Source organism: Bacillus sp. RCC_6_1, from assembly GCF_041360755.1.
Taxonomy (GTDB): Bacteria; Bacillota; Bacilli; order Bacillales; family Bacillaceae_G; genus Bacillus_A; species Bacillus_A cereus.
In genome coordinates, this window is sequence record NZ_JBFUPV010000017.1 from 1 (window position 1) to 57,671 (window position 57,671).

Below are 57,671 nucleotides of genomic sequence, written 5' to 3' on the forward strand. Positions count from 1 at the left end.
TTTAAATTCCCTACACAAAAAAAAAAACAACCTCTACTATAATTGACGTTGTATTTTCTTAGCTTGATAGCGATGGGGTAGCACCACATCACCATCAAGCTAAGGTTTTGAAGTACACACTAAATGAAAATTCTCTTTCTCTTCAATTAGTTATTTTGAGAATTCAACTCATTTTTTCTTTTTGGGGGTATTTACCTTTCTTAAGTTGATGGGCATGTGGCGGACCCCCTTTTAAAACTTTATTTTTTCGCAACCAAAGGACAAATAAAAAAAGGTCCTTAACAATTTGTTAAGGATTACGGAATAAAACCGCAATTTGGGTTAAAACCCAATCAGTTTGTAGAAAATAAATTGCAAGTATAGTAGCAATTGTATTCCCAAAAGCAATGTTTCAAATGAATTTTAACACACCTGTAACTGTAATAGTATCAACAAAATGTGGATTGAATTACAAATAGTGGTTACGAATATTGGAAAAGTTCAAAAATTAATTACATCTCATGAAGAAAAAGCATTAAGAAGAACTTGTAGCGATAAATTTTTAGAGGAAGCACCGATAGCGGGCGCTTTTTTCTTTGCTATATAAAATTTATATAATAATTGAGAAATTTACTAAGCAAACAATTGAACACTGTAACTCATCATCCATATCTCACATATAGATTCATAACTAAAATATTTAAAACAAACGTTTGTTTAATTCTCCTACACCAAATTTCTTCATCACATAAATAAAAAAATAAGAATACTCCATTTACATATATTCAAGAATTACAGTTAGTTATAACGTAAAACTCATTTTCTTATAGTTAATTAATCTTGAATATTTTTATACATGTTTCTGTAAGAATCCTACATTCTTCTCTATTTACCTATACTTACATTTTTTATAATTTATTATGGTATAGATATTGATTCAAAACATTTTATACAAAATGCATAAGTGGTATTTTTAGGGATTAATAGCTCGCTATAACATCTCATTTCTTTAATTCACAAAATTTTCAAAAATAAAATCTTAAAGAATTGCATTTTGCTGTATAATGGAATCAAACCATATATAAGATAGTTTCCCCGATATGAATAACCAGATATTTTATGTGTCCTGTGTATTGGCTGTAACCGCAAAAAGAACTTGTAGGATTCCTACAAGTTCTTTTTGCTTTTCTTATTGTATTTAGAGTAGGAACTTTTCAATATAGCAGAAAAAATAATGAAGTATTTATCTCTAGTTTGCTAACTCAAGTTTGTATGTTTGAATTTTAATAGGTTTCATTAATAAAAATAGTTTAGACTATAGAATAAAACATTAGACTGTTAAAAAAATAAGCAAAAAGGGAAGAACCACCAATATTCTTCCCTTTTCGCCTTTAATTAGGGTTTCTATATTAATGAATATAGAAGATTATAAAATGTTGGATGCAACAGTTTACTCTTGAAATTATAGCAAAATTGACAGGTGTTTTTTATGCAATATTGCATAAAAAGATTATTGTTTATCAAAGATACTGTCTCATGATAGACGATTCTGATGCAAAAACTTAAGGACCAGAATCTGGAGAAGTATTACAAAGGGAAAATAAATAAGCGGTATACTGCGATGCAAAAATTTCTAGGGTAAATCGTATTTTTGATAATTAGCATAAGTAATCCCTTAAATAAAAAAATTCAGGTATGAGGGGGTATTTTTTGAGCCTTTGCCATATCTCAATAGGAAAGTATCAGTATATCGAGTTTACATTAATTCACAAACAAACCATGTATTGATACTAAAGTGAACATTGCTTATTATAAAATACAAAAGGGGGCTACTATTATGTACAACTCAAAAAAAAGAATCGCCATTATTGGAGCTGGTCCAGGTGGATTAACTCTTGCACGTATTTTGCAGCAAGCAGGATTTGAACCTTTGATTTACGAACGTGAACCTTCGTCAACTGAACGATCTCAAGGAGGAACGCTTGACTTGGAATTTCATACAGGTCAAAAAGCTCTACGAGTGGCTGGACTGATGAAAGAATTTGAAAAAGTTTGCCGTTATGAAGGGCAGGAATTAAGGATTATGAATAAGAATGGTCACCTTCGCTATAAGAATGATTTCCAGGATAAAGAGGAAAATTCCAGACCCGAGATTGACCGAATGGATCTAAGAAATTTGCTATTAAATTCTCTACACCCCAATTCCGTTCAATGGGGCTATAAGTTAATTCAGGCTGTCCCTGTGGCAAATCATCAATATGAACTTCAATTCGAACATGGAGAAAAAGTTACTGTGGATCTTGTCATTGCAGCTGATGGTGCTTTCTCACGAATTAGACCTCTGGTAAGCAAGGCCAGTGCCAAATACTCTGGTATTAGCATGATTGAATTAAGTATAATGAATGTCGCTGACCAGCATCCAGACATTTTAAAATTTAATGGCAGTGGCTCCATGTTTGCAATGGGGGACAATAAAACACTTGTGGCTCAAGTAAACGGTGACGGTAGAATTCGCATCTATTTAGGGTTCCGAACGAATTACAATTTTTTAGATGAATGTGGCATTCCCTTTCATGAACCAGAGAAGGCTAAAAAAGAATTGTTGGAATATTTCGATGATTGGTCAGACGATTTAAAAAAATATATTTTATGTGCGAATGGAGAAATAATCCCTAGAAGAATCTATATGCTCCCTGTGCATCACCGATGGGAAAATAGATTGGGAGTTACGCTTATCGGTGATGCCGCTCATTTAATGTCTCCTTTTGCTGGTGCTGGAGCAAATTTGGCCATGCTGGATGGCGCAGAACTAGCGCTGTCCATCATTAATCATTCTAATTTGGATGATGCAATTAAAATCTATGAAGACAAAATGTTTGCATACGCTGGAGAAATGGCAGCCATTACTCAAGCTAACTTAGATATGTTTTTCTCAGACCGTGCAGATGAAAAATTGGAGGAGGTTTTTCGTGATATCCAGCATTGATACATTAAAATTTGCGCAGAAGAATTAGTAAAAATATTTTGTTAGTTGTAGAAAGTAGTATTTAGTAGAGAGACATAGTGTTTTATGTCTCTCTACTTTTTTAAACATCTTTTGTAGATTTGAAATAAAGTTATGATGTTTATTTATATAAAAAAATAGGAAACAATGATTCTAAATCATTGTTTCCATTTAAGGAGGTTATTTGGTACGTTAAAATATGAATAGACAACATGTCAGCAACATAAAAAAGATATGAGAATACATGTAGTGTCCGACTTCCATCTCTTAGAAAGATTTTATAACGGTTTGGATAGATCCTGTTTCATGATTAAAATAAAATGAAATTTTAATACTAATTTGTGTTTATAACAAGAAAGTGAGGGGATTTTTACTATGGCGGAGCAAAAAAGCAGAAGTAGACATTTGATTGATCCAGAAATTATCAGGGCAGTAGATTTAATACCAACAAACGCTCTTACCCAATCTACGCTAATGGAATCACGTAAGAATCAATCACAAATGATGCCACAAATAGATATAACACAGATGTTCCCTGTCACATTTGAAGAAAAGATTGTGCCAAGTTATTTTAGTGGTCCGGATATTCGAATAGAAATCATTAAACCAACCCAATCAAAGTATTATAGGATGCCCTTATTTTATTCGATCCATGGTGGCGGAATGGTTTTAGGAAGCCCAGTCGTTGACCGTTCAAGCAATGCATCATTGGCCGTACAGCATGGTTTTTGTTGTGTATCTGTGTATTATCGCCTGGCGCCTGAGCATATTCAGCCAAGTCAACTTGAGGATTGCTATTCAGGGCTAAAATGGTGTATTGAACATGCGGAGGAATTAGGAATAGATACGCAGAAAATTGCTCTTGCGGGTAGCAGCGCTGGCGGCGGATTGGCAGCTGGATTAGCCCTATACATTCGTGATCAGAAGGAATTTGAAATCCATCATCTAAGACTAATAAGGCCAATGCTAGATGACCGTACGAGTATTGCACCAGAGCATCCCTATGCAGGGGAATTTATTTGGACAAAACAAAGTAATTATTTTGGCTGGAAATCCGTATTAGGGCATGAACTAGGTCTGGAGGAAGTAAGTGAATATTACGTACCTGCACGTGCAAAGTCATTGGCTGGGTTACCACCGACTTATATGAATATAGGTACCATTGATTTATTTATAGACGAAGCCTTAACATTTGCGAAACAACTGATTTTTGATGGTGTTTTAGTGGAATTACATGTCTACCCTGGGTACCATCATTTGTCTTCTATGTTTCCAGATGCACATTTTTCAAAAGAAGATGCTAAGTCAAGAGAACACGCCTTACTGAAAGCACTGAAGTTAATTTGATATTAATGGTGAAAGTGGGTGCTGTTAGAGGAAGTTTAACAACATAGTTATTAAAATAGTAAATGAAAAGAGTACACAGATAATTATGCTCTTTAAAAAATAAATTTTTATGAGGGAAGAGTGTAAATTAAATAATAGAAATTATTCATTGTTTTTATAAAGAGAAGAGTTCATAGCAAACTCTTCTCTTTATTACGTTTCAAAAGGTACACCCTTTGGTTCGCTTTTTATTATTACGTGTTCAAAGATATAGAGAGCATTTGATATGCCTATAAAAGTATACCTTTATAAACAGTTTTGAGTTGTAGGTTAGTAACTAGAAACGAAATCAATTTTCTATTGACTTACAATTTGAATTTTCTTAAGGAATAAAAAGAGCCTATACTTCACTGAAGTATAGGGGGAGAGACAGAAATTAATCAGTTATTAATTTCGAATAGATACTTAAATCGATGAATTTTCCATTTGATTTTTCACTTTTTCTTAGCGTTCCTTCTAATGTAAATTTTAATTTTTTTAAAACACTTATGGAATTTAGATTTTCAGGTTCAACTTTTGCTTCAATGCGGTTTAGCTTTAAATTAGTAAATGCATAGTCTAATAAAGCGGAGATTGCTTCAGGTGCATATCCTTTGCCCCAAAATGCTTTTGAAATATCATAACCAATCTCAGTTTTAGAGTTTTCGAAATCTAAGAAATTATAACCACATGAACCAATGATTTGATTAGATTTTGCTTCGATAATAGTAAATCGGAGCGCTTTATTGCTTTGAGCCAGCTCGTTTAGAAATTTAATCATGTCTTTTGCTTGATCCTCAGTAGTGAAATTAATAATATTCATGAATTTCGTAACATCTGGATCAGACCATATTTTAAATAAGCTTAATGAATCGGATTCTTCTGTTTTTCTTAAATGTAATCTTTGTGTGTATAATTCTGTAATCAATACTTTTACCTCCATTATATTGGTGATGGGTAGATTAAAAATATTGATATCTGCGCATAATTCAGCCCTTTCTACTCTTAGTTATTTTTTATTATACATGAGAGAAATAGAGAGAGGGAATTATTTGATTTTTTATATCTACTTTGTTTCTTAATTGTTTTTTCCATTTAATAGCACAAGTGATTTCATTAAAATGAAAGGAGAAAATCTTTACCTTTACTTCAAATATCAGTACGTGATTGATATTAGTAATAATAGAATAGTTATTTAAACTTTAGGGGAGGAACAATAATATGGCAAAAGTTCTAATGTTTAATTTTCCAGGAGAAGGACATATTAATCCGACAATTGCACTTGTCGAAGAACTAATAAAAAGAGGCGAGGAAGTTATTTACTATTGCGTAGAAAAGTATAGAAGTAAAATAGAGAATACAGGAGCTTTGTTTCGACCATATGAAAATTTCATATCACAAATAGACATGGTAAAAAGAATGAGTGGGCAAATAGATTCTCAAGAACTATTATTACACATGGTAAAATCCATGGATAAAATAATAGAGATAATTTTAGAAGAAGTAAAAGAAGAAGAATACGATTATGTTATATATGATAATAATTTCGCTGTTGGATGGATCATAGCAGAAGTATTACAATTACCTAAAATTTCTTCATGTACAACATTTGCCATTACTAAAAAGATAGCTTCTACTCTTATGAAAAATCATGGAGAAGAAAATAAAAAATCCCCTTTATATCAGGAAGTCATGTGTATTTTGAAAAAATGGGAAGATATTTATGGAATTACTCTTAATGAAAAACAGAATGTGATGACATGCCCAGGGGATATTACAATTGTATATACATCAAAATTGTATCAACCAAATGTCGAAGAATTTGATGATTCTTATATATTTGTCGGGCCCTCTATTGCACAGCATAAAGATGTAGATTCTTTTTCCTTAGAACAGGCAAAGGGAAACAAGCTGATTTTTATTTCTATGGGAACAGTATTTAACCAGCAACCCGATTTTTATTACACATGTTTTGAAGCATTTCGAGATAGCTCGGTTACTGTCATATTAGCTATAGGGGAACAAAATGATATTAGTCAATTAGATAATATTCCTTCTAATTTTAAGCTATATAATTACGTTCCTCAATTAGACATTCTACAACATACTGATCTATTTATTACACACGGGGGAATGAATAGTTCCAGTGAAAGCTTATATTTTGGTGTTCCTATGCTAGTTATTCCAGTTATGGGAGATCAGCCTATAGTTGCTCAAAGAATAGAAGAATTAGAAGCCGGAGTCCAGTTAGATCGTAATTTGCTTACTCCGGAAATATTACGTAATACAGCAATGCATGTGTTATCGAATGATATTTATATAAAAAATAGCCATAGAATTGGAGAATCTTTAAAAAATGCTGGAGGATATAACAAGGCAGCCGATGAAATTGAAACCTTTAAATTTAAAATGGGTATTAAGTAAAGCAAAACTACTGTGACTTTAAAAGTGAACTATGAAAATGATTTATATGGAGGGAACTAAAATGAAGATTTTAGAACAAAAATATCAAGAAACTAACTATCTACAATCTTATGAGAAAAGTCTAAAATTATGGCCAACTAGTTTTTTATCTTACTTTGTAGAAACATCTCAAGGGAAGACTCATATTATTGAAAGTGGTAATAAATTAGCACAACCTCTCGTATTACTCCATGGAGCAAAGATGAGTTCGACAATGTGGTATTCAAATATTTTACACTGGAGTAAACATTTTAGAATAATGTGTATTGATATTTTAGGAGATAAAAATAAAAGTGTTCCAAAAAAGGGCTTTACAGATCGCTTAAGTTACGCACTATGGTTAAAAGAAGTATTACATACATTAGAAATTAATAGCACCAACATTGTAGGATTGTCATATGGTGCTTTGCATACTGTTAACTTCTTGACATTTTTTCCAGATAAGGTAAATAAGGCCGTAATAATGAGTCCTGCAGCAACGTATATTCCTTTTTATCCTTTGTTTTTTTCCTATGCTTCAGGAATGATGAATAGTAGGGAAGGGGTCGAGAAATTTTTAGAGTGGATTTTTGATAATCGATACACTATTCATCCATTTATTCAAGAACAATTGGTAGCAGGAATGATGTGGAATAATTCAGTGAAAAATGAAACTCCAACAGAACAGGGATTTCCATATATTTTTACAAATCAAGAGTTAGCCAAAATTCAAACGCCTATGCTGTTAATGTTAGGAGAGAATGAAGTAATGTATAACCCAATAGAAGCTTTCAAATGTGCTGAAAATTCATCACCCAATCTAACTGTAGAATTGGTGAAAGATGTAGGACATTTAATGTCCATGGAGAATCCTCAATATATAAATAGCCGTATTTTGGAGTTTTTTAACAAATAAGGCATCTCTAGTATCACATTGCAGATGTAGAATCCATAAAGTTAGTATCTACAACTACTTGAACACCACGTGTATGGTAACTGTCCTTGATGTGTCATATCATGTAACTATGTCGTTTTTAACGTGGGAATTGGTTTGGATATAAACAGAAATATTGCGAGGATAGTAGTTAATGATTCAATGATTTTAAAAAAGGAATGAATCGACGAGTACTATTCATTTCTGTGGTCAAAGGTACCTGTAATACATTTCCTTCAAGAAGGGGTTTATTTGCTAAAAAATTGTGGCTGAGGAATTTGTGGAGTATGTGGTGATTGGTATAAAAATTCTATCTAATAACCTATCAGTTTTATGTTGTTTATTGTTATTCAGTTAGGTTTATATATCTTGCTTTTTACTTTATTCATTTTAAGCATTTTAATTTTTGAGATACTAGAAGTTGAATAATTACGAATAAATACGTTTGATTTATATTCTATTTTTTAGTTATTAAGTTAACTTATTATACAATAGTTCAATATTTTATTATGGACGGAACTCAAGTTAGGTTAGTCTAAATGAAACTGATGTTTGATTCTAAATTAAGTACATTTTGGGTACCGCCACATGCCCACCAAGCTAGTAAAATGAAACATTCCTCAAAAGAGAAAAATTGATATCTTTGGAGTAAAAATATACAATTTTTCTCTTTTGAGGAACATGATGAAAACATAGCTTGATGGCTATGGGAAGTATCCATATAGAAGGGCGTTTTAAAAAGGGTTAGCTAAATTTTATCCCCAAATTTAATTCTGAAATTGGTGATAAAACGTCGATTATTTAATATAGGGTAATCTTTACAAATAATAAAGTTGGGTTTAAAATCTCTTTTTGTCTTTCGTGTACAATTCCTAGAATCACATAGTACCCCTAATAAAAGGAGAAAAGAAAGTTGAAATCATCCTTAGATAATATTCAAGAGAGTGAAAAATCACAAAATCAAGGGCAAACAATATGGAAATCCATGTCTATGTTTTTAGTTCCCTTGCTTTTAAGTAATATATTACAATCAGTTGGACAATTGTTTGGTATGGTAGTGGTAGGGCGATGGCTTGGTGTGAATGATTTAGCTGCTATTTCAGCATTTTTCCCATTATTCTTTTTACTTGTATCATTTGTAATTGGGATTGGATCAGGTAGTTCGATTTTAATTGGTCAGGCATTTGGTGCCCGTAATGAAGATCGTTTAAAAGCTATCGTTGGTACGACGCTGACTTTTACCTTTATAATAGGAGCTATTTTGGCAGTGGTGGGAAGTATATTTGCCCTAAATATTATGCGCCTTATGGGCACGCCAGAAAATATAATTGATATGAGTGTGCATTATGCGCGTATTTTATTTATTTCTATGCCAGTTTTATTCTTATATTTTGCCTATACAACATTTATGCGAGGTACAGGAGATTCTAAAACACCATTTTATTTCTTAATTGTTAGTACAGCTTTAAATATGATTTTATTACCTATTCTAATTTTTGGCTGGCTAGGAATACCGAAGTTTGATGTGTATGGGGCCGCTTATGCTTCTGTTATCTCAACCATTGTAACATTTGTTGTTATGCTTATTTATTTAAAGAAGAAGAATCATCCACTGCAATTAGATGAGACAGTACGGAAATATCTTCGTATGGATTGGGATTTATTAAAACTATTATTACGCCTTGGGATTCCAGCGAGTATTAATATGATACTTATTTCGTTATCTGAGATTGCGGTAATCGCATTTGTGAATCGCTTCGGATCTGATGCGACTGCTGCATATGGGGTTGTGAACCAGGTTGCAAGTTATGTTCAGATGCCGGCAGTCAGTCTTGGAATTACAGTATCCATTTTCGCTGCACAATCCATTGGTGCGAATCAATTTAATCGATTACAGAAAGTTATTCGCGCTGGAATTGTTATGAACTATATAATTGGTGGAATATTAATCACTCTTATTTACTTGTTTTCAAGAGAAATCCTAGCGTTATTCTTAACGAGCCCAAATACAATCGAAATTGCACATAGTTTAGTGATGATTACACTTTGGAGTTACTTAATTTTTGGTCATGCTCAAATTATTGGTGCGACAATGCGAGCAAGTGGAACTGTACTATGGCCCACTGTTATCGGTGTCGTATCAATATGGCTTGTAGAAGTCCCAGTTGCTTATTACCTTTCTTATCATGCAAATTTTGGTATAAAAGGAATATGGATTGGATATCCAGCTGCATTTATTGTGAGTTTACTTTTGCAATACGGATACTATAAACTTTCATGGCAGAAGAAACGCATTTCGCGACTTGTTAGTTAGAAAAGAAGGTGAAAAATGAGGTTGTCCCATAAGTCAATTGTAGGGGTATGGAAACATCGCCATCAAGCTAACAAAACGGAGATACCCCAAAACGGGAATATCTCCGTTTTATATTTCCAACACAATTTTATCCTTTTAGAGAAGAATACATTTCTTAAATTGATGGTAATATGGTAAGTTGTATTTTAAAAATAATGTTACGATGTTTATAAACAAGGTGCGTTGAAAAATGAAATATGTTGATAGATTTCTTAATAATATTCATATAAAATACTATTTTGAATTTGATAAAACTGTGTTTCAAACTAACGATAGAATGTATTTTGAAGAAAGGAACATAGGATAACAAATGAAAGTAAACATTAACATCATTGAAAAACTTAAAGAAGAATCTTGTACTTTTTACGTTCATAAAGTTACATCTTTCATTCAAGATATGGTATCCACACTAGAGAATAGTTCTGATGATTATTTAATAGTAAATTCTATCCACAAAAATGAACAAGAAAAAATCTCTTGTTCAACTATTTATTATTTGGAATACCTTGAAAGAAAAGTGTTTATTTATACAAAAGAAAATATATTTGAGGTAAAAAGTCCTTTATATAAATTGCAATATACACTTCCAGATAACTTTATTAGAATTTCAAAGGCTACAATTGTCAATATCCATTTTTTAAATAAATTCTCGGCTAAGACGAGTGGAAATCTAGAAGCACTGCTTTCAAATGGCGAAAATTTAATTGTATCAAGAAAATATGTTTCTTCTTTAAAAAATAAGCTAAAACAGTATTCTAAATAACCACATATGTATTGATTTTTACCACTTATGTTTAAAAGTATTTCTTTATATCTCCTTTAATGTAAATATTAATAAAAACAAAGGAGGAGATACAATGATTAAAGAAGTGCTTATAAGAACTCCATTATGGGTATGGATATTATTATTTATTTTAATAAAAAGAGGTATTGCTATTTCTCAAGAAAGACCGATTAATTTGTCTAAAATGTTTCTTGTTCCTGTGATTTTTATGATGTGGGGTTTGGAGAAAATTATTAATAAATTTTCTCACCTAGGGTATTGTTTAATAAGCTATACTATTTTCATTCTTCCAGGCATTTTAATTGGATATTTGTTATATAAAAAATATCAAATTTATTTTAAACAAGAAACAGTTATTTTTAGAAAGAAATGTTATTTGCCATTAATAATTATTTTGATTAACTTTTTTGTGAAATATCTTTTAAATGTAACTTTAGAAGTATCTTCATCATCTTATGATGATATTGCATTTAATGTAATGTATTCTGCTATAAGTGGATTGTCTGTAGGTTTATTTTTTGGAGGAATCTTATATACATTTTATATGCAATCAAAATTAAAGAATATTACCTTACAGTCATAAAAAAATACGAAAGGAAAAAAATATTGAAATTAAAAGAACGACTATATAAAGGCTTAGGAACGGGATCATTTATATATATGATAGTTTTACTATCGAGAAACAATAGCACCTTTATTACAAAAACTGAAATAATAAGTGTTCTGTTAATTTCTGCTTGTGCAGGTATTTTCACATTTATTTTTGATGTTGAAAGAATAAGCTATGTATTTGCTTTAGTAATTCATTTTTTCATAATGATTTTAGTTATTTTTCTTATATCTATATATAACCATTGGATAGCAACCTTTCCAACTGTTGATTTTTTCGAAAGTATAATTTTGATATATGCATTTTCTTGGCTTATATCCTATTTAAATACAAAAAAAGATGCTAAAGAATTAAATATGTTACTAAAAAACAATAAAAAGCAAAACGCATAAAATATCCGTTTTTAAGGTATTTGCTTTTCTTAACTCGATGGCTATGTGGCGAGACTATCCATTACAAGAATCTATTAAATTCATTTATAAAAAAGTACCCCTAGATTTATCTAGGGGTACTTTTTTATAAGGAATTACTTTCAATATAAACAGGAGGGGTATACCCATTAATTAGTATTGGAACAATTAATGAAGAAGCCCAAACCTCCCAGTAAATCTTTTTTCATAATTCTTCATCTCAAGCTTTATTAAACTATTTATTTACCACACTTGCATCAACTTTTACAATTAGTTTTCCTTTTTCAACAATTCCTGAAACTTTTTTAATTTTTAATGGAGCATTTCTTGGTAATATTAATTCCGCATATTCATTTCCCATATATACAGCATGTGTTCCTTTTGGAACTTCAATATCCATACGAATTGTTTTTGGCTTTTCTCCTAGATATTTATCAAGAATAGCTAGTGACGTACTTGTAAAACCTTTGTCTTTAACAGTTTTCCCTTCAAACTTTTTCTTGAATTTTTCAATTGATTCTTTATTAACTATAGTTTCTTTTGGGTTTTTTGGATCTTTGGGAAAAAATGTCCCCGGGGCAATTCCAAACTGTTGTTCATCTGTATATCTATATACCATAATTGTATCTGGTACACTAGCAGTATTTTGTTTAAATACTTTATCCATTTCTGCAGCGTATTCTTTTGCTACTTTTACATACTCTTTAGGATATCCATCTACTTTCCCTTCTCTTAAAGCTTGATTAATCCTTGTTCCATTTTGCTCATAGTTATTAAAAGCTTCTTTTGCTTTTGGTGTTACTACAATTTTATCTCTATGATTAGGAAGGTTCTTTCCATAATTTTTTGCTTCTTTTTCTTTGTCTTTAAAATCTATCAATTTATCTAAAAATGTATCAGTATTTTTTGTAGATTCAATAGAAGAAATAGGATAATCGAGAGTTGAACTTTGCTCCATTGCAGATGCTACATTAGCTGTTCCACTCATAAGAACTATAGTAGCTAGACTAAAAAAAGCAACTTTTTTACTTAACATGCGAATTTTCCCCTTTCAATGTCTTTAATATTTTTCAATTAGCTAAAACATTACAGTACTCAATTAATTGTGTAAACATTAAGAAATTTATAAATATTATTTTGAATTTTAAGTTTGTTTAAAATTCAAAATAATATTTACTAGTACTAACATTGTAGATATTGATTTAGTGGTAAATTAACAATTTTTTCGAAATAACTTTATTCAAAAAACTTCCCCTAAAAAACAAACTTCAAAAGGTACACCTTTTTGAACATATTTAAAGATTACAAAGAAAAAATAAGTTTTACAAAACATACAAAATGTTAAACTCAAAGAACCTAGTAATGTTAAGCAAACATACTAATATCACTGGATTTTTATTTGGTTATTTAATGACGGGTTTTACATATTAAAAAAATGTAAAAATAGTTTTACTGTTGTAGTTGAATTTTCCCAAAAAGTGATATTTTAAATTGGATACTTATTTCATAGTAAAGCAAAAAGCACCCACCATGGGTGCTTTTAAATTTATATATGTTTGTACTTGAACCGTTTTTAAATTCTTAACAATAAAAAAGAATTTAAAAAACGAAAATTATAAAATAAATCCAATCATTATATTAATGAATTGGCCAATCTTAGCTACAACTTGGGAGCCATGAGCCACTATTGAGTTAATATCAGTTAAAGCTGCTTGTGCTTATCTAAGAAGAGAGGGTCTTACAGCTGCACCTTGTTCCGCATTTTGTGCTATTTCTTCAACAAAATCCAAAGCATTCTCTTTAACATCTGAGTTCTCAATAGATATCTCTTTTAGTAATTCTATTTAGTAGAATATTCCCCTGTATAGCATCATTTTTGAGTCCTGATTCCATGAGATTGAAGTTAAGATATATTGAAAAGATCTTATTGAGATTTCTTGTCAATTTCTCATGAGTTTTCAGTTTATTCGGAAATTTAACGGTTTTAATTTTACAGTTTAGTGAAATAGTGGGTTTGAAGATAATATAAAGCGTCTACAGGACAATAGTTATGGATATAAGATGAAAATATCGTATGTGCATAGCAAAACATAACGGAAAATCAACAACATGAACGGAAGGGTAAACAGTACTGTAGCATATGAACTTATTTGGTCTGTCTTAGGAGTCGTACAATGCAAAATTGTAAGTCAGCAATCCTAGAAATAAATTTGCCTTTGGTAGTAAGCGCTCCACTAACGATGTTCATCCTCAATATTTTCTTAAAACGTTTCAAGGAATTTAGTTTATGTATATAACTTTATAAAGAATATTAAATCTGTAGCATATGTAATTCCTTTTGAATGAATTCACTTATAGATCCTCATCTAAACTAAAAAATTTCGCATATAACTTCATTTATGTTTAAAGTTTAAAAGCTCACCATAGATGATTTATAGAGAATGCAATTATAAATACAAGAAAATCTAATTTAAAATTGAAAATTCGTTCTATTTTGGTTAGATATGGAATAAATGAATTTTATTTCTCAATATTCACTGTATGTCACTTTTTTGTTTTTTTCTATATGATATTGGAAAAAGTATGCTTAATTTCATAACATAAAACCCCTACAAAATTATTACTCTACAAATTAATTTCTTAAAGAAAACTTCTTGTGAATATTTTACTAACTACATAAAGTGTAAAATAAACAGAATTATTACCAAAGTATTAGGTTTTTAGAATAAAAATGAGTGCTCAAAATATCATTGAAATCCAGGAATAGAAATTGTAATTAAATTTTTTTGTTTTCTGTCAGGTATGTAAATCACTTTAGCTACTTTATGGGTAATTTCATGTGTTTTTTCTTTTGCTTAAGTTTATGAAATAGGAATATTAGCGCTAAATATTGTAGCTAAGAGTATGTAAAGCATAGAAAATCCGAATTAAACAAAATAGGAGGAAAGTGAAAATGAAGCATCAAGATGATAGTAAAACTGGTTTGGAAATAGCGATTATTGGAATGGCAGGTAAATTTCCAGGTGCAAATGAAATAAACCAATTCTGGGATAACCTAAAAAATGGTGTTGATTCAATTTCTACATTTACTGAAGACGAGTTAATTAAAGAAGGTGTTAATTTAGATGTTTTACAACATCCTAATTTTGTGAAAGCAAAAGGGTATTTGGAGGAAGTAGAATATTTTGATGAATCCTTTTTTGCTTATACACCTAGAGAAGCGAAAATAATGGATCCTCAGATCCGTATGTTACAGGAAACAACATGGGAAGCATTAGAGATGGCAGGCTATAATCCATTTGATTATGAAGGATTAATAGGGTTATACGTAGGAGCATCTACTAATTTTAATTGGATGAAGCACACGCCATTATTAAACAGTGATAGTGTGGTTGAGTTTTCAGAGGCGGGTACTCTTTCCTATAAAGATGCAATTTCAACGCTTACATCCTATAAGTTGGGACTTAAGGGACCGAGTTTTACATTGTATACAGCTTGCTCTACATCTCTTTTGAGCATTCATCTTGCATGTAGATCATTGTTAACTGGAGAATGCTCTATTGCAGCTGCAGGTGGAGTATCTATAACGTATCCTAAAAAGAATGGTTATAAATACCATGAAGGAATGACAAGTTCACCTGATGGCAAAGTGCGTACTTTTGATGCAGAAGCCCAGGGCGCAGTTTTTAGTGATGGTGTAGGTATGGTAATACTAAAGAGATTAGAAGATGCGATTGCTGATGGAGATACGATATATGGTGTAATTAAGGGATCAGCAGCAAATAATGATGGTGGTCGAAAAGTAGGCTATACTGCTCCGAGTGTTGAGGGACAGGCTGAAGTAATTCAAGCAGCACATAGTTTTGCTGAAGTTGATCCTTCTACAATTAGTTATATAGAAACGCATGGGACGGCAACGCCATTAGGGGATTCTATCGAAGTAGAGGCTCTAAAGAGAGCGTTTCAAGATGTGGACAAGAAATCTTTTTGTGCAATTGGTTCTGTTAAGAGTAATGTAGGTCATTTAGATACAGCTGCAGGGGTGACGGGACTTATAAAGACAGTTTTATCTATGAGGCATAAACAACTCCCGCCAACTTTAAATGTGAAGCGCCCTAACTCGAAAATTGATTTTATAGATAGCCCATTTTATATCAATACTGATTTGGTGAATTGGCAAAGTGAAGATAATGCTCTTCTTCGAGCAGGTGTGAGTGCTTTCGGATATGGTGGAACTAACGTTCATATTGTATTAGAAGAAGCCCCTAAAGTTAAAAGTTCTGCTTCTACTAGAGAGAAAAAACTAATGGTTCTTTCTGCTAGATCAAAAGAAGCTTTAAATAATGCTACAGTAAATATGGTTGAATATCTGGAATCTAATAAAGATGTTGAATTAGCAGATGTAGCATACACATTGCAAACTGGCCGTCGATCATTTCCGTATAGAAGAGCGGTCTTATGTAAGGATATAGATAGCGCCATAGACAATTTAAAAACAGTTAAAGATTTTCACGTAAAAACGCAAGAAAATCCAGATTTGGTATTTGTGTTACCTAGCGAATACTCATCAATTATTGAGAATGTAAAAGAACTATACCAAAAGGAACCATTATTCTTAAAAGTATTTGAGCGTAATATGACTGATGCCCAAATGTATACTGGAAAAGCATTGAAAGAAGCATTCTTTAAAGGAACAGATGATAGCTTGGTTGAAGATTTAACCTTCTTCGTCTGCTTGCAATCGATTATTGATGTATTAATTGAATGTGATGTACGTCCTTCTAACATTATTGGTACAGGCTTAGCTGGAATGGTTTCAGATATTTATAATAAATCTCTTAAGCCAGAAGATGTCCTGAATCCATTAGTTGAGAACTATATAGAGTTACAGATAGAATGGACGCATGGAGAAAAAGTAGAACTTCTAACACAAGTTAAGGATGTAGATCCTAATTTTGTGATTGTACATATTGGAGAGTTATTAAATTCTGAAATTAATAATAATCAGATTATTTTACAGAACGACTTGTTAGAGGTATTGGGACAAGCGTGGGAGTTAGGGGTAGAAATTAATTGGAGTAAACTGTATGAAGAGGAATATAGATTACGTATTGCCTTACCAACTTATCCTTTTGAGAAAAAACGATATTGGATAGATCCAGCTGAACAGCAAAATATAACTAATAGTGAAGAAACATCGATAAAGAAACGTTCTAATATAGCTGAGTGGTTCTATAATCCAGGTTGGATGGAAAAAGAAATTGTAGATGTAACTAAAGAATCTACTAAAAGTTGGTTGTTATTTTTAGACAATGAGCATATAGGCTTAGCTCTTAAAGAAAAGCTTGAAAGAGATGGACATCGTGTTATAACAGTCGGTGTGGGTCCTTCATATAAAAAGATTAGTTTAAATGAATTTACAATATGCCCTACTAAACAAGAAGATTATTATCAGTTATTTAATGAGCTACAAAAACAAGAGTGTTTACCAGAGGAGATTGTTCACCTATGGAATGTGGATAATAAGGATTTAGGTATCGAGACCTTAGATGCTGGATTCTATTCATTAATATCACTTGCAAAGACAATTAGTAAATTTAATTTACTTTATCCTATCAATATAAATGTTATGACGAATAATATGCAAAAGGTAGTAGGAGACGAGTCTATTATTGCAGAAAAATCTACTCTTTTAGCTCCTATAAAAGTATTTCCGCAAGAGTATCCAAATATTAGATGCCGTAGTGTAGATTTTATGTTGTCTGATAATGAAGAAGCATTAATATCAAACTTATATTCTGAGATTCAAATGGACATTATTGACACTGTAATAGCAATTCGAAATAATACTCGTTACATTCGAATTTATGAGCCTATACCTGATGAAAAAGTAAGTGAAATGCTAGTAATAAATGAAAAGGAATCAGCTTCAAAAATTCGAAATATTCGATCGGAAGGGGTTTATTTAATTACTGGTGGAATGGGAGGAGTAGGCCTTAAATTAGCAGAATATTTGGCGCGTACAGTAAAGGCTAAACTAATATTAGTTAGTAGAACAGCTCTTCCTGATCGTGAAGAATGGGATCAAATTCTTCAATCACAGATTGAAAATGAACAAGTATGTCAACGTATTAACCATATTCAGAAGTTGGAGTCATTGGGAGCAAAAGTAATGACAGCTGTTGCAGATGTAGCTGATGAAGAGCAAATGAGAAACGTGATTCATCAGGCTGAGGCTAATTTTGGTCACATAAATGGGGTAATTCATGCTGCAGGTGTCTTACGTGTTAAATCAGCTCAGTGTCCAATGGAAAAGATAAGTAGGATTGAATGTGAAGAGCAATTTCTTCCTAAAGTACATGGTGTGCTAGTTCTTGATAAGTTATTGAGTAATTATGATCTTGATTTTTGTTATCTTGTTTCATCACTTTCACCTATTTTGGGTGGATTAGGTTTTGTAGCCTATTCAGCAGCAAACCTTTACTTAGATAGTTTTTCAGACAAAGTCAGTAATACATCTAATAATCGATGGACCAGTATTAATTGGGGAGATTGGCAGTATACGGGAGCTCAACAGGTTAATAAAATATTCAATGCTCAAAGTATAGAAGCGCTTGAAATGACATCTGAGGAAGGACAAAAAACATTCCAATGTGTGCTTGGTTTAAGTGGTTTAAATCAGGTAATTATTTCTTCAGGAGATTTAAATAAACGTTTTGATCAATGGATTAATCTGAATTCTCGTAAACGAATTTCTGAATTGGAAACTCAAACGAAAACGGGAGATAAGTTCAGAAATCAAGATGAAGTAGAGGAAATAATTATAGGGATTTGGAAAGAGTTTTACAGTGTTGATACTGTAAATGTAAATGAAAATTTCTTTGATCTTGGTGCAACTTCACTTCATATAATTCAAATTCATGAGAGATTAATTAATAGATTAGAAAAACAGATTTCAATTGGAGTTATGTTTGAGTATCCAAGTATTCGTTCTTTAGCGAGATACTTAAGTGGAGATAAGCAAAAGAATCAAGTTAAACATACAAAACGTTTTAATCGAAAAACGAAAGAAGATAACGATATTGCAATTATAGGAATAGATGGACGTTTTCCTGGAGCACAGAATGTAAATGAATTCTGGAATAATATAAAGTCTGGAACAGAGTCTATTCAATTTTTTACAGATGAAGAGTTAATTGAATCTGGTGTGAATCCTATGGAAGTAAAAAGCCCTAATTATGTTAAGGCGAAAGGGTATTTAGAGGGAACTGATAATTTTGATGCTCCATTCTTTGATTATACACCTCAAGATGCATCATTAATGGATCCGCAACTACGAGTATTTCATGAATGTGCGTGGTCTGCCCTTGAACATGCTGGATATAATATCGAGACATACCCGGGCCTAATTGGTGTATATAGTGGGGCATCTCCTAACTTATATTGGCAAGTGTTATCTACTCTTTCAGAGGCAAATGAACCAGCTGGACAATTTTTAATTTCATTACTTAACGACAAAGACTCGCTAAGCACTCAAATTTCTTACAAATTTAACCTAAAAGGACCAAGTATGAATATCTTTACGGGATGTTCAACATCATTGGTGGCTATTCATAATGCATGCCAAGCATTATTACAGGGGCATTGTGATATTGCTATAGCTGGAGGAATTACATTAACTCAACCTGAAAAAGCAGGTTATACCTACCAAGAAGGAATGCTATTTTCTTCAGATGGTCATTGTCGTCCTTTTGATGAAAATGCAAATGGAATGCTTTTTGGAGACGGTGTTGGGATTGTTGTTCTGAAGCCTTTACAGGAAGCTATAAATGATGGGGATACTATACATGCAGTAATAAAAGGAACGGCGATTAATAATGATGGGAATCGGAAAATTGGTTACACTGCACCTAGTGTAGAGGGCCAAGTAGAAGTTATTAAAATGGCGCAACATGAAGCAAATGTAGAACCTGAGTCCATTTCCTATATTGAAACACACGGAACTGCTACTAAACTAGGAGATACCATTGAGATCAAGGCGCTTAGTGAAGTGTTTAACTCTAATGAAAAACAATCTGTACCAATTGGATCTGTTAAAGCAAATGTAGGCCATCTAAATGCAGCGTCTGGTGTTGCTGGTCTAATTAAAACGGTCTTTGCGATGAAAGATCAGGTTCTTCCACCAAGTGTGAATTTTACAAAACCAAACACGCAAATTGGATTTGAAAAGACACCTTTTTATGTAAATCAACAATTAAATGAGTGGAAAGAGGATAATAAACCATTACGTGCAGGTGTTAGTTCATTTGGTATTGGTGGTACAAATGCACATATTATTTTGGAGGAGGCACCAAAGCTTGAAGCAACCTCAAATAGTAGACCATACCAGATGTTAATGATTTCGGCAAAATCGAAAGATGCTTTGGATCGTATGACTTTGAATTTAGGAAATCACCTTGAAGAGAATCCTCATGTGAATTTGGCAGACGCTAGTTATACATTGCAAATTGGACGTAAGGAATTCAAGCATAGGAGAGCTTTAGTTTGTTCCAGTACTCAAGAAGGAATTGAACAATTAAACCAGCCAGACGGAAGAAGAGTACAATATGCAAATGTAAAAGAGGAACATCCTAAAATCAACTTCCTGTTTTCTGGGAACGGATCGCAATATGTAAACATGGGGTTAGAATTATACGAACAAGAGGCAATTTTCCGTGAAGCTATGGATGAATGCTTTGCAATCCTTCAATCTGTTACGAATGTAAACATGAAAGAAGTGTTATACCCAACTACTTTCAGTATTGATGAGGCAACGGAAAAATTGAAAAGAATGGAATTTAGTCAACCAATTCTTTTCGCGTTTGAATACTCAGTTGCGAAACTATTAATGGGTTGGGGAATTAAACCTGAAGCAATGATTGGATATTCATTTGGCGAATATGTGGCTGCTTGTTTAGCAGAAGTATTTACTTTGGAAGATGCATTTAAATTAGTTGTAAAAAGAGGTCAGCTAATGAGTAGTCTTCCTGCAGGGGTAATGCTTAGCGTTCCGCTTCCAGAAGAGGAATTAATTCATTTAATTAATTCTTTTGAAAAAGAATATCAACATACCATTTCTTTAGCGGTAGTTAATGGTCCAGCTTGTATAGTTTCTGGGACAGAAGAAGCAATTGTAGATTTTGAAAATGAATTAAAGAAAAAGCGTTTAATGTGTATGCGAGTAACAATAGAAGGAGCAGCACATTCACACGAACTGGATTCAATTCTGGACGAGTATGCTTCCTATGTGAGTACATTGACACTTAGAGAACCTAAAATACCTTATTTGTCAAACTTGACTGGTACTTGGATACGACCTGAAGAAGCAACAAACCCAGTTTATTGGGTAAAACATATGCGTGGAACTGTTCGATTCTCTAATGGAATTCAAGAGTTGAATAGCGACAATACAAGTCTATTCATAGAGATTGGTCCTGGAAATGACCTTAGTAGGCTTACTAGTCGCCTTTTAGACTATGAAAATGGTAATGAAAGAATATTTAATACGGTTCGATCTGTTCAACAAGATGTATCAGATATGTATTTCTTATTTAGTCACATCACTCGAATGTGGGTAACAGGTATTTCTATAGATTGGGAACAATTTTATAAAGATGAGAAGAGAAGACGTATCCCATTACCAATGTATTCTTTCAATAAAATATCTTATAAATTACAAGGTAATCCGTATGATTTAGGTCAAAAGCTTAATAGTAAGCAATCTAAAATTAGTAAGAATAACAACATTTCTGAATGGTTCTATACGCCGCAATGGAAAAGTTCTACATTGTTTGAACCAAATCATGATGTGAATGAGACATGGATTGTTTTTGTAGATCAAGAAGGATTAGGTAATGAATTAGTTAAGGACTTATTAAATAAAGGGCAGAGAGTAGTTACAGTAGAACCTGGCTTTGCTTTTAATAAGGAGAATAACGATCGCTTCATTATAAATCCTGAAGAACGTACAGATTACGTTAAGTTATTGGATGAAGTACAAGAAATATGTGGTTTACCTACAAGAATAATTCATATGTGGGGAATTACCAATGAGGAAAGACAAGCCTCAATTGAATATGTAAATTGTAAACAAAACTTAGGATTCTATTCAATGTTCTACTTAACTCAGGCACTAGGAGACAAGAATATCTCTGATTCAATCTCAATTCGAATCATTACAAATGGTGTTCAACAAGTGATTGGTGATGAAGAATTAATTCCAGAAAAATCAACTGTACTTGGAACGTCATTAGTTGTTCCGCAAGAGTATTCTTATCTTTCTTGTTCAAGTGTTGATGTTGTTTTACCTCTAAACAAAGAATGGAAGAGTAGGTTAATAAATCAATTAGTAGAAGAATGTCTTTCAAATACGAATGATAAGATGATTGCTTATCGAGGAAATAAAAGATTTGTTCAAACTTACGAGCCTTTACAACTAGAACAGCCAGCTAAAGAGAAACTGCCTTTACGAAAAAATGGAGTTTACCTTATTACAGGAGGACTTGGAGGTATTGGTACAATTCTTGCGAAACACTTGGCTCAAACTGTACAAGCCAACTTAGTTCTTCTTACACGTACAGGTCTGCCAAATCGTGATGAGTGGGATATGCATTTGAAGGAAAATACGATGTATTCGGACAGAATTCGTAAAGTTTTAGAGATAGAAGAAACGGGATCTAAAGTTTATGTACTTGCTGCTGATGTTACAGATCAATCACAACTATACGAAGCAATTCATAAGGCAGAACAAAAATTTGGAAAGATTAATGGTGTAATTCATGGTGCAGGTATTCTCGGTGGAAAGACTTTTAATTTGATTCAGGAACTTGAAAAAGAGGACTGTGAGGAGCAATTTTCTGCAAAAATTTATGGTCTTCTCAATTTAGAAGAGTGCTTACGAAATAAAGACTTAGATTTTTGTGTTCTAATGTCTTCAATTTCAGCGGTCTTAGGTGGATTAGGTTATGTTGCATATGCTGCTTCAAATATATACATGGATGTTTTTGCACAATATATAAATCGTTATTCCAAACTGCCTTGGATAAGTGTCAATTGGAGTGACTGGAAATACTGGGAAGATGAAGAAAAAGATATGCAAATAGGTGCAAGTGTACATGAATTATCTATGACACCTGAAGAGGGAGTTCAGGCCTTTAATATAGCACTGTCATGGAAACAAGGGGAAGTACTGATTCATTCTCCAGGGGAACTGCAAGCGCGTATTGATCAATGGGTGTTATTAAATTCTTTCAATGATGAGAAGGAAGAAGAATTAGATTCTACGTTATACCATTCTAGACCACAACTCTTGACTGAATATGTAGCACCTCGCAATGAGGTAGAAGAAAAGCTTTCAAAAATTTGGAGAAATATATTTAAAGTTTCAGAAGTTGGTGTTCATGATGATCTTCTGGAACTAGGTGGAGATTCACTTAAGGCTATTACTATTGTTTCAAAAATTCATAAAGAGTTTAATGTTGAAGTTCCTATTAAAGAACTCTTTACTCTATCAAATATTGAGAAACTAGCAAATTATATTTCAAGGGCAGATAAGAGTGAATTTGATGTTATTGTTCCAGCTGAACCTAAATCTCATTATCAGCTTTCTTCAGCTCAGAAGAGATTTTATGTATTACACCGATTGTATCCAGAAAGTACAGCTTATAATGATACTTCCGTTATTCTTTTAAATGGAAAATTAAACATTGAACGTTTAGAAAAGGCGTTCACTCAATTAATTAAGCGTCATGAGATATTTAGAACTACTATTGAAATGAAAAATGATAAACCGGTACAAATTATTCATGATCATGCTGATTTCCATATTACTCAAATTGAGGGCTTTGAATCTGAAGTGGAACAAATAATTAATGAATTTATTCGCCCATTTAATTTTAATAATGCTCCATATTTCCGTGTAGGATTAATTAGATTGGAAGAACAAAAACATATTTTAATTATTGATTTACATCATATAGTAACCGATGGAGTTTCCTATGATATTTTTGTTAGAGATCTATTTGCGCTTTACTCAGGAGAGAAATTACCAAACTTAAAAATACAGTATAAGGATTACTCAGAATGGCAGCAGAGTGAAAAAGAAAAAGAAATTGCTCTCAAACATGAACAGTATTGGCTAGAGCAATTTAAAGATGGTGTACCTGTCTTGAATATGCCTACTGATTATACGAGACCTGAAATAATAGATCTGAAAGGTAGTAAAATATCCTTTACTATTGATTCCAATGTTACCAAGAAAATTAAGCGTTTATTAGCAAAAGAAGAAACTACATTATATACGCTAATGCTCTCTGTATATAATATTTTGCTAGGTAAATATACTGGCCAAGAGGATGTTGTTATTGGTTCACCAATTACTGGTCGCCCGCATGCGGATTTACAAGATATTATAGGAGTATTTGTAAACATGTTAGGAATAAGGAACTATCCAAGAGCTGAACAAAGGTTTACTCAATTCCTATTTGAAGTAAAAGAGCAGGTCTTACAAGCGTTTGAACATCAAAAATGTCAATATGAGGACCTGGTTAATCAATTAGGACTTCAGGGCACGTATAATAGGAACCCACTTTTCGATGTTTCATTTGTTATGCAAAATATGGATGCAGATCATATGTTTATCGATGGTTTAGAACTAAGGACATATGATCACGACTTTAAGCGCGCACAAATGGATTTATTGCTAAGAGTGGTTGAATTGGAAGATACAATTGAACTGACTATGGAATATGCAACCTCTTTATATACTAGGGACACGGTTCAAAAGTTATGTGAGCGTTATGTTGAGATTTTTGAACAAATTGTAGATCATCCTGAAATTTTATTAAAAGATATTTCATTTAAACAAGAAATTCAAGAACTGCAACCAGTTAAGGTATCAGTAGATTTTGGGGATTTTAACTTTTAATTGATTATTGTCAGGAGTGAGTAACTATGGTTGAACGAATAGCAAATAAAGATAAAGTAATTGCCGCAAATGAACGAATAAAGGAAAGAGAATTTTGGTTAGAAAACTTATCAGGGGAACTGGCTGACTGCCATTTCCCTTATGATTACCGGACATCAAACAAACAGGTGAATTTATCAAATGTTAACATAAAACTAAAAGAGGAATTGTCCGAGAAGATTTTAAAGTTAGCAAATGGATCAGATCTTCAGTTGCACATGATTCTTACTGCTGGACTTACCTTGCTGTTAAATAAATATACTAGATTGCAAGATATATGCATTGGTACACCTGTTTTAAAACAAGACAGTGATACTAACCTTATTAATACTTTGTTAGTTTTAAGACATGGTCTTGAGGAACATATGACATTTAGACAAATTCTCCAGCATGTTAGTACAGTAATGGTTAATGCTTTAGAACATCAAAATTTCCCATTGGAAAGTTTACAACCGGTTTTGAGTAACTACCTTCCAGAGGGGCGTAATTATCCGTTCCGTACTGCAATTTTGCTAGAGGAAATTCAAGATTTAAATTATTTAAGTGAGAGCAATGCTGAGATTATATTCTCTTTCCGTCAAGTAAATGGGTGTATAGAAGTTGATATGTATTTTAATGAGCATCTATACAAAACATCTACTGTTACGCGATTTGGTCATCATTTTATAGACTTGTTAGAGCAAGCTTTACTACAACCGAATACGCCGCATATAGATTTAGATTGGGTTAGTGATAATGATATAAGAGAGTTAATCACATTTAATCAAACTGAGTTAGATTACCCGCATCATTTAACGGTGATACAGTTATTTGAAGAACAAGTCATGCATAATCCAAATAAACTTGCTGTTTCTGATGACAAAAGAGAAATAACATACGCTCAATTAAAAGAAAAGGTAGATCTGGTTGCCAGTTCTCTATATAAAAAAGGAATTGGAAAAGGACACATTGTTGGCCTTATGATGGATCGATCAATTGATGCAGTAATTGCATTGCTAGGTATTTTAAAAAGTGGAGCTGCTTATTTACCTATTAACATATATTTGCCATATAAACGGATAGAGGCAATGCTAAAAGAATGTAAATCTCCACTTTGTATAGTAAAACCAGAAGTTATTAGTGAAGATTTTACAAGGGAAATCCAGGATTGTAGTATGGTAAGTTTTAATGAACTACTTGAAACAGAATTGGTTAGTTTCCCTTCAGTAAGTAAACCTTACGATTTGGTATATGTTATTTTTACCTCTGGAACAACAGGTAATCCTAAAGGAATTATGATTGAAAATCGTAGTGTTGTAAATTTAATATTCGGGTTAAAAAATGAAATATATGATAAATATAGTTCCTCTATGCGAATCGGGTTAGTTTCACCTTTTGAGTTTGACGCTTCAGTACAAAACATGTTTGGTGCGCTTTTATTAGGAAATAGTTTATTTATAGTACCAGAGGAAGCAAGAACTGATGGGCAGAAGCTAATTAATTTTTATCAAGAAAAGCAAATAAATATCGCGGATGGAACGCCGATGCATCTTCGATTATTAACTAATTTTATAGATGAAAAAATAGAATATTCATTTAAACATTTTATTATTGCTGGAGAGGAATTACCACCGAAATTAGCGCGGAAATTCCTTGGTTTATTTAATAAGAACTGCCAACCTAATTTAACAAATGCTTATGGACCTACGGAGACTACTGTAGATTCTACATGTTATCATGTTCAGCACGATAAGTTAGAACTTATGAATCAATTACCAATAGGACGACCTCTAGCCAATCAAAAAGTTTATATTATGGGTGATAATCAACAATTACAACCCGTTGGAATTCCTGGAGAGTTGTGTATTTCAGGAGAAGGGCTAGCAAGAGGGTATTTAAATCAACCTAAGTTAACTATGGACAAATTTGTTCCTATACAAATCACCAAAACAGGTTCTTCTATTATAGATGACAAGGTATATCGTACTGGAGACTTGGCTCGCTGGTTACCAGATGGAAATCTTGAATATTTAGGCCGTATGGATGATCAAGTCAAAATTCGTGGATTACGAATTGAATTAGGAGAAATAGAAAAGCAACTATTACGATATCCTGAAATTGGTGAAGCTATTGTAATTACACGTAAAAAAGAGGGAGAAGATGCTCCGGTTTTATGTGCATATGTTGTTATGAATTCTTCAGCTAAAGTAGAAGAGGTACGCCAATTCCTTAGAGAGTATTTACCTTTTTATATGATTCCTGCATACATCATCCCAATTGAGCAGTTTCCAATCTCATCAAACGGTAAAATAGATCGGAAAGCTCTTCCAGATCCAATTTGGGAGCAATCCACAGCTTTATTTATTGAACCACGTAATGAAATTGAACAAATGCTCTCTGAGATATGGAAAGTAGTACTTGGAATAGAGAAAATAGGTGTGAATGATAACTTTTTTGAATTAGGAGGTAATTCATTACAAATTACTTCTGTTGTTTCACACATATATAAACGTTTAGGTGTAGATGTACCTATACGTGAAATGTTTCAAAGGCCTACAATTATGCTATTAGCGGATTATATAGAGAAATATGAAGGGAAGAAAAATTATTCTCAAATTGAGATCGTACCTGATAGAGAATTTTATCAAGCTTCTTCTTCACAAAAAAGATTATATATATTAAACCGCTTTGCTGGAATAGGAACTGCCTACAATATACCAGGTGCAATGTTAATAGAAGGTGAGTTTGATTTTATAAAGGCAGAACAATGTGTCAAAGAATTAGTGGAACGTCATGAATCATTAAGAACTTCATTCCAATTTATTAAAGGTGAACCAGTTCAATTTATTCATGATAGTTTAGATATTAGAATTGAACATTTATATAAATCTGATAGATCAACAATTGAAGAGTTAATACAGGAATTTATTCGTCCTTTTCAGTTAGATAGGGCTCCACTTATGCGCGTCGGTTTAATGAAATTAGAATTCAATCAATACCTGTTACTTTTTGATCTTCATCACATAATAGCAGATGGAGTATCTTTAGCGAAGTTAGAAAAAGAGTTTATAGATTTATATTCAGGCAAAGCCTTAGAGCCTATTAAAATACAATACAAAGATTATGCAAATTGGCAAACCAATCGTTTACATGATGAAGGGCTGAAAGAAATTGAAGAGTATTGGGTAAATAAGTTTAAAGGTGAGTTACCAATTCTTATGTTCCCAACCGATAAGCCACGTGGGCTAAATCAAACTTTTGAAGGTGATAGATTAGTATTCCATCTAACAACTGAACTTTCTAATAAATTAAAATCCTTTGCGGATGAAAGAGAAGCTACTTTATATATGGTACTTCTTTCGTCACTAAATATAGTATTGCATGTGTATACGCAACAGGAAGATATTATAGTAGGTTCTCCAATTGCAGGAAGAATTCATCATGATCTTGAGCCTATCATAGGTATGTTTGTAAATACTCTACCTATGAGAAATCATCCTAAAGCGGAAAAGACGATAATTCAATTCTTAAATGAAGTAAAAGAAAATGCGCTAGAAGCATTTCAATATCAAGAATACCCATTTGATGAGTTAGTAAATAAGTTAGACATGGCTTATCATACTAATCGAAATCCTGTATTTGATGTCATGTTAGTAATGCAGAATATCGGAAGAACATCAGAAAAAATAAAAGATATTACATTTAAATCATACGAAATTAAGCATCAAGCTTCAAAGGTAGATATGAGTATAGAAGTATTTCCGGAAGAAGAGGGTCTGCGATTAGAATTGGAATACGCGACAGGACTATATTATCCGCAAACTATAGAGCGGTTTATGATGCATTTTATAAATACGCTAGAGTGGATGGTAGCTAATCCTGAAGCGAAAATTGAAGACGTTAATGTTTTAAGTAAAAGTGAATCCACAAGGATGTTAAATGAACTTAATAATACAAAATTAGATTTTACTCAGGGCAAATTAGTTCATCAATTTTTTGAGGATCAGGTTGAAAATAAACCAGAAGAAATCGCAGTTATTTCAAATGATATACCGTACAGTTATTCGTATATCAATAATCGAGCAAATCAGCTTGCTCGTATTCTTAGACAAAAAGGTGTAGATCAGGAAACTAAAATTGGTATCGTTGTGGAAAGATCCGTAGAAATGATTATAGCTATATTTGCTGCGCTAAAATCTGGAGCTGCATATGTACCAATTGATCCTGAATATCCAAAGCGTCGAATGGAACATATTTTAGAGGATTGTAATCCTCAATTTGTACTTACAGAATCTAAATACGTAGGTGAAATTCCATTTGTAGGAGAGATTATTGATTTAAAGCAAGAAAATTTGTACGTTGGTGATACAAGCAACCTGGAGGTTACTGGAAAACCAAATAACTTAGCTTATATTTTATACACCTCCGGTTCTACAGGTAGACCAAAAGGAGTCATGATTGAACATTGTAGTATTGTGAATTTCTTATTTTCAATGTCTCATTTATATCCTATGGATGAATCAGATACGTATTTACTGAAGACACCTTATATATTTGATGTATCTGTTCTAGAGTTGTTTGGGTGGACCATAGTAGGTAGTAAATTAGTAATAATGGACAATGGGGAACATCGAAACCCAAGAGCAATTTTAAGAACTATAGATAAATATGATGTGAAATTATTAAATTTTGTACCGTCTATGTTTAGAGCCTTCGTAAATACACTTAATAATGAAAATTGCCAGGTTTTAAATAAAGTGAAGTATATATTACTTGCGGGTGAAGCTTTGACACATGAGGTGGTTAATAAGTTTAAAAAGCATCGACTATCGACTCAAATAGAAAATATGTATGGTCCTACTGAGGCGACAGTGATCGCAAGTACGTTTTCACTTCAAGAAAGTAAAAACTATAATACTATTCCTATTGGAAAGCCTATTCCGAATGTAAGGCTTTATATACTTAATCAAAAACAGAGACTTCAGCCTATTGGCGCGGTAGGAGAGCTGTATATTGCGGGAGAAGGGCTTGCAAGAGGATATGTAAATCAAATGAGATTAACTGAAGAAAAGTTTTTACCAGACCCATTTGTAAAAGGGGAGAAAATGTACAGGACAGGAGATCTTTCACGCTGGTTACCTGATGGGAATATAGAATTCCTCGGTAGAAATGATGAACAATTAAAAATTAGAGGATATCGAATTGAGCCAGGGGAAATTTTAGATGCTTTATCTTCACATCATGCAATTAAAGAAGCAGTGATAGTAGACATTCAAGATGAAGATGGGCAGAAAAAACTTGTAGCTTATTTCGTAGCAAAATCACTTGTATCCATTTCTGATTTGAAATTGCATCTTGCGAAATTAGTCCCGAGTTATATGATACCTACTTTCTTTGTTGAAGTTGAAAACATACCATTAACACCAAGTGGAAAGGTTGATCGACATTCCTTACCTTCACCTAGATCTTTACCTAAGAATGAGGAGGAGAGTATGATGTCTCCTAGTAATGAGTTAGAATCTCGTTTGGTTGAAATATGGAAAAGTATATTGAAGATTGAAGCTGTCGGTGTAGAGGATGATTTCTTTGACTTAGGAGGAAATTCTCTACTAGCTATTGAGCTTGATCTTGCTTTAGAAAACGAGAATCTTAATACGGACGACTTAGTCGCATATACAAAACGCAATATTAAACAACTAGCTGCTTATATAGCAGAAAAGAAAAATAATTAGTATTACTTCATATTGTAAACACAACTTTTAAGAGTTTAAATTTACACTTGCTATACTGTGGGATTAAAGGAGCTTTCCCTCTTAGCTTTCTAGAATGTTAGTGTTTATTCTGGTGACTATGAGTTAGGGAATTCTCCTCCCTATTATAGAATGATTAAAATAAAAAAGTGATTCGAGAAATAAGATTCTTTATATGAAATGTGTTAATAATAATGGATAGCTTTTTAAAGAAGATATACATATCTCTGTCAACTTAGTATAGAGAAATAACCAAATTACAATAGTTTTTCCTGTTGGTAAAAATATAGAGGTGAGTAAATGGGAAATTATACTTCTTCAATCTTATATGATGTAGAGCCTTGTAAAAGTTCTGAACAGAATTGTATTGATGATGTAATTGCTACGTTAGCTAATTGGTTTAAGCGTAAACATTATTTAATGTACGCTAGATTATGGGATTTTGGTTTTTCTCCTGTCGATAATGGAAATCTAGGGGATGGTTTATATACAGAGTCTGGTTATTTTGTAAGTGATTTAGAAAAATATCATGGTATAAAAAGTACTATATTTGATACAGATTCATCCGATGAAGGATTTGAAATTATATTAGAACAATTATACTCGGGATTTCCTGTGGTGGTAACCATGAATGCATACTGGCTTCCTTGGGATGAGAATTATCTAAAAAATCATATTGTTCATTCATTTGTTATTGTAGGATATGAGCCCGAAGAAGACTGTTTCATTATTACCGATCCATATTTTATGGTTAAAAATTCACAACTTTCAACAGAACTTTTTCATAAGGGTTATCAAAAAGTAAGTACTTTAAAAGTTACTGAAGATGAAATCACAGACATACAATCGATTACAACCGATTTGTCAAATTGGATAAAACATATAAAAGATGAAAAACATATTTTTTCACAAATGCACCTTTTTGCTACGAAACTAATAAGTAGGTTTGATTTAAATAAAGAGACAGATGGATATTTAGACTTTAATGATGTTCCGTTATTCTCACATTTAGGTCAAGTTGTAGATGGCCGAGTGAAGTTTTCAAAAATGCTTTCGTTTCTTGGTGAGCGTTATCACTCGGACTTCCAAACTATCGCTGAATCTATGAAGACAGCAGCTGCCAATTGGGGAGTAATTCGTGGATCATTGATAAAAATGCACTTAACAAAATCAGTAACTAAAGAAGGAATAGTAAACATTTCAGATAAAATTCACCATGCTGCAGAATACGAGCAAAATTTAGCTGAACAAATAACGACATTTCTTATTTCTGTTATAGAAGGTAATACAAAGAATGTAATTATAGATTCTTCTCCATCGATGGAGATTACTAATTATGTAAAACCACTCGATGATATGGAGAGAAAGCTAGTTGATATATGGAAAGAAGTTATAGGTAATCCTTGTATTGGTGTGGTAGATAATTTTTTCGCACTTGGTGGTCATTCCCTTCATGCTACTGTAATCAACGCTAAAATATGGAAAGAATTTAATGTGCAATTATCATTAGCAAATCTTTTTGAGTATCCAACAATAAGAACTTTAAGCCATTTTATTAAAAATTCAAAAGAAAATAGATTGCATGAGATAGAAATAGTACCGAAATCTGAGGTATACCCGGTTTCATCAGCCCAAAAAAGAATGATGCTATTACAAGAGATGGATGGGGTACAGATGACATACAATGTACCAAGTTGTTTTATTCTAAAAGGAACGGTGGACCGGAAAAGGATAGAATTAGTTTTTGAAGAGCTTATTAAACGCCATGAAATACTCAGAACACAGTTTGAGTGGCAGGGAGATCAATTAGTACAGAGAGTATTAGAACAGGTAACATTTGAGCTAGAAATGATAAAGGGAGAGTATAAAGAATGGTTGCAACCATTTAATCTTTCTAAGGTTCCGTTAATGCGGGCTGGACTAAAGGAACTAAAAGATAATAGTTATTTACTTGTAATTGACCTTCATCACATCATAACAGATGGCGTGTCTTTAAGTATCTTTATGCATGATTTTAAGGACCTATATGCTGGGGAAACATTGCCGGAAAATCGTTTGCAATATAAAGATTATGCTGTGTGGGAACAAAAATTATTATCTTCTAAAGAATTTGATATCCATAAGAAATACTGGGAGGAATTATTCTCAGGGGATATACCAGTTCTTGAATTACCATACGATCGAGGTCGACTACCAGTAAAGAGTTTTGAGGGTGAACAATACAATTTCCAAGTAAACAAGGAAATTACTCAAAAAATAAAAAAAATAGCACTAGAAACTGATACGACACCTTTTATGTTACTTATGGCTACCTTCACTATTTTTCTGTACAAGCATGGGGAACAAAAGGATGTCATTATAGGATCACCAGTTGCAGGTAGGCCGCATGCTGATCTGTTACCTCTTATGGGGTTGTTTGTAAATACAATTGCATTACGTTATCAAATAAATCCAGATCAATCTTTTATTAATCACTTGAAAAAAGTGAAAAACGATACGTTAGAAGCTTTCGAACATCAGGTGTATCCATTTGATCAGTTAGTGGAAAAATTAGATCTTTCTAGAGACTTAAGCCGAAGTGCTTTATTTGATGTCATGTTTGTATTACAAAATTCGGATGAAAAACATACAGTTGTGGATGGATTAGAAATTAGCACGGAAACAAACACAGATACACTAACAAGTAAGTTTGATTTAACTCTTATTGCTGAAGAAAATAAAGATATATATGAATTCACTTTTGAATATGCTACATCTTTATTTGATAAATCAACAATAGTAGAATTTGGACGGCGATTTAACCTTCTATTAGAAGAAATAACAACTCATCCTAATGTTAGTCTAAAAGATATTCAAATGTTAACAAGTGAGGAAAAAGAACTTGTTTTATCTGCGACTCAGGAGAAAGAAAAAATAAAAATAGAGACTGATTTTAATTGGGATATAGGTTAATTGATTTCCCAGGTCTCAGAAGGAGTAATCACATGGATAATCATGAAAAAATACGTCAATACATTAAAAAAAATCTTATTATTTTTAATGCAGAGGAAACTATTGTTGCTAATGATGACAACATATTTGAAAAAGGTTATGTAAATTCGCTTTTTGCTATGCAAATGTTAAATTTCATAGAAACGGAGTTTGATATAGTAGTAGATAATGATGAACTTGATATTATTAACTTTTCTACTATTAATAATATGGTTGATCTAATTAACAAAAAGAAGAATGGGAATTTCACAGTATGAGTAATGCAGAAGAGATTCTGGGAGTAGTTGATGAGTTTGCGGAAAAGAAGCTTCGGCCTCGAGCAAGTGAGTTTGAAAGTAATGAAGAGCTTCCCTATGATGTGATACAAGAAATCTCAAGTTATGGTGTATTGGGTGCAACGATACCAAAAGAATATGGTGGGCTTTCTCTTGATTCTTTAGATTATGGTCGTCTTACTGAAATCATTGGTAAAGCTTGTAATTCGGTTCGTGAATTACTTACAGTTCATGTATCTTTAGTAGGGGAGTCAATTAAAAGGTGGGGGACTGAAGAGCAAAAGAGAAAATGGTTACCTGAGATGGCAAAGGGGAACCTATTATTTTCATTTGCCCTAACTGAGCCAGAGGTTGGTTCTGATGCAAAAGCTGTTGGAACTTCCTATAAACAAGTTAATGATCATTTTATTCTTAATGGGCACAAAAAATGGATTTCTTTTGCTGACATTGCGGATTGTTTTTTAGTTTTTGCGTCTAGTGAGGGAAAAGTTAGCGCTTTTATTGTTGAACGGTCAATGACGGGTGTTTCTACAAATAAAATGAGTAAACTGTTAGCAAGTAATTCCTCGCATATAGCTGAGATTCATTTGCAAGATGTAAAGGTACCAGCTGAAAATTTGTTAGGACCAATTGGGGGTGGATGGAGTTATGTAGTTAACACAGCTCTTGATCATGGTAGATATAGTATTGCCTGGGCGGGAGTAGCCATTGCTCAAGAAGCACTAGAAGCAATGGTAGCTTATTCAAGAAGAAGAAAACAAGGAAATAAATATATATGTGAATATGAAGCAATTCAAACAATTTTAGCAGAAGCAAGTGTAAATATAAAAGCAGCTCGTTCGTTATGCCAAGAGGCTGGGAAAAAGCGTCAGGATAGACATACTGATGCTGTAATTGAAACAACCATTGCAAAATATTTTGCCTCAAAGATGGCTATGAAGGTAGCCACAGACGCTGTCCAAGTGTTTGGTGGAAACGGGTTTTCAAGAGAATATCCTGTTGAGCGTTTATTTAGGGAAGCAAAGGTTTTAGAAATTATTGAAGGTACCTCGCAGGTACTTCAGCCAATTATTGCGCAGCATGCACTTCACACTTGTTCTCAAAAGGGAGGACTTTTAAGAATATGATTTATGAATTGGTAAAAGAAAAGGATGAATTCAAACAAATATCACCACTTCTCGTTGATTATAAGAACCATCCAATACTTAATGGTATAGCTCATGGTTACAATAAGGGACATATTTATGTGGATAATCCTAATAACCCTAGATGTGCACTTGTATGGGCAGAACAAGAAATTTTTTATTTATTAGGTGATCCTACAAGTAATTTTGTTTCAAGTCTACCAACTTTTATTAAAGAAGTAATTGCACCTGAGGCTCAGCAGATAGGGGATGACTTTTTTCAGGTTGAATTATTACCCGAATCAAAATGGAAACAGGTTGTCGAGGAACAATTGCAAATGTTTATTCCTAAACCTTACACTCGAGTAACATTTACTTTTGATCCGGAGTCTTATAATAAGTTATCTAAACCTAATATGCCTGATGAGGTAACGGTGGAACGTATTACAATCGACATGTTATCAGATAAAAAGTTCGCAATGGTACGGGATGATATTGTTGATTTTTGGGAGTCAACTCAGGATTTCATTCGAAATGGATTTGGTTATGTAGTAATGGTACATGAACAAGTTGTAACTAGTTGCTTATCGGTTTTTGCGACAGATACTGATGTGGAAATTGGAATTAACACTTATGATTTATTCCAGCGAAGTAAAGGGTATGCTTGGTTGGCTGCAAGAGCATTCTTGGATGACTGTTTAAAACAAGGAAGAACACCACATTGGAAGACAGAGGATTTTCGTATTCCATCTATTAAACTAGCGGGAAAAGTTGGATTCACAAATCTTCAAACCTATACAGCTTATGTGTTTCCTTATAACGAATTAGATAATTTCGTTTTTACCGCATACCATCAACTAAGATACTATTCAGATTTTAATAAAGCTAGTGAGTTTGTACAAAAAGCTCGTACTGTAGGAGATTTAAATGCATGGCATCACTTTTTACTTTCATGTGGTTATTCATTAATTGATAGAATCGATCTTTCGTTAAAGCATATGAATTTTGCACTGGATTTAGGATGGAATGATGTATCAGATATTCGCTATGTAGTTGATTTAGTGAATTTAAGAAAAACTGAAGAGGGACGAGCTTTATTAGATAGAGTTGAAGATAGCTTAAGATGAAAAAAAGGGAGATAAAAAGATGAATATTGTATTTATGTTTCCTGGCGTAGGATCCCATTATTCTGGAATGGGTAAGTACCTTTATGAAAACTTCCCTGTAGCACGTGAGATATTTGAAGAAGCAAGTGACACTCTAAAAATAGACATGGCTTCCCTTTGTATGGAGAAGATATACAAAGCTGACCTTGAAAAGTTACAAAATTCACAGACTGCTTTAGTAACAACTAGCATGGCAGCTTTTCGAGTTTTTGAACAGGAAATAGGCAATAAACCAGAGGCAATGATTGGATATTCTTTGGGAGAATATACAGCTCTATGTGCTTCTGGAGCAATTGCATTTTCAGATACCTTAAAATTAGTACAAGAACGTAGTACGATTTTGAGTAGCTATGCATTGACTATAGATGGAACTATGGCATGGGTTAACAATCTTGCTCCAGAAATTGTTGAAGGTATTTGTTCAGAATTGTTAACCAAGGGACAGGAAGTATATATATCGGCTTATGACACTCCAAATAAAACATCAATTTCTGGTACAAACTCTGCGGTTCAGTTAGCTTGTGAAATGGTAGTAGAGCATGGGGGAATTGCAATCCCCCTTAAATTAAGTGGGCCATTTCATTCTCCTATGATGCAACCTGCTGCTGAAAAATATAAGAGTGTACTAGAAAATATAGATATGAAACAGCCATTAGTACCTGTCATAGCGAATCATGATAGTTCAATGTATAAAGGTGTAGAAAATATAAGAGAAAACCTTTACTTACAATTAATAAAGCCTGTGAAATGGTTGGACATGATTCACTATCTAATGAATCAAGGGTCTATGAAAGCTATTGAAATGGGACCAAAGGAAGTCTTGAAGTATCTTCTGCAAGCTATTAACCCTGCTATATCGACATTTAATTATGAAAGGGAGAAAGATATCCTAAATACAAAAAATTCTTTTACATTACAAGAATCTGATTATGAAGAAGTTATATCAGGGTGTTTAACTGTAGTTGTAAGTACAAAAAATTATAATACAGATTTAAGTGATTATCAGAAAAAGGTAGTACTCCCATTTCAAAAGGTCCAAAGTCAATTGGAAGAAAAAATTAATTCGGGGTATTCAGTGGAGAAAAGTGATGTAGAAGAAGCAATCCAAATGATGAAAACAGCACTTACTGAAAAACAGATTAAAGAGAGAGAACAAAAACGTTACCTGCAAAGAGTTCTTCAATGTAAAAGTTTTTAGATATAAATTATAAATATATTAAGGGAGCGATGATGGATAAATGTTCAAGAAAATTGGTATTGTAGGTGCTGGAACAATGGGGATCGGCATGGCAGTAGATTTAGTGCTGCATGGTCTAGAAACGGTATTAATTGATGTTACAGAAGAGCAGTTAGAAATAGCGGAAGAGAAAATATTAGAGACAGTTCGCTTTGCTCCTCTAATTAATAAAGCATTTCCTAGAATGCATAAGGAAGAAGTACTTTCGTTAATAAGCAGCTCTACTAATCTTGATGAAGTGGCTGAATGTGATTATATAGTAGAAAATGTTCCAGAAAACTGGCAAATTAAAGAGCCGATCTATAGAAGATTAGATGAGATATGTAAAAAGGATACAATTTTTGGAGTCAATACGTCTTGTATCTCAATAACAAAAGTAGGAGGAGTAACAAAGCGTCCAGATAAAATAATAGGAATGCATTTTATGAATCCGGTATATATGAAACCATCTATAGAAGTTATTAGAGGGTATTTAACTTCAGATGAAACGGTCGAAAAAGCTCAATCTTTCCTCAAACAATTAGATAAAGATGCAATTGTGGTTAATGATCAGACTGGGTTTGTTTCTAACCGTATCTCCCACTTATTCATGAATGAATCGGCTTGGGTTGTAATGGATGGTGTAGCAACGCCTAAACAGGTAGACGATATATTTAAAAAATGCTTTGGACATACAATGGGTCCATTAGAAACAGCAGATTTAATTGGGTTAGATACAGTATTACATTCTTTGAATGTACTTTATGAGGAATATCAAGATCCAAAGTTTAGATGTTGTCCATTACTTAAAAAGATGGTGGATGCAGGTGAATGTGGTAGAAAGAGTGGTAAAGGTTTTTACGCTTATTAAAATTAAAAATTACAAATAGGGGTGTATAAAATGCAAGATAAAAATTTAGAACAAATTATTCATATGTATATTCAAGATCATGTAGGTATTGAATTTAATGATGATACTGAGATTTTTGAAGAAGGATTAGTTAATTCTTTATTTGCAATCCAATTGATGACTTTTCTTGAAAAAGAATTTGCCATAAAGGTAACTATGGATGACTTAGATATGGATAACTATAAGTCTGTAAATTCTATTGGTAATTTTATAAGAAATAAGCAAATGGTTCGGTAATGGACATGAAACAATACTTAGAGCCATCTCAATATAAAATGTATCAGAATTTTTTGGATTTTGTTTATGAAAATATAGAACCTTACGCTAATAGTTGGGAGATTGAACAGGGTATTCCATCAGACATAATAAAGACTTGTGCTAAAAATGGTTATTTAGGTGGAACACTTCCATCAGAGTATGGTGGATTAGAATGGGATTATGTAACGTATGGGTTATTTACTGAAGCAATAGCAAGAGGTAGTGTCTCTCTTTCGGGATTATTTAATGTCCATACGATGGTAACAGAAACGATTTTAAAATGGGGAACAGAAAATCAAAAAAATCAGTGGTTACCATTACTTGCATCTGGTAATCAAATAGCTGCATTAGCCCTTACTGAACCTGGAGCAGGATCAGATTTAAATATGATTAAAACGAACTTCGATCAACACGGGGATAAATTAATACTTAATGGAGTGAAGAAGTGGATCACTTTTGGTGCAGCTGCGGATGTGTTTTTGGTATTTGGAAAACTAAATGGTGAACAACCAGTTGCCTGTTTAGTACCAAAAGATAGTGCGGGTGTAAATGTTACTCATATAAGAGACATGCTTGGATTTAAAGCTGCATATTTGGCAGAAATTGAATTCAATAATGTAGAAATACCTTTAGAAAATATCATTGGTAGACCAGGATTTGCTTTTACTTACCTTGCACCGTATGCTTTAGAATTTGGGCGTATTTCAATTGCCTTTGCTGCTCTTGGTGTATTACGTACTTGTTTAGAAATCTGTGGGAATCATGTATTACATAGAAGTGCATTTGGTAACTCTCTAATTGATCATGGCATGATTTCACATATGATTACGGATATGGGAGTAGATTTAGAAGCTTCTATACTCCTTAGTTTAGAAGCTTGTAAGGCCAAAAATGAACATCGAGCTGATGCTACTGAAAAGATTATGATTGCAAAATATTTTGCATCGCGCTCAGGTACAAGGCATTCAACGAATGCTGTACAGATTATGGGAGCACTTGGTTGTAATGATAATTATTCAATATCAAGGTGCTTTAGAGATTCCAAAACAATGGAGATCGTTGAGGGGAGTAATCAGATTCATCAGCTATTACTTGGTAAGGGATTTGCTAAAAAAGCGAAACGTGCCATTGAAAAAATACCTGTAACTAAAGGAGTGATACAACCCGGATGAGTACATGTATACAAAAGCTGTTTGAAGAACAAGTAGTCCGTACGCCAGATGAGGTTGCTGTTATCTTTAAAAAAGAAACATTAACCTATAAGGAATTAAATGAAAAAAGTAACCAATTAGCTCGTCTTTTACGTGAAGGTGGAGTTGGTCCAGATACAGTTGTAGGTATTATGGTAGAGCGATCTATCGAAATGGTTGTCGGAATTTTCGGGGTATTGAAAGCGGGCGGAGCATATCTTCCGCTTTCCCCGAATCATCCATCATCACGATTACAATTCATTATAGAAGATAGCGGTGCTAAATTAATACTTACGCAAAAGCAAATCCTACATCGTTTTCAAGATAGTTTGAAGGCTGATATGTTGGCTTTAGATTCGATTTCCTATGAAGGAAAGAGTGAAAATCTAGAGTGTATTAACAAACCCTCTGATCTTGTGTACGTAATATACACTTCCGGTTCAACCGGGAAACCTAAGGGTGTTATGATTGAGCATTCGGCCTTAATAAATCGAATTGAGTGGATGCAAGAGGCTTATCCAATTAGTTCAAAGGATACTATATTACAAAAGACCCCTTATACATTTGATGTATCCGTATGGGAGATGTTCTGGTGGGCCATAGTTGGAGCCAAAGTATGTATTCTTGCGCCGGGGATGGAGAAGTTTCCACAGGCTATTATTGAGACAACTGAAAGTAATGACGTGACAATTATGCATTTTGTACCATCTATGTTAAGTGCATTTTTACACTATCTTGATGTGACAGGTGAAACTAACCGAATAAAATCGTTGAAACAAGTATTTGTTAGTGGTGAGGCACTACTGTCTCAACATGTAAACCGTTTTAATAAGTTGCTAAATTTCTCTAATGGTACACTTCTTACTAATCTGTACGGACCTACTGAAGCAACCATTGATGTGACTGCTTATGATTGTCCGACACATGAGATTACAGAAGGGAGCGTTCCAATAGGGCGACCAATTAAGAATATTGAGATGTTTGTTGTTGATAAATATGGTAATAAACTTCCGGAAGGCCATATAGGAGAATTATGTATCTCAGGTATAGGATTAGCACGTGGATATGTAAATAGGCCGCAATTAACGGCAGAAAAGTTTGTACAATATTCCCTTGATACCCGTATATATAAAACTGGTGACTTAGCTTTAATAAGATCGGATGGGAATATTGAGTTTCATGGAAGAATTGATTTTCAAGTTAAAGTTAATGGGCTTCGTATTGAGTTAGGGGAAATAGAATCGTGTTTAATGTCTTGTGAAGGAGTTTTACAATGTGCGGTAATTGTAAGACAAGAATCAGAGATGGTAGTTAAGTTAATAGCTTTCTATGAGTCAGAAAATGATATTGAGTTAGAGAGGTTAAAAAAATATCTTCGCTTATTTTTACCAGATTATATGATACCTAACCGTTTTGTACGTGTAAATGAAATGCCATTAACGGATAGCGGAAAGATAGATAGAAAAGCACTTGCCTTATTAGGTTCCGATAAATATTCACACCATACCACACTTGTAGGAGGTTCTGTTAATGAGGAAAGCAGTAAAGATTCATAAAGAAGATATTGAAGATGTAATCGCCCTTACACCAGTGCAGGAAGGTATTCTTTATCATTATTTGAAAGAACCCGAAGGAAAGCTATATCATGAAGAACTTCGACTTTGCTTAACTGGAAAAATTAATATTTCAAAGTTTGAAGAGGCGTGGAATTATGTAACGCGGGAAAATGAAATGCTGCGTACAATTTTTCGATGGGAAAAAGTTAAACAACCTGTACAACTTATACTAAAAGAGCATACTCCGAACATTATTTATAGTGATGGCAAAGTATCTAATGATACAGAAAGCTTTGATTTACAAACAGTTCCCTTTTCTATCGAACTGTGCCATTTGAACGAAGGCGAATATGAAATGGTTTTACGTCATCATCATATTTTGTTTGATGGTTGGAGTAATAGTATTATTTTACAAGAGTTTATTAAGGTATATCGAGAGTTAATAAAGGGAGATGTACCATCATCTATAAATAAAAAGAAATTTAAAGAATATATACTATGGCAACAAAAACAAGATAAATCAAAACAAAAGCTTTTTTGGGAACAATATTTAAATGAATTAACTGAACAAATAAATTTATCCAATAAAAATTCTAATCAACTAAAAAAAGCAAAAACATATGTAAAAGAGATAGATAAAGAGCAAAGTGATAGATTTCGAAGTTTTGCAAGTAATCAAGGTGTAACATTGGCTACATTATTCTATACAGCCTGGGGTCTATTATTACAAAGGTACAAAAATTCAGAGGACGTAATATTCGGTACAACAGTATCCGGGCGTTCAATTCCAATGCACGGTCTGAATGAAATGGTAGGTTTATTTATAAATACACCACCACTTCGTGTAAGTGCTGATGGGAGAATGACTGTTTCAGATCTTTTACAAAGAATTCAAAGTGATGTCCAAAGAAGAACTGAATATGAAACGACTCCAATTGTTGATTTAAACGTGTCATTTGACACTATTATGGTAGTTGAGAATTATCCTCTTGATATAGAAAAGCTGAAAGAAATTGATGAAAGTGTAAGAATTTCAGGTTATGAAGTAAATGAAATGACCAACTATGATTTAACCGTCTCAATAGAGTGTTTCGATTCTATTAAACTTGCAATGATGTGGCCTGAAGATATATTTGATGAATCCATTATTACCAGTATAACTAACCATTTTATACAACTATTAGATTCAATGCTTTTAGATGAAGGACAACCAATACAAACTCTTAAGATGTTAGATGAGGCAGAAGAAAAGTTTTTGCTTCAAGGTGGTCAAAATCAAAGTGCTACATTCCCACACACAACACTTCATCAATTAATTGAGATGCAAGCTGAAAAGCATCCTGAGAGAGTGGCACTTACATTTGAGAATAGTGAGATGACTTATGGAGAATTGAATGAGCGTGCGGATAAAGTGGCATTTGCTCTTCTAAAAGAAGGTGTAACTTTAGATTCGCCAGTAGCTGTAATGTTGGATTACTCATTTAATATGATTATCTCTCTACTTGGTATTTTAAAAGCAGGTGGGGCTTATGTTCCAATTGATCCTGATTATCCGCAGGAACGCATTGATTTTATTCTTCAAGATAGTGGTTCAAATGTAATAATAACCTCAAATTTATTTGAGGATAAAGTTAAATTTGATAGCACAATACTTTTTATTGAAGAACTTAATAAGACACCGATGCAAGATTTCGAGAGAGTAGATGTTGCCCCAAATAATTTAGCATATGTCATTTATACTTCTGGAACAACAGGACGTCCTAAAGGGGTTATGATTGAACATAGTAATGTAATACAACTTGTCATGCATCAACCAAATAGTTTTAAATTCTCTAGTAATGATGTGTGGTTACTATTTCATTCTTTCTGTTTTGATATGTCAGTTTGGGAGATATTTGGATCACTTACTTATGGTGGACGTCTTGTCCTGGCAACAAAAGAAACAATCCGTGATACGTATAAACTTGCTCAGTTGATTGCAGATGAGGGAGTAACGGTATTGAATCAAACTCCATCTGCATTCTATGTTTTTCAACAAGTAGTTGAAGAGATGCCTAAACTTGCTTTTAAAATTAGGTTAATTACATTTGGAGGGGAAATGCTGAAGCCAGGTTTACTGCAAAGTTGGTTTAAGCGTTCACCTAATACGGTCATAGTAAATATGTATGGAATAACTGAGACAACAGTACATGTTACTTATAAGGAAATTGGAGAAAAAGAAATGCACAGTAATCTTAGTGCTATAGGCGTGCCTCTTCCTACGTATTCGTGCTATGTATTTGACAAACATATGAATCCTACACCTAAGGGAATGCAAGGGGAACTTTATGTTGGAGGGTATGGAGTTGCGCGGGGATATCTAAATCGTCCTGAACTAAACAGTGAACGTTTTATACAGAATCCTTATAATCCAAGTGAAAGATTATATAGATCAGGAGATTTAGTCCGTATTCTTGAAAATGGCGAAATGGAGTATATAGGTCGTAGTGATCATCAAGTGAAGATACGTGGATATCGAATTGAAACAGGAGAAATAGAACATCATTTACAACAGCATGCGGATGTGAAGGAAGCGGTAGTTTTATCTATTGCTTTTGGAGAGGAACAAGAACTGTGTGCTTATATACTAACTGATCAAGATATATCTCAAAATGAATTACGTTATTATCTTACTGACAAAATACCTTCGTATATGATACCTATGTATTTTGTACTTTTAAGTGAAATGCCATTAACTACGAATGGAAAAGTTAATCGTCGTGCTTTACCTAAGCCTACTAAGTTAGTACAACCAAATGATTTACTAGATGAGCTTGAAACAACGGTAGCTGATGTTTGGAAGGAAGTTTTGGGGGTAGAAAAAGTAGGGTTGTATGATAATTTCTTTGATGTTGGAGGGAACTCCTTAAAAATGGTTCGATTGTTCTCTCGTTTACGAAGCAAGTTTGAAAAAGAACTTACAATGCCTATGTTATTCCGATACCCAACGGTTCATGATCAAGCTTCCTACTTTAGAAGTGATAATGCTATGGAACACCAACCTGAAGAAGTTAAGAAAGAAAATCTTTTATCTATGAATAAAAATGATGTAGCAGTGGTTGGTATGGCGGTTCGTATGCCAGGTGCTTCTAATCTTAAGCAATTCTGGTCAAATTTAGAACAAGGGATAGAATCCATTCGTACATTTACAGATGAAGAACTTAGTGAGATGGGCATACCAAAAGAAGTGATTCAAAAACCTAATTATATAAAATCTAAAGGGTATTTAGAAGATGTAGATGCATTTGATAATGAATTTTTTGATTACAGTCTAAAAGAAGCTGAAATGATGGATCCACAACTGCGTATACTTCATGAATGCGCATGGGAAGCACTGGAACAAGCAGGTGAGGTTAATTCTTCTCATATGAATACAGGAGTTTATGTTGGAGGATCACCAAATTTCCACTGGCTTCGTTCTATTGCTAGTGAATCTTCTAATACATTAGAAGATTTCCAAGCAATGTTGTTAAACGAAAAAGATTTCTTTGCTACTCGATTAGCTTATAAATTAAATCTAAAAGGACCAGCGATTACAGTACAAACTGCTTGTTCTACCTCCTTAGTTGCTATTCAAAACGCATGGGCAGATCTTATCGATGGACGATGCGATATAGCCTTGGCCGGGGGAGTTAGTATAACTTATCCAACAAAAACAGGATATTTATATGAAGATGGTATGATTTTCTCACCAGATGGTCATTGTCGAGCTTTTGATAAGGATGCTCAAGGAACAGTGGGTGGAAATGGTGCTGGTATTGTAGTACTGAAAAGGTTAGAGGACGCTCTTCGAGATGGGAATTTAATACATGGAGTTATTAAGGGAGCTGCAGTAAACAATGATGGGTCCAATAAGGCTGGATTTACAGCGCCAGGGGTTGATGGACAAGCTGCTGTTATAAAATCTGCTCATGAAATAGCTGGCGTTAAGCCTGAAGAAATCTCATATATAGAAACTCATGGTACTGGTACACAACTAGGTGATCCTATAGAAGTAGAAGCATTGAAGTTAGCTTTTGGTAAGCAAGAACCAGGTAGAGTTTTAATTGGATCAGTGAAGACGAACATTGGACATTTAGATGCTGCAGCAGGAGTTGGAGGATTTATAAAGACGGTCTTAGCTTTGAAAAACAAGAAAATTCCGCCGAGCCTTCATTATAATAACCCAAACCCTAGCATTGATTTTGGAAAAAATCCGTTTCGTGTAAATACGGAACTTATCCCATGGAAAGAAGAGGTAAGAAGAGCGGGTGTTAGTTCGTTTGGGATGGGTGGAACTAATGCACATATAGTGTTAGAGTCTGTTCCTGACAATGCTAAGAATTTTGAAAAACAATCTTGGAACTTATTAGCTGTTTCAGCAAAAAAAGAGGAATCCTTAGATAAAGCTACTAACGATCTATTATTGCATTTGAAGGGGAATCCAGAGATATCACTATCTGATACAGCTTATACATTACAAAAAGGTCGTCGTGAATTTCCATATAGAACTGCTGTAGTTGTTAATGGAATAGAGGATGCCATAGAAAAACTTGGTGATACGGGACTAGAGAAAACAAACGCAATGGAGAGTAGACCTTTAGCCTTTCTTTTTTCAGGGCAAGGATCACAGTATATCAATATGGGTAGAGATTTATATGAAAATGAACCTGTATTTCGTGAACACGTTGATCAAGGTTTAGCCTTACTCTCAAATTGGTTAGATATAGACATGAAAAATATTTTGTATCCTACAAAGGAGACAGAGGATAAAGCAACTGAACAGTTAAATAGAACTTCAATGACGCAACCTCTACTATTCACTATTGAATATGCATTAGCCAAGCTTCTAATGAATTGGGGAGTTTATCCAAGGGTCATGTTTGGCCATAGTATTGGTGAGTTTGTAGCAGCTTGTTTAGCAGAAGTAATGTCTTATGAAGATGCATTACATTTAGTAATGATTAGAGGGAAGTTAATGAATAGCGTATCAGAAGGCGCTATGCTAAGTGTAAATTTATCTGTTGATGAATTACAAACCTATATAACAGATGATGTAGATATAGCAGCTGTAAATTCCTCTCAACATTCAGTAATTTCTGGTACTGTACTTTCAATCAATAAGATTGAGGAATTACTTTTAAATCATGGAGTAAAGACAACGCGTCTATTTACTTCGCATGCTTTCCATTCTCGAATGATGGATGAAGTTCTAGATGCATTTGAGCAAGCTGTAGGAAATATAAAATTATCAAGTCCTAAAATACCTTATATATCTAATGTTACAGGTGAAATGATTACAGCAAATCAAGCCACATCACCTTCTTATTGGGCACAGCATCTACGAAGTACTGTTCAATTTTCAAAGGGATTATCTGAAATTTTTCATTTAAAAAATGTAATTTGCCTTGAGATTGGCCCAGGTAATGCATTATCAACTTTTGTATTAAAACATTTAAATAGAAGTAAAGATCAATTGGCTTTAAACATGTTACGTCATCCTCTGGATAAATCAAATGACTTCGAGCATTTATGCAAGCAAATGGGACGGTTATGGATGCAAGGTGGAACTATAAATTGGAATACTTTTAATAACAGTGAGAAAAAAAGGTTATTAGATTTACCAACGTATCCTTTCATGAAAAAACGATTTAAAGCTGATCCATTTTTAAATACTCAATCTCAGAGTTTAACTCAGGAAACAAGAGGCCATAATAAACAGGCTGATATTAAAGACTGGTTTTATTTGCCTTCTTGGGAACGCAAAACATTAAAATCTATACAAATAAAGAAAGAACAAAAATATAAATGGCTTATTTTCAATGATCATCTAAATCGATTCAATCGACTGATAGAAAAATTAAAAAGAGAAGGTCATGATGTAATTGAAGTTAAAACAGGTGGTGTTTTCTCTGAAAAATCCGACGGTTTATATACGATATGTCCATCTCAAAAAATGCATTATGAAATGCTATTTTCAGAATTAGAACAAAAAGATTTATTACCAAATAAGATTATACATGCTTGGAGCTTTAATCCAGTTAATGAGGTTATTCTCGATCAAGAGAGAATTGAACGATCAATGGATGAAGGATATTATTCGTTACTTTATATTGCACAAGCAATTGGGAAAATTAATTATGAGGGAGCATTACAGTTAAACATTTTTACTGACCGTATGTTTGAAGTTACAGGTACAGAGCTGAACTTAAAGCCAGAGCAAGCTACAATTCTAGGCTTTTCAAAAATATGCAATCTTGAGTTTCAAAATATAAAATGTCGTACCATTGATATGGATACAGATTCTCAACAAATGTTTGAAGAAGCGGGTTTAATGGAGAGTTTTGTGGATTCTACTGATATAGTTGTAGCTTATCGAGGACGTCATCGATGGGCGCAAACGATTATTCAAAGTCCTTTTGAGGAAGAAGATGTAGAAATTGATAGATTACGAGAGGGTGGCGTTTATTTAATTACTGGTGGACTTGGTGGAATTGGATTTGAAATTGCAAAAGATTTAGCTAATAGAGTACCAAATGTCAAACTTATATTGATTGGCCGCTCAGAGTTCCCACCTCGTAATCAATGGGAACAGTACTTAGAAAATAAAGACGAGCGTGTAAGCCGAGTTATTTCTGATTTGTTGACAATGGAGTCTCAAGGTGCAGAATACATGATCCTAAGTTCTGATGTTTCCAATCAAGATGATATGAAACGGGCAATTGATAAGGCTAAATCTCGTTTTGGTTCTATTAATGGCGTAATTCATGCAGCAGGTGTCGCTGATTATCTAGGTATTATGATGAATCGTGAAAAAGAATCTAATAATAAAATTTTAGCTCCGAAAATTAAAGGTACACTAGTACTCGATGCTTTATTAAAAGATGAACCAATTGATTTCTTCGTATTATGTTCATCAATTGGTAATGTGGCGTATCATATGAAATTTGGTCAGAGTGGTTATAATGCAGCGAATGAATTTTTAGATGCATTTGCGTTTTATAAGCGGGCTCATGATGGAGTGTTCACTGTAGCTATTAATTGGCCAGATTGGCAAGAGGTGGGTATGTCACTTAAGTCGGCTGAAATATGGGCAAAGCAATTTAATATGGATATGGAAAGTGTATTACATGATGGTGTAACTGTAGAAGAGGGTTTAAAAGTATTCCGTAGTATCATCAATAGAAATCAACAACAAGTCGTGGTTTCTCCAATAGATTTACATTGGAAACTTTTAAATGGTGCCAACTATTATAATGAACTATTGGAAAAAGGAAGTAAGAATAGATTAAAGCAGAATCGTTCAGATGTTTCCACAACGTATAGACCACCAACTAATGAAATTGAACAACAATTATACGAATTATTAAAAGATATGTTTGGAATCGAAGAAATAGGAATTTACGATAATTTCTTCGATCTAGGAATGAGTTCTTTAGATCTTGTTCGTATTAATGTGAAATTAAAAGAGGCCTTTAAACGAGACTTACCTATAGTTGTTCTTTATGAGCATACGTCAATTAAATCTCTTGCTAAATATTTAAGTAATCAAGAAGTAAATAACAATTTAACAAATAAAAAAGAGTTATTGAAAGCGAAATCGGTTATGAAAAATACATTATCTGCTTTAAAAAGTAGAAAGTAGTAAAGGGAGGGGAACAACATGATTAATAAAGAAGTAGTTCCGTCAAAAGTTGAGTTTTGCTGGGGATTACCTGTTATTCCAACACCACAAACAAAAGAACTTCTAGAGGAATATGTTAATCAAGCTAAAAGAGCTGAGAAGAATAACTTTGACTCGGTATTGGTTTCCATTGCACCAACATCTGTTGATCCAATGATAGCAGCGTCTATGATTGGAATGAATACGGAGTTTGTAAAGATTTTGGTTGCGCAAAATACAAACCAGATGCTTCCTACCGTAACAGCAAAAGCATTGAATACTTTAAATAGTTTAATTGGTAATCGTGCAGATATTAACATTGTAACTGGAAGTGCCTCGCTTGTCCTTGCGCGTGATGGATTACCAGAACCGCACCATGTTCGATATGCTAGGACAAAAGAATATATTGAGCTGTTACAACAATTAAGACGAGGAGTAACTAGCTATAAAGGTGAGTTTTATCAAGTAGAAAATAGTGATATTTATCCAAAGGAAGATCTCTCTCGAAGTGCCCGCTACTTTGTAGCGGGGTCCTCCGAGGAGGCAATGAGAGTAGCTGCAGAGTATGGCGATGCTTATATACTTTATGCAACAGACCGCAAAAGTCTTAGAGAACACTATCAAACAGTTAATAATTACGCTAAGCAATATGGGCGCGAGAAAATTCCAGGTGCTATTTTAGTAGACATCATTGCTCGTGAGACTTCGGAAGAAGCATATAAAGAAGCATATGAATTACTTGAGAGAACACCAGCAGCCTTAAAGCGGATGACTAAGCTATTTTTAGATAATGCAGATTCTGTTGGACTTCGCCGATACAAAGATTTAATTACAAAAGATAGTATGTGGATAGATGATCATCTTTGGGGAGGTTTAAGTTTAGTTAACCCATCTAATTCAATTTCTATTGTTGGTAGCTATGAGGAAGTCATCTCGACGTTAACTGATTTTTGGGAAATAGGGGCAAATTATTTTCTTATTACTTCTCAGATTAGTGAGCATGAAATTGAACGTATTGGTCAAAATGTTGTGCAACCATTTAAAAAGAAAATTGAAAAGTTAATCCAAGTTAACTAAAAGAGGGCTAAAAATATGAAGTTAAACATATGGTTGAAGTTTATCATTTTAATGACTTTAATAGTACTCCCTTATCGCCAGGTGGAAGCGCAGGAAACGGTACAGTTTAATGAGAAGAAAATACAGAAGCATATAGAAGAACAAATATCTCAAGCAGGTATTCCTGGACTTTCAGTAGTAATTGTAAAAGGAAACGAAACGATTTATAAGAAGAATTATGGTTATGCCGATATAGACAATAAACGTCAAGTTACGAATGAGACGCTTTTCGAGCTAGGTTCTACTTCAAAAGCTTTTACGGCATTAGCTGTATTGCAGCTAGAAAAAGAAGGGAAAATTAAACTTAGTGATTCTTTAACTAAATATGTTTCATGGTTTGAAATGGAGTATAAAGGCAAACCTTATGAAATTACACTTTATGACTTATTACACCATACTAGTGGAATACCGGAAAAGGCCATTGGATATATTCCTATAACCAATGGCAAAGATTCTATTGAGAAAACGATTAGGAATGTTATGCCAATAGGACTAAACCGAGAGCCGGGTAGCAGTTTTGAATATTCTACGGTTAACTACGATCTATTAGGCTTAGTAATCGAGAAGGCAACTAATCAATCATTTGAAAGATATGTTCAAGATCATGTGCTATCAAAGTTGGATTTATTGAGTACATACGCTGGACGTGAGATGGCCCCATTAGATAACATGGCCCAAGGTTACAAGCGTAATTTCTTACAATCATTACCCTATGACGCTCCTAATTATAGGGGGAATACACCGGCTGGATATTTTATTTCAAATATAAATGATATGGAAAGATGGTTAAAATTACAGCTTGGGGTTGAAAAGCCTAGGATGTTTCCGGAGGAATTGATTAACGATTCTCATAAAGCGAATAGAAAGGTTGCCCCAGATAGCAATGGAGCTTCATATGCAGCTGGATGGGAGGTCTATCAAAGTGGTGGAGGGGAAATTTCACATGGTGGAAGTAACCCAAATTATTCATCGTATATTGGTTTCCGTGATGAGGAACAGATAGGGGTCGTAGTATTAGCAAATCTGAATAGTAATTACACTTACTATATCGGTAGCAGTCTTTTAAATATGATGATAGATAAAGAAGTTAAACCGTTACTCTATGATGAATATAAGAAAACGGATCAAATAGGAACAGCCTTATTTGTGATCTCATCTTTGTGTTTACTAACGTTATTGGTCATGTTATTTCATTTAATCAGGGAGATTATTTTTAGAAAAAGAAAGTTTATATTACCAACGGGAAAAACATGGTTACATATGGTATTAGTTGTTGCGATATATGGGCTAATGATTTATGCACTTTATCAACTACCAAATCTCTTGTTTGGAGGGCTTCCGTGGGCATTTATAAAAGTTTGGGCTCCTTCAACTGTTGTACTTGCAATATATGCAATTGCTGGGGTGGGTTTGGCCTATGTTATCCATACATTCTTAAATCTTTGTTTTCCAAGACAAAAGGGAAAGTCGCTTTTGACTTTAATTGTTTTGGGATTAATATCAGGATTTGGTAATGCCTTTCTCATTTTTGTGATTAATGAAACGTTTGTTAGATCAAATAATTTGGAAAATGGCTTGTTGTTTTACTTTGTACTTGGAATCGTTATGTATGTCTTTTCACAACGTATTATTAGAACTAGCATTGTATCGTATACAAACGAGCTAGTTTATGAAAAAAGGATGGAATTAACAGATAAGTTGTTACAGACTCCTTATTACAAATTGGAGTTGATTGAGAAGGGCCGAATAGAGGCGACATTAAATAACGATACGGAAGTTATCTCTCGTTCTCTCAATCTATTAGTTACTGCTGGAACAAGTTTATTAACGTTACTATTTTGTTTTCTCTATCTTGGTGTAATGAATATGTATGCCTTTTTACTATCCTTGTGTATCATCTTTATTACTGCAGGGGTATATTCTTTGATCGGACGACAAGCAGATAAAGTTTGGAATGAAACAAGAGATATTCAGAATGTATATTTTCGTTTGATTGGTGATCTAAGGCATGGTTTCAAAGAGCTTAGGCTTCATACTGGAAAACGAAACGATTTTCGAGAAGTTATGAATGAAAGCTGTAATAACTATCGTGTTAAACGAACGATAGGAGATATTAAATTTGCAAATGTGTTTGTTCTGGGAGAACTATTATTCATTTTTGTTATTGGTATTGTAGTTTTCGTATTTCCAGAAATTTTTGTTAATATGCCGAAAGAGACGATAAGTAACTATGTAATCGTTTTTCTGTATATGACAGGTCCAGTTAATGAAATACTGGGCGGTATCCCTCAGCTCGTAAATGTACGTATTTCTTGGCAACGTATTCAACAAATGGTGAAGAGTGTAGATCATATAAAGGCAAATGAGCAAATCGCGACAACAAAAGAGTACTTAGATGTGCCAATTTGTTTGCAGCTACAAAATGTAAGTTATAAGTATAAGAATAAAGATGGAGATTTTACTGGTTTTGGTATTGGTCCAATAGACATGGAGTTTAATTCTGGAGAAATAGTCTTTATTGCTGGTGGTAATGGGAGTGGAAAATCTACTTTATCAAAACTGATTACTGGGTTATATGAACCTAATGAAGGTAACATTTTATTAAATGGAAAAGAAATAGCTCCAGAGGAATTGAATCAATACTATTCAGCTATCCTGAGTGATTTTCATGTTTTTGATAGGCTATATGGAATTAATACAGAAGGAATGAAAGCAGAAATCGATCATTATTTAGAACTTCTCCAACTGAGTGACAAGGTTGGCATTGAGAATGGGCGCTTTACTACTACGCAACTATCAACTGGACAAAAGAAAAGGTTGGCATTGCTGGTTACGTATTTGGAAGATCGACCTATACTTTTATTTGATGAATGGGCAGCGGATCAAGATCCTGGTTATAGACGCTTCTTTTATGAAGAATTGTTACCTCAAATGCGAGCGAAGGGTAAATGTATTATTGCTATTACTCACGACGATCAATATTTTCATTTGGCAGATAAGCTTATAGTGATGGAGATGGGAACTGTGAAAATGAATAAAACAAAGGAGGCATTATCATGAGTAAGGAAATTAAATGTGTTGTTTGGGACTTAGATTGTACAATTTGGGATGGTGTTTTATTAGAGAGTGGTACAGTTACTTTAAAACCTGGAATTTATGAAATTATATGTGAATTAGATCGACGTGGAATACTGCAATCAGTTGCTAGTAAAAATAACTACGAAGATGCAATAGCTAAATTACGGGAATTTGGAATAGAAGAGTATTTTTTATATCCGGAGATTCATTGGAACTCTAAATCTAGTTCCATTGAGAAAATTAGAAAAAATTTAAACATAGGTATTGATACTTTTGCGTTCATTGATGACCAACCTTTTGAATTAGAAGAAGTACAGAGTGTTCATAATGATATTCTGTGTATACATGTAAATGAATATAAGTCGTTATTAGACTTGCCACGACTACAACCAAAAAGAATTACAGAAGATTCACGTCGTCGAAGACTGATGTATTTAGAAAATCTTAAGAGAACGAAGGATGAAGAAGAATATGAAGGCCCAAAAGAAGAATTTTTAGCTTCACTTGGGATGAATTTTGTGATTAGTGAGGCTCGTGAGGAAGATTTGCAGCGTGCAGAGGAGTTAACAGTACGTACGAATCAATTAAATTCGACTGGTATTACCTATGATTATGATGAATTAAACTATTATCGTAATCATCCAGATTATTTATTATTAGTTTGTGAGTTATCAGACAAATATGGCTCCTATGGGAAGATTGGTTTAACACTTGTAAAAAGGACGGAGGAAGCCGACTGCCTAAAACTTCTTCTCATGTCTTGTCGTGTAATGTCCCGTGGCGTTGGTACTATACTCCTCACATATCTAATGGAAAGGACAAAACAGGCAGGTAAACGCTTTTTGGCTGAGTTTCGACAGACTGACCGTAACCGTATGATGTTTGTTACGTACCGATTAGCTGGATTTAAGGAAACTAGCAACGAAAATGGAATATTAATTTTAGAACATAATCTTGAGAATATAAATCCTTATCCTCACTATATTAATATACAATTTCCGGAAACACCAACGGATGTGGATAGAGGGGAAGTGGAAATATGCAACAAACAATTGTAAAGCATTCTCTTACGCATCCACAAAAAAGAGTTTGGTATAATGAACAAATTTATCCAAACACATCTATGTATAACATCGGAGGGATGGTTCTTATTAATGGGGAAATTAATTTTACAATTTTAGAAAAAGCAATTCAATTATTCATTAAGAAAAATGATGGTTTACGTCTACGGATTTTTCAACAACATAGAGAACCCCACCAATATATATCACCATTTGAACCTACACCAATACGTTTAATTGATTTTTCTAATCATCATAATCCAAGTTTAGAAGCTAGAAAATGGGCCCAGGATGAATTTCAAAAACAAATTTCACTTGAAGGAGGCCCTCTGTTTGAATTTGTGCTCTTGAAAATAAGTGATGTAGAAAGCTCCTATTTTGTTAAGTTTCATCATATTATAGCTGATGGTTGGACAATTCAACTTATGACGAGTCAAATTATCGATTTTTACTCTAAGTTAAAGAATGATGAGCATATAAATGATACGGTTGAATCTACTTATCTGTCTTATTTACAAGCAGAGGAGAAATATCTGGAATCCCCTCGATACGTAAAAAATAAGAATTATTGGAATGAGAAATTTATGAATCTGCCAGATTTCTTTTTATCAAAAACATCTCATTCTCTAGAAGGGAAACGAAAGATATTTTTAATTGAAAAAGAAAAATCGGTTGCTCTACAGTCTTTTATACAAAAACATAGAATATCTATGAATACATTATTTTCAACCTTTATGCTTATTTATATTCATAAAATGTATGATCAATCAGACATAATCATTGGATCTCCTGTACTAAATCGTTCCGGTGTACTAGAAAAGAAAATAGTAGGTATGTTTACTAGCACAATGCCGTTACGGTTAAATGTGGATGAAGATGAGAGTGTTCTATCTTTCATTAAAAGAGTAAATCATGAAATAAAACAATGTCTATTTCACCAGCGTTATCCTTATAACTTATTGGTAAAAGACTTGCAATTGACTAGTAAAGGATACGATGGTTTATTTCAATATAGTGTGAATTACTATAATACAAAACTTAAAAATACTATTGATGGATTTTCTTTAGAAAACGTGGAGTTTTACAGTGGTTACCAAGCCTATTCATTGCAGTTAGTTATTAAGGAATGGGCAGATGAAGGTTTAGAAATTCAATATGATTATAAAGTCGCGGATTTTGAAGAAGATCAAATCAATTGTATGCATGAGAGGTTTTTAGCTTTAATAGAACAAGTTTTACGTAATGAAGATCAATCGATAAAAGAATTATCTTTGTTATCGGATGATGAGCAAAAGTTTATGTTAGAGAAATTTAACAATACAGCTGTTGTGTATCCGAAAGAAAAAACTATTCAAGAATTATTTGAAGAACAAGTAAAACAGACAGCAGAAAAAATAGCAATTCAACATGCTGATAGATCAATGACTTATCTTGAATTAAATAAGAAATCTAATCAGTTAGCAAGAAAGTTACGAGAAAAAGGAGTCAAAAATGGTCAAGTCGTGGGTATACTAGCTAAACATTCACTTGAGATAGTAATTGCAATTTGGGGAGTTATTAAGGCTGGAGGTACATATTTGCCTATAGATCCTTCCTACCCAGAGGACCGAATTCGTTATATTTTGAATGATAGCGGCACAACATTACTTTTAACTGACTATACAAATGAGGGTAATTTAGAATATTTAGGTGAGAAAATTAATATATGTGATCAGAAACTTTATGAAGGAGATAATGCCAATCTAACCCTAGTAACTGCACCAAATGATCCAATATATATAATTTATACCTCTGGAACCACGGGGAATCCTAAAGGAACTGTAATCACTCAACGTGGATTGGTTAACTATATTTCCTGGGCTAAAAAGAACTATATTAGTAGTGAAAATGATGTTTTTGCATTATATTCATCCGTTTCTTTTGATTTAACAGTAACTTCAATATTCACTCCTTTAATAAGTGGTTTATTGTTAGTAATATATCATGATAATGAAGATGAGTTTATTTTGTCAAAAATACTCAAGGAAAATGTAGTAACAGTGTTGAAAGTTACGCCTTCACATTTAGCATTGTTAAATAACTATTCACCCCCAAGAGTTTCATCTCTTCGCAGATTGATTGTGGGTGGAGAGGATTTGAAAACCTCAGTAGCCGAAAAGATATATGATCTTTTTAGCGGTAAAGTTGAAATAATTAATGAATATGGACCAACTGAAACTGTGGTTGGATGTATGATTCATCGTTATGATCCAGATCTAGATCGAAGAGCATCCGTACCAATTGGTACACCAGCTGATAATGTTCAAATATATTTATTGGATAAGAATCTTCAGCCGGTTCCTATTGGTGTAAAAGGAGAAATTTATATATCGGGTGATGGGGTAGCTAAAGGTTATTTAAATCGTCCGGATTTAACAGCGCAACGTTTTTTATCCAATCCATTTATTTCGAGTGAGAAGATGTATCGAAGTGGAGACTTAGCTGTTATGTTGCCCAATGGATTAATTGAGTATCAAGGACGGATGGATTCTCAAGTGAAAGTTAAAGGATATCGTATTGAAATAGGGGAAGTTGAGAATGCACTGTTACAACACAAGTCTGTTAAAGATGTAGTAGTGGTGAATTGGCAAGGTGAGGATAATTCAAATCATCTAGTTGCTTACATTGTTTTGAAAGACAGTGTTCAAAATATAGAAATACGCAGTTTTATTTCGCATATGCTACCAAGTTATATGATTCCTTCATTTTTTATCTATATGGATCAGCTACCGCTTACTATCAATGGAAAGATAGATCGTCAAGCGTTGCCAGATCCGATGTTAAATAACGGTTCTAACCATACTCATTTAGAAGAAGTAGATGAAGATGTTACTGGAATGGTTAGTGAAGTTCTCAAGGAAATATTACAGACTGATAGAATCGAATTGCATAGTAATTTTTATCATTTAGGTGGAGATTCTATTAAAGCGATCCAAGTGAGCGCTAGATTACAAGAACTGGGATGGAAAGTTAGAGTTAAAGATGTACTAAATTATCCAGTTGTAAGTGAATTGGCAGCAATGTTAGTTAAACAAAAAGATGTTACAGTCTCACAAACATTGGTAACAGGAAAGGTAGAGCCTACTCCTATTATGCGTTGGTTCCTTGATCAACAGTTTAAGAACCCGCATCATTGGAATCAATCGGTATTACTGTCTTTGAAGAAGCCGGTTAAAGAAGAATATGTTAATGAGATGTTAAATACGATCATGCATCATCATGATTTGTTACGGTTAAGGTATGAGGATAAGCAGGATTACTTCTATTATGACGAAGATATGTCCATTGTTGATTCTAAGGTTACCATGTTTGATTTGTCTGAAATTCCAATTGAAATGGCTTTGAATCAGGTTCATATAAAAGGTGAAGAGTTAAAAGGAAGTTTAAATTTGAATGT

26 protein-coding genes (1 of these 26 running past the window's edge) are annotated in these 57,671 nt (G+C 33.3%); 24 read left to right on the forward strand and 2 right to left on the reverse strand.

The window, feature by feature from the left end:
• Positions 1-1,816 precede the first annotated feature (1,816 nt).
• Positions 1,817-2,965, forward strand: coding sequence for an FAD-dependent oxidoreductase (locus AB6801_RS27500; RefSeq protein WP_098785764.1), 1,149 nt, complete (start codon positions 1,817-1,819; stop codon positions 2,963-2,965).
• A gap of 393 nt (positions 2,966-3,358) precedes the next feature.
• Positions 3,359-4,330, forward strand: coding sequence for an alpha/beta hydrolase fold domain-containing protein (locus tag AB6801_RS27505; protein ID WP_098785765.1), 972 nt, complete (start codon positions 3,359-3,361; stop codon positions 4,328-4,330).
• 415 nt (positions 4,331-4,745) lie between these two features.
• Here AB6801_RS27505 and AB6801_RS27510 read toward each other — a convergent pair whose 3' ends face one another.
• Complete coding sequence (locus AB6801_RS27510) at positions 4,746-5,276, reverse strand: GNAT family N-acetyltransferase (protein ID WP_000627284.1); 531 nt, start codon at positions 5,274-5,276, stop codon at positions 4,746-4,748.
• A gap of 293 nt (positions 5,277-5,569) precedes the next feature.
• Here AB6801_RS27510 and AB6801_RS27515 point away from each other — a divergent pair, with 293 nt between their 5' ends.
• The 6 genes from AB6801_RS27515 (at position 5,570) to AB6801_RS27540 (ending at position 11,863) form a co-directional block, all read left to right on the forward strand.
• Positions 5,570-6,772 carry a macrolide family glycosyltransferase gene (locus AB6801_RS27515; RefSeq protein ID WP_098785766.1) on the forward strand — a complete coding sequence of 401 codons (1,203 nt, stop codon included), beginning with the start codon at positions 5,570-5,572 and terminating at the stop codon, positions 6,770-6,772.
• Positions 6,773-6,833: 61 nt separating this feature from the next.
• Complete coding sequence (locus AB6801_RS27520) at positions 6,834-7,706, forward strand: alpha/beta fold hydrolase (RefSeq protein WP_000697151.1); 873 nt, start codon at positions 6,834-6,836, stop codon at positions 7,704-7,706.
• Between the two features lie 931 nt (positions 7,707-8,637).
• A complete protein-coding gene (locus AB6801_RS27525) occupies positions 8,638-10,038 on the forward strand; it encodes an MATE family efflux transporter (RefSeq protein ID WP_000842627.1) in 1,401 nt (466 codons plus the stop codon).
• Between the two features lie 349 nt (positions 10,039-10,387).
• Positions 10,388-10,840: a LytTR family DNA-binding domain-containing protein gene (locus AB6801_RS27530; RefSeq protein ID WP_000867348.1), complete on the forward strand. Its 453-nt coding sequence runs from the start codon at positions 10,388-10,390 to the stop codon at positions 10,838-10,840.
• Positions 10,841-10,934: 94 nt separating this feature from the next.
• Positions 10,935-11,444 carry a hypothetical protein gene (locus tag AB6801_RS27535; RefSeq protein WP_098785767.1) on the forward strand — a complete coding sequence of 170 codons (510 nt, stop codon included), beginning with the start codon at positions 10,935-10,937 and terminating at the stop codon, positions 11,442-11,444.
• A 23-nt stretch (positions 11,445-11,467) separates the two neighbouring features.
• Complete coding sequence (locus AB6801_RS27540; RefSeq protein WP_000768136.1) at positions 11,468-11,863, forward strand: DUF3021 domain-containing protein; 396 nt, start codon at positions 11,468-11,470, stop codon at positions 11,861-11,863.
• 253 nt (positions 11,864-12,116) lie between these two features.
• Here the strand turns inward: AB6801_RS27540 and AB6801_RS27545 are convergent, their stop codons facing one another.
• Positions 12,117-12,917, reverse strand: a complete 801-nt coding sequence (locus AB6801_RS27545) for an ADP-ribosyltransferase (protein ID WP_000949431.1) — start codon at positions 12,915-12,917, stop codon at positions 12,117-12,119.
• Between the two features lie 1,917 nt (positions 12,918-14,834).
• On the opposite strand from AB6801_RS27545, the gene AB6801_RS27550 reads away from it, so the two are divergent.
• From AB6801_RS27550 to AB6801_RS27625, 16 genes are all read left to right on the forward strand, one after another.
• Entirely contained in the window at positions 14,835-24,845 is a 10,011-nt protein-coding gene (locus tag AB6801_RS27550; RefSeq protein WP_370941253.1) for an SDR family NAD(P)-dependent oxidoreductase, read from the forward strand.
• Between the two features lie 26 nt (positions 24,846-24,871).
• Positions 24,872-30,595 (forward strand): amino acid adenylation domain-containing protein, encoded by a 5,724-nt coding sequence (locus AB6801_RS27555; protein ID WP_370941254.1) that lies wholly within the window; start codon positions 24,872-24,874, stop codon positions 30,593-30,595.
• Positions 30,596-30,913: 318 nt separating this feature from the next.
• On the forward strand, positions 30,914-33,565 hold the full coding sequence (locus AB6801_RS27560) for a condensation domain-containing protein (protein WP_098787936.1): 2,652 nt from the start codon (positions 30,914-30,916) through the stop codon (positions 33,563-33,565).
• Between the two features lie 32 nt (positions 33,566-33,597).
• Positions 33,598-33,861: an acyl carrier protein gene (locus AB6801_RS27565; protein ID WP_000368639.1), complete on the forward strand. Its 264-nt coding sequence runs from the start codon at positions 33,598-33,600 to the stop codon at positions 33,859-33,861.
• Positions 33,858-35,006, forward strand: a complete 1,149-nt coding sequence (locus tag AB6801_RS27570; protein ID WP_000063355.1) for an acyl-CoA dehydrogenase family protein — start codon at positions 33,858-33,860, stop codon at positions 35,004-35,006. Before AB6801_RS27565 ends, AB6801_RS27570 begins: the two co-directional genes overlap by 4 nt.
• Entirely contained in the window at positions 35,003-36,130 is a 1,128-nt protein-coding gene (locus AB6801_RS27575) for a GNAT family N-acetyltransferase (RefSeq protein WP_097842234.1), read from the forward strand. Before AB6801_RS27570 ends, AB6801_RS27575 begins: the two co-directional genes overlap by 4 nt.
• A 19-nt stretch (positions 36,131-36,149) precedes the next feature.
• Positions 36,150-37,367 carry an ACP S-malonyltransferase gene (locus tag AB6801_RS27580; RefSeq protein WP_001028177.1) on the forward strand — a complete coding sequence of 406 codons (1,218 nt, stop codon included), beginning with the start codon at positions 36,150-36,152 and terminating at the stop codon, positions 37,365-37,367.
• A 40-nt stretch (positions 37,368-37,407) separates the two neighbouring features.
• Entirely contained in the window at positions 37,408-38,256 is an 849-nt protein-coding gene (locus AB6801_RS27585) for a 3-hydroxyacyl-CoA dehydrogenase family protein (RefSeq protein ID WP_000473347.1), read from the forward strand.
• A 30-nt stretch (positions 38,257-38,286) separates the two neighbouring features.
• Positions 38,287-38,532, forward strand: coding sequence for an acyl carrier protein (locus AB6801_RS27590; protein ID WP_001152970.1), 246 nt, complete (start codon positions 38,287-38,289; stop codon positions 38,530-38,532).
• Positions 38,532-39,725 carry an acyl-CoA dehydrogenase family protein gene (locus AB6801_RS27595; protein WP_000367337.1) on the forward strand — a complete coding sequence of 398 codons (1,194 nt, stop codon included), beginning with the start codon at positions 38,532-38,534 and terminating at the stop codon, positions 39,723-39,725. The genes AB6801_RS27590 and AB6801_RS27595 overlap by 1 nt, the downstream gene beginning before the upstream one ends.
• On the forward strand, positions 39,722-41,299 hold the full coding sequence (zmaJ, locus tag AB6801_RS27600; RefSeq protein ID WP_370941255.1) for a zwittermicin A synthase ZmaJ: 1,578 nt from the start codon (positions 39,722-39,724) through the stop codon (positions 41,297-41,299). Before AB6801_RS27595 ends, zmaJ begins: the two co-directional genes overlap by 4 nt.
• Complete coding sequence (locus tag AB6801_RS27605) at positions 41,274-48,962, forward strand: hybrid non-ribosomal peptide synthetase/type I polyketide synthase (RefSeq protein WP_001224111.1); 7,689 nt, start codon at positions 41,274-41,276, stop codon at positions 48,960-48,962. The genes zmaJ and AB6801_RS27605 overlap by 26 nt, the downstream gene beginning before the upstream one ends.
• Positions 48,963-48,980: 18 nt before the next feature.
• The gene (locus AB6801_RS27610; protein WP_000608549.1) at positions 48,981-50,057 is read left to right on the forward strand and encodes an LLM class flavin-dependent oxidoreductase; all 1,077 of its coding nucleotides are present in this window, start codon (positions 48,981-48,983) and stop codon (positions 50,055-50,057) included.
• A 15-nt stretch (positions 50,058-50,072) separates the two neighbouring features.
• Positions 50,073-53,156, forward strand: a complete 3,084-nt coding sequence (locus AB6801_RS27615; protein ID WP_000773395.1) for a cyclic peptide export ABC transporter — start codon at positions 50,073-50,075, stop codon at positions 53,154-53,156.
• A complete protein-coding gene (locus tag AB6801_RS27620) occupies positions 53,153-54,232 on the forward strand; it encodes an HAD-IIIC family phosphatase (RefSeq protein ID WP_000031545.1) in 1,080 nt (359 codons plus the stop codon). Before AB6801_RS27615 ends, AB6801_RS27620 begins: the two co-directional genes overlap by 4 nt.
• A protein-coding gene (locus AB6801_RS27625) for a non-ribosomal peptide synthetase (protein WP_001187892.1) crosses the window boundary here: on the forward strand, positions 54,214-57,671 show its 5' portion. The gene runs 1,039 nt beyond the window's last position; 3,458 of the gene's 4,497 nt are visible here — the first part of the coding sequence; it begins with the start codon at positions 54,214-54,216; the stop codon falls past the right edge of the window. Before AB6801_RS27620 ends, AB6801_RS27625 begins: the two co-directional genes overlap by 19 nt.

Coding starts and splice junctions, on each gene's coding strand:
- AB6801_RS27555 (WP_370941254.1), top strand. CDS start 24,872: ATGGTTGAACGAATAGCAAATAAAGATAAAGTAATTGCCGCAAATGAA.
- AB6801_RS27530 (WP_000867348.1), top strand. CDS start 10,388: ATGAAAGTAAACATTAACATCATTGAAAAACTTAAAGAAGAATCTTGT.
- AB6801_RS27505 (WP_098785765.1), top strand. CDS start 3,359: ATGGCGGAGCAAAAAAGCAGAAGTAGACATTTGATTGATCCAGAAATT.
- AB6801_RS27610 (WP_000608549.1), top strand. CDS start 48,981: ATGATTAATAAAGAAGTAGTTCCGTCAAAAGTTGAGTTTTGCTGGGGA.
- AB6801_RS27595 (WP_000367337.1), top strand. CDS start 38,532: ATGGACATGAAACAATACTTAGAGCCATCTCAATATAAAATGTATCAG.
- AB6801_RS27615 (WP_000773395.1), top strand. CDS start 50,073: ATGAAGTTAAACATATGGTTGAAGTTTATCATTTTAATGACTTTAATA.
- AB6801_RS27590 (WP_001152970.1), top strand. CDS start 38,287: ATGCAAGATAAAAATTTAGAACAAATTATTCATATGTATATTCAAGAT.
- AB6801_RS27515 (WP_098785766.1), top strand. CDS start 5,570: ATGGCAAAAGTTCTAATGTTTAATTTTCCAGGAGAAGGACATATTAAT.
- AB6801_RS27605 (WP_001224111.1), top strand. CDS start 41,274: ATGAGGAAAGCAGTAAAGATTCATAAAGAAGATATTGAAGATGTAATC.
- AB6801_RS27620 (WP_000031545.1), top strand. CDS start 53,153: ATGAGTAAGGAAATTAAATGTGTTGTTTGGGACTTAGATTGTACAATT.
- AB6801_RS27575 (WP_097842234.1), top strand. CDS start 35,003: ATGATTTATGAATTGGTAAAAGAAAAGGATGAATTCAAACAAATATCA.
- AB6801_RS27585 (WP_000473347.1), top strand. CDS start 37,408: ATGTTCAAGAAAATTGGTATTGTAGGTGCTGGAACAATGGGGATCGGC.
- AB6801_RS27520 (WP_000697151.1), top strand. CDS start 6,834: ATGAAGATTTTAGAACAAAAATATCAAGAAACTAACTATCTACAATCT.
- AB6801_RS27570 (WP_000063355.1), top strand. CDS start 33,858: ATGAGTAATGCAGAAGAGATTCTGGGAGTAGTTGATGAGTTTGCGGAA.
- AB6801_RS27545 (WP_000949431.1), bottom strand. CDS start 12,917: ATGTTAAGTAAAAAAGTTGCTTTTTTTAGTCTAGCTACTATAGTTCTT.
- AB6801_RS27565 (WP_000368639.1), top strand. CDS start 33,598: ATGGATAATCATGAAAAAATACGTCAATACATTAAAAAAAATCTTATT.
- AB6801_RS27500 (WP_098785764.1), top strand. CDS start 1,817: ATGTACAACTCAAAAAAAAGAATCGCCATTATTGGAGCTGGTCCAGGT.
- AB6801_RS27535 (WP_098785767.1), top strand. CDS start 10,935: ATGATTAAAGAAGTGCTTATAAGAACTCCATTATGGGTATGGATATTA.
- AB6801_RS27560 (WP_098787936.1), top strand. CDS start 30,914: ATGGGAAATTATACTTCTTCAATCTTATATGATGTAGAGCCTTGTAAA.
- zmaJ (WP_370941255.1), top strand. CDS start 39,722: ATGAGTACATGTATACAAAAGCTGTTTGAAGAACAAGTAGTCCGTACG.
- AB6801_RS27550 (WP_370941253.1), top strand. CDS start 14,835: ATGAAGCATCAAGATGATAGTAAAACTGGTTTGGAAATAGCGATTATT.
- AB6801_RS27580 (WP_001028177.1), top strand. CDS start 36,150: ATGAATATTGTATTTATGTTTCCTGGCGTAGGATCCCATTATTCTGGA.